The organism is Roseibium sp. 10G30-5 (assembly GCF_055809635.1).
In genome coordinates, this window is record NZ_CM147918.1 from 2,563,187 (window position 1) to 2,620,192 (window position 57,006).

The following is a 57,006-nucleotide window of genomic DNA, read 5'->3' on the forward strand; positions in this document are numbered from 1 at the left end:
CCAGTGTCAGGCCAATCCCTGCGAGCAGGGGGCCAAGTGCGTTTGCCACATTGAAGGCGCTTTGATTGAGGGCGGCGGCAAGCATCTGGGAATCTCCTGCCACATCCATCAATCGGGTTTGCAGTACGGTGCCAAGTCCGCCGATGTTGCCGACGAAGAAAGCTGCAATACACAAGGCCCAGTAGTTATGAACACTGAAAGTGTAAAGCAACGTGGAAAAGGCACACCAGAGCAAGGCGTAAAAGGCGGTGCGCAGACCAAGCCTGTCGGCAATGCGGGCATAGACGAGCATCCCCACCGTCATGCCCAGCCCCATGCAGGCCAGCGCAAGAGGTACACTTTGCGCGCCAGTGCCCGTGACCTGGATCAAGGTTGAGGCGATATAAGTATAGACCGAAAACAGGCCGCCTGTGCCGATTGCGCCAATTGCGAGAGTGAGCCAGAGCTGTTTGTTACGCAGGCCTCGCAACTCATGCAGCGGATGTGCATTGGCAGACGGACGATCCTGCGGCAGAAACAATTTGATCATCAGGGTGGCTGCCAGACCGATGACAGCGACCAGAGCAAAGCCGAGACGCCAGCCGAAAAGCTGGCCAATGCCGTTGGCCAGAGGAACGCCGACAATGGTGGCAATCGTCAGGCCCATCATCGCGTAACCAACGGCCTGCGCGCGCTTGTTGAGTGGAACGAGGGACGAGACGACCAGCGCCATGGTGCCAAAATAAGCCCCATGCGGCAGTCCGCTCAGGAAGCGCATGACCAGCATGGTGGAGTAATTTGGCGCAAGGCCGCTCAAGCCGTTGAAGAAAGCAATGGCGATCATCAGGGCAATCAACATGCGACGTCGTGAATAGCGCGCGCCCAGCATCGCCAGCAGCGGGGCGCCAACGGTTACCCCAAGCGCGTAGGCGCTGATCACATTGCTGGCCGTTGCTTCGGAGATATGCAGATCCGGTGCAAAGTCCGGCAACAGGCTCATGGTGGCAAATTCAGTCGTGCCAATGGCGAAGCCACCAAAGGCAAAGGACACAAGGATCATGAGCACCGATGGGGGCGTGGGGGAGGCGTATGTGCTCATGCGAAGCCATCTTTCGTAATTGAAACCGTGACAGAACGACTTAACGCACCTTGACGAGATCCATTCTGTGTGTGGTGTGTTGGCACACAGAGCAGCCCTCTGACAGGCTTTCAAAGCGTCGTTTAACGTGAAGATCAGGTCGGCCTTGATCTCAAGGAACTGAAATTGAAAGGAAGTTCAGCCTGTCGTGGGAATGCGCAGATCTGAAGATGTCCGAATTTATACAAATCCAATCGCCAAAGTAAAGGACATACCGCAGTGCAGCAAGTCTATGAGGCGGATCCGACGATGCAGTTGTTTCAGGTTAATCGCTTCAATCAAACGTGGAATTGATTTCATTCACTTGCGATTTTGTGAAAAGTGAGCAATAAAAATGTTCATTTAAATATTTTGAGCACTTTTAGGCGTAAGTGCGTCACGAAAATGAAATAAAAACGCCAAAAATCATTTATCTGAGCGTCAAATGTCGTTCATATGAACAAACTATTGGGTTCGGAGTGCTGGGAGGATGCCAACGACGTTCTCCTGAACCCAAGCGGGGAATTCCCCACATTGGAGGAGAGATCATGAAATACCGCAATACAATTTCCAGCCTGATCGCTGCCGCTGCCCTGAGTCAGCATGACATCGGGTTCTTTCGCCGCCACGAAAATCGAATGGTGGCACGCAATGAGTGGTGAACTGGGTCAGAAGGTTGACGAAATCGTCAAGAACTTCAACGCGTCTCAGGACCAGTATCAGATTGTTGCCAGCTACAAGGGCAACTACTCCGAAACGATGACATCTGCGATTGCTGCATTCCGTGCGCACAAACAGCCTGCCATCGTGCAAGTTTACGAAGTCGGTACCGGCACGATGATGGCTGCCAAGGGCGCCATCTATCCGGTCTACAAGCTGATGAAAGATTCCGGTCAGAAGTTTGACCCGAAGGCTTATCTGCCGGCTGTCACGGGCTATTACACGAACACCGATGGTGAAATGCTGTCGCTGCCGTTCAACTCCTCCACGCCGATCCTTTACTACAACAAGGATCTGTTCAAGAAGGCTGGTCTTGACGAGAACAAGCCGCCGAAGACCTGGTCTGAACTGGCTGCAGATGCCAAGAAGATCGTTGACTCCGGCGCGGCCAGCTGTGGCTTCACCACCACCTGGGTCAGCTGGATCCAGACCGAGAACTTCTCCGCCTGGCGACAATGTTCCGATCGGCACCAAGCAGAACGGCTTTGGTGGCATGGACGCTCGCCTGACGCTGAACGGTCCGCTTCAGGTCCGTCACTGGGGCAACCTCAAGAAGTGGTCTGACGAAGGTCTCTTCAAGTACGGTGGTCCGGCTGGTGCTCAGGAAGCCACCAGCATGTTCTACGCGCAGAAGTGCGCAATGACGCTGATGTCTTCTGCCTCGCGCGCTGGCGTCATTGGTAATGCCAAGGACTTCAAGGTCGGCTTCGGCATGATGCCGTACTATGCCGATGTAAAGGGCGCACCGCAGAACTCCATCATCGGTGGCGCGAGCCTCTGGGTTCTTCAGGGCAAGAACAAGGACGTCTACAAGGGCGTTGCCAAGTTCTTCTCCTACCTGTCGTCTGCAAAGGTTCAGGCCGATTGGCACCAGTTCTCCGGTTACCTGCCGATCACGCAGGCTGCCTATGAGCTGACCAAGAAGGAAGGCTACTACGATAAGAACCCTGGTGCAGACCTCGGCATCAAGGAAATCACTCTCCATACGCCGACAGCCAACTCCAAGGGTCTGCGTTTTGGCAATTATGTTCAGATCCGCAAGATCATTGCTGAAGAGTTCGAAAGCATGTTGGCTGGCAAGAAGACCGCGCAGCAGGCACTCGACAGTGTCGATGAGCGCGGCAACGAGCAGATCAAGGAATTCCAGCAAGCCCACAAAGGCTAACTGGTCCTGATCCAAGGAAACCCGCAGACCAACGGTCTGCGGGTTTCTGCTGTTTCAAATGCAGTATAGTCTGAATGCTGCAAAAAGGTTGGATGACCTTATGAAGCGTACGATTTTTCATCATAAATGGCTGCCCTATCTGCTGCTGACACCTCAGTTGCTGATCACGATCATCTTTTTCTTTTGGCCCGCAGGGCAGGCGGTGCGTCAGTCGTTCTTGCGTGAAGACCCGTTTGGGCTGTCGACGCAGTTCGTCGGCTTCGACAATTTCACCAAGCTGTTCCACGATCTCGTCGTATCTGAATTCGATACAGGTGACGGTGCTTTTCAGCATTCTCGTCGCGGCTACCGCGATGATCAGCGCACTTGTTCTGGCGGCCGCGCTGGATCGGATGCTGCGGTCGGCCCATGCTTACACCACATTGCTGGTCTGGCCTTACGCCGTGGCCCCCGCCGTCGCCGGTGTGCTCTGGGCCCTGATCTTCAATCCGACGATTGGTGTCATTCCCTATATGCTGGAATATGTCGGCTATACTTGGAACAGCACCTCTGATCCAACCGATGCCATGATCCTGGTGGTCATTGCTTCTGCCTGGAAGCAGATCAGCTACAACTTCCTGTTCTTCGTGGCCGGTCTCCAGTCCATTCCGTCAAGCTTGCGGGAGGCGGCTGCCATTGATGGCGCCGGTCCGGTCAAGCGCTTCTTCACGATCACGCTGCCACTTTTGTCGCCGACCACTTTCTTTCTCATGGTCGTCAACGTGGTCTACACGATGTTCGATACCTTTGCGGTCATTGACTCCACGACGATGGGCGGTCCGGCCCAGTCCACCAACATCCTTGTCTACAAGGTCTATACCGACGGCTTCGTTGGTCTGAACATCGGGTCGTCTGCCGCACAGTCGGTGGTTCTGATGATGGTGGTCATTGCGCTGACCATCGTTCAGTTCCGCTACATCGAACGTCGCGTGCAGTATTAAGGAGATCCCGAGATGGTTGAAAATAACCGCTGGCTGGACATTCTCGCGCATGCTGTCCTGATCCTTGGCATCCTCGTCGTCGCACTTCCTGTCTATGTCGCTTTCATCGCCTCGACACGGAGTTCCGCGGATTTTGTGTCTGGCGTTCTGCCCATGTGGCCGGGTGACCAGATGATGGCAAACTACAAGCAGGTCCTGTTTGATGGTGTGGCAAGCTCCGGCGCGCCTCCTGTTTTGACGATGATCTGGAACAGCTTCGTCATGGCCATGATTGTCGCGCTGGGCAAGATCGCCATTTCGATTCTGTCGGCTTTTGCGATCGTCTACTTCCGCTTTCCATTCCGGCAGACGGCCTTCTGGATGATTTTCCTGACGCTGATGTTGCCGGTCGAAGTGCGCATCCTGCCGACCTACAAGGTCGTGGCGGATCTTGGCATGCTCAATTCCTATGCCGGATTGTCGATACCATTGATCGCGTCGGCCACGGCAACCTTCCTGTTCAGGCAGGTGTTTATGACGATGCCGGATGAGTTGCTGGAGGCGGCGCGCATTGATGGGGCAGGCCCTGGAAGTTCTTCAAGGACATCTTGCTGCCCCTGTCGCGCACAAACATCGCGGCGCTTTTCGTCATTCTGTTCATCTTCGGGTGGAACCAGTATCTCTGGCCGCTGCTCGTCACCACCAGTCCCGATTTTTATACGATCGTTATGGGGATCAAGCAGATGGCTCAGGTGCTGGATGCTGAACCCCAGTGGCACCTTGTCATGGCAACATCGATCCTTGCCATGCTGCCCCCGATCATCGTTGTGATTTCTATGCAGAAGCTCTTCGTAAAGGGCCTCGTGGAAACGGAGAAGTAAAAGTGGCTTCCATTGATCTTGAAAACATCGCCAAGGTTTATCCGGGAGGAAACCGGGCCGTTTCCGACATAAGCATCAACATTCAGGATGGCGAATTCATCGTTCTGGTCGGACCGTCCGGCTGTGGCAAGTCCACGTTGCTGCGGATGGTGGCGGGGCTGGAGACGATTAGCGACGGCGAATGCCGCATCGGCGATCGGGTGGTAAACAATATCGAACCGGCTGACCGTGACATCGCCATGGTGTTCCAGAATTATGCACTCTATCCGCATATGTCGGTCTACGACAATCTCGCCTACGGCCTGAAAAACCGAAGGTTCAAGAAGGATGAGATCGAGACGCGGGTTCGCAGGGCCGCCCGTATTCTGGAGATCGAGGAATTTCTTGAGCGCAAGCCACGGGCGCTATCCGGCGGTCAGCGGCAGCGGGTGGCCATGGGCCGTGCAATCGTGCGTGAGCCTGCTGCCTTCCTGTTCGATGAGCCGCTTTCGAACCTTGATGCAAAATTGCGCGTGCAGATGCGCATCGAGATCAAGAGCCTGCAGCGTCAGTTCAAAACCACGAGCCTGTATGTGACCCATGACCAGCTGGAAGCCATGACCTTGGCAGACCGATTGGTGGTGCTGAACAAGGGCGGCATCGAGCAGATCGGTGCGCCCATTGACGTCTATGACCACCCAGCCTCAACCTTCGTCGCAAGCTTTATTGGCTCGCCTGCCATGAACCTGCTCACGGCAAGCGTGACGGATGATCAGATTTGTCTGGGAGATGGCACCGCACTCGGCTAAGGCAACGGTCCAAATGTCGTCAACCTTCACACTTGGCATGCGTCCCGAGCACTTTGTCTTTGTCAATGAGGGTGATGCCGTGGACGAAGACTGCATTGCACTGAGGGTCAAGGTGAATGTGCTCGAACCTGTTGGCGCGGAAAGCTACATTTATGGCTCGCTCGCGGATGGCCAGCAGATCATCGTGCGCTGTGAAAGTCATCAGCGCTTTGATATGGGCGATGTGCTTCATCTCAAAGTGCGCAAGGATCTGTTGCACGTGTTTGACGGTGATAGTGGCAAACGGATCGATGTCTGAGCTGTGACCTGAAGTTGCTCCGCATGCGGGACTGACCCGCGTGCGGCATTCAGAACCAGTCAAGGAAGGGGCGGTTGATCGGCTTTGCGGCGAACGCTGGGTTGATGCGATTCAGGTCGGTCGGTCCGTTGATGCCGTTGACTTGCCCTGATTGGGAATCTTGCCAGAATCTGTAGGTGTTCCAAGGGCTTGGCAGGGCAGGAGTTTGCGCGCCTGTGTAATCTGCGATCCAAAGGTCGTAGCTGGAAAAATCGGGTGATTGCATTTGCGACCAGAAGCCCGAATTCGTGTAGATGAGCGGGCGCACTCCTACGGTGCTCTCGATCAGGACCAGCAACTCCTTCAAGGCAAAACAATAGGTCGCCGGGCTGACGTCATCACTGACTTCGCAGTCTATGGCGGGAGGCAGGTCCTGTGTCGGGTCGAAAGCCACAGAGCGAAGCTGCGTCATCAACAGGTCCGCCTGTCCGATAAAGCTACAGGTGGGGTGAAAATAGTGGTAGCCACCGCATTGGATGCCCTGCACCTTGCATCCTGCCCAGTTCTCCTGAAACTTCGGGTCCTTTATGCTGACCCCCTCGCTGGCCTTGATGAAGGAGAACCCTATGCCGTCATCGGCAACAAGGGACCAATCGATATCGCCTTGATAATGCGACACATCAATTCCCGTTTTATTCATTGTCATCGCCGTCTCCCGTCTGGTGTGTGCGTCTTGCTCTTCCCAGATTGTCCAGACGCATCAGGGCGCTGTTTGTGAAATCTTGCCTCTTAACGCTTTTGGCAGTCATCTGCGCAACCGCTTGAAAGTCTGCGGCGTTACATCCATATTCAGTATCGAAGCAGGAGTTGTAAAACTCCGTAACGGACGCCTTTGAAAGGGTCCGGTAGCAAGGTCGCTTTTTGAAGGACTTTGACGATGACAAGAATGTCAGCGTTTTCGAGCCCGTTTATGCTCGGGTTCGACGATATTGAAAGAGTTTTGGATCGGGTTTCCAAGGCTGCAAATGACGGTTATCCGCCTTACAACATTGAACGGTTGCCAAGGACGGAAGTGCAGGGTGATGTGATACGAATCACATTGGCCGTGGCTGGCTTCACCAGAGACCAATTGGATGTCTCTGTCGAAGAAAGTCAGCTCGTCATTCGTGGTCGGCAGGTGGACGACAAGTCTCGTCAATATCTGCATCGGGGGATTGCGGCACGCCAGTTTCAGCGCGCTTTTGTGCTTGCTGAAGGGATCGAGATCCTTGGAGCTGATCTCAAGGATGGACTTCTATCCATCGACCTTGCGCGTCCTGAGCCGGAACGTGTGGTCCGGAAAATAGAAATCTCCAGCGGCGATTGACCCCCTCCGCCGGACAAGAAGAAATTGGAGATACCAATGAAAACGCGCGATGCGAATGCCTCTGCACGCCTGCTCCGTGAACAACAGATCAACGGCATGTCTGAAGACGTGCTGGCCGAACTGGGTGCCGGAACGATGGCGTATCTGCGCCGGATTGATTCCGACGAACTGGCGGTGATGTTTCCGCAAGTGCCGCCTGTTGAGGAAAACACAATCCTCTGGGCTTTGCTCAATGCGGATGGCACGCCTATCTTGTTGGCGGATAGCCGCGAAGCGGTCTTGGCCAATGCCTTTGAACATGATCTGGAGATGGTCAGCGTTCACTGATGCGGGGGACTGCTTCCGCTCCGAGGAAATTTAGAGACCGAGAAAATGCTCCATGCCAAGATCTGAACCCAGATCAGGCTGGAGCATTTTTGTATTCGGCCGTCCTGCGTCAAAGGCAGTTCAACTGGCCGCCCGTTTCAAGGTGGCAGTGAAGAGCCCCATGGCCACCAGCATGCTGCCGCCAAAACGGGTCAGGCGGCGTAGCGCCTTGGGTGTGGCCATGCGGTGCCGCATCCTGTCGGCAAGCAGGGCGTAGCAAAGTGTGTTGACGATGGCGAGACCGACAAAGGTACCAATCAGCAACGTCGCCTGTGGGGCAAGTGGCTTTGTGTGGCTGATGAACTGCGGCACGAAGGCGATGAAAAAGGCAATAGACTTCGGGTTCAGCGCCGTAACCGCCACGGCATGGCCAAAGATGCGGGCAGGTGTTTGACCGTGTTCTCTACCTGCTTCGGTCAGGGCTTCCGTTGACAAAGCGGCGCTCTGAGCCCCGGCAGATCGGAACAGCTTGATGCCCAGATAGCACAGATAGACCGCTCCAACCCACTTTAGCACGAGAAAGACCTCGGCGGACGCCATCACCAGGGCGCCAAGTCCCAAGAGTGAGGTCGTCATTGCAATGAAATCCCCAAGCGCGACGCCCACTGCTGTGGCCACAGCAATACGGCGGCCCTGACTGAGGGCATAGCTCAAGACCATGAAAACGGTTGGTCCGGGAGTGATCAGCAAGGCGGTTGAGGCAGCAACGAAGGCGAGCCAGCGTTCGAGATCCATTGTGTGTTTATCCGTGTGAGAGGCGACGCACATGATGTGCTGCCGCCTCTTGAAGATCAAGCGGCCTCTTTGCGCTCGCTCACCTCATGCGTGGAAATGCTCGCCTGCGTGCTGGGCAGCTTGCGCGCAGGGTTGGGATTTGATCCAGCCAACGAAATAGGCAACTGCAATCAAACCGGCAAACCCGACGAGGTTCGACAAAGCCTGCGACAGCCAGTCCGTACGGCTGCCTAGAATATCGCGTAGCACATTGATGGTTTGCGCCAGCACGAGGCTGGAGAGGAACACTGCAAGGGACTGCTGTCCAACCTTGGTAATGACGCGGACAAGCCAGGCCAACGGACCTTGTAGGCTCACCAGACGTCGTCCCTTTTCGCCAACCGCGACCCAGCAGATATAAGCAAGGGAGAGGAAGTGGATATAGCGAAAGATCCCCTCATGTGTCTTGTTCCAGAGCGGACTGATTTCACGGCGCATTTGCATCAGCACGTCGACGTGCTGATAGGCCCTGAAATAGGCGAAGGGCACACTGGCCAGCACAATGACTGCCGCCAGAGTGACAAGCTTCCAATTGACGGGTGGGCGTGGCAACCAGCCCCGCATCAGGGCAAAGCCAGTGAAGAAAATCATCTGCCAGGCAAAGGGATTGAAGAACCACGGCCGATTGGACCAGGGCTCTGCCGTCAATTGCAGAAAGTCGAGATTGGCACAGAACCACAGGCTGACTGACGCCACCGCCACAAGCCAAAGCGAGATGCGCGAGAGCAGCATGACAATCGGGATCATTGCCAGCAGCACCATATACATCGGTAGAATGTCGAAGTAGTTCGGCACATATCGCAGGCTCAACAACGCTGGCAGGTTGGTCATGATCTTGCCAAAGAACGGCCAAAGGTTGAGCTCGCCCACATAGTCGGTCTTGATGTGAAAGACCGTGATCAGCACTTCGCTTTGGCGCAGGGCCATCAGGCCTGCGGCAATGATCAGAAACTCGCCGATATGGGCCCAATACACTTGCCACACACGGTGAGCGACCCGGAAAAAACCGATCCGTAGCCCATGCATGTCAAAGACGCGCCCGAAGGCAATGGCAGATGCCATGCCGGAACAGAAGACGAAGATTTCAGCGGCATCGGAAAACCCGAATCGCGCCGGGATCCAGTTAGCCCACCAGTTGTTGGGCAAATGTGCGACGAAGATGATGAACATCGCCAGGCCCCGGAAGAAATCAAGCCGCGGATCGCGGGCGGTGCGGGGCATTTGGTGAGAAGATGTAGTGTTCAAGTTGAACCGTGTAGGCTAATGACTTTTAAGGGTAAGGAGCTGTGTCGGGCACGTGGCATGATCGCCTGAAGCCGTGTGCCGCTCTTCGCTTGGCCTAGTTATAGGCAAAGCGCAGACCTTCGTTTTCCATGATACTCGCTGCGGAGAGCATGCGCTCGCACAGGAGAATTCGTTGTTCTGCATAGCGGTCAAGTCCGTAACGCTTGCGCGCGCGGTCCCGGATCAGCCCCAGGGCCTCCTGCGCCAATCCCGCTCGCATGGCTGAATCAATCATTATACGATCGAAAACGTCGCGCTGGGCGTGAGAACCGCCAATTGTGTGGAGTGAGTTTTGCGAGGTCCTCAAGAGGCGATAGGCCGTGCCGTAATTGCCAGCCTCGAACTGGACGAGAGCCTGCGCCGCCGGGACGCCTGACGTTTCGCAAACGGTGGCAATCTGACTGTCGGTGTTCGTGAGCGCTGGTGAGATTGGTCACCAACAGATCGGCACTCTGGTTGCGTCCACCGCGCACGAGTGCGAGCATGTAATGCAAATCGGCAAAGACATTGCAGCCATCTTCGGCTCTTTGGTCTGAGAGAACGGACAGTTCTTCCCAGCGCGTGCCGACATCGATTCCTTCCAGTTCCAGTCGCAACAACAAGGATGTGGCGTTTGAAATGTCGCGAAAGTCGTCGGACTGTTCGCTGCGGATCTTGTCGTCGTAGAGCGCGAATACCTTGTCGATTTCGCCTTTGTCCAGATACATCAACGCCAAATGCCACCAGACATGATAGCTGAAGTTGTTGCAATGGGACCACCCCTCCGGCCGGGATTCCAGCCAGTCGATGCCATCCTGATTGCGACCGCCCATGTCATGCACATGAGCGACTGCGTGAACTCCCAGGCGTCGTCGGATGAATGCTCTACGGCAAATCGACCGATGGTTTCTGCCTGACGGTAATCCCCGGTTTCTTCAAGCGAAAACGCATAACATCCATGCACATAGCCAAACGCCGGGTGCGAGGTGTCATACGCGGTGATGACCGTTTCAATGGAAGACCGCATGCCCGTTGCATTGCCTTCCATGAAGCGGATGGAGTGCACCAGTTTCAGCAGCAACGCGTCGCGTGGATATGTCTGCAAGGCTTTGTCAAGACAATTGGCCGCTTTCGAGGGCCAGCCATTCAGCCAGTGCCGCAGGGCATCGACGAATGCCATTTCGCGTGGGGTCGGCTGGGCTTGCAGAGTGGCGATCTCTGCCAGTCGCAGGCAGTCGATAGCAGTGGCATGGAGTTCGCGTCGTGCCATCATCAGACAAAAAAGACCACGTGCAGCTTGTGCGAGTGCAAAGGTCGGGGCTTGTTGCAAGACCCGCCCAAGGTGATCCGGAGCAGTTTTCCCATGTGCCAGAAACGCCCGCACAGTCTCGTTCCAATGAACAAGTGCAGTCGCATCCGACAGGGTGATGGGATAATCAAATTGGTCTGACAACGGCATCTTTTGCAATCTCTCAGGATGGTTGCCCGCAGAAAACAGAGGCGCGGGTGTGCAAGCATCATCTTGCGCTGCAACTATCTGGCATTCCGTGGCTATGTGGCAGGCAAAACAGGCCTGCACGCAAGACAAAAAACTGTGTAGCAGAGCGGGGCAGGTCCGCGTTCAGACAATCAATTTCAGGCTAAAAAACGGCGATAAAAGCAACGCTTCGTAAGGCTATCGCGCTTGCGTAACCGAAACCGGAGCTTTCCAGAACTGCATATCATGGAGGGTTTGCGGTGATTTCAGGGCATTGGGGCAGTGTTTTCTCAAATCTCACAGCAAAAGCGGATTCTATTTCTTGTTGATGAGGCGCCATCGTCTTAAATCCAGATCCATGACAAACGCAACAATCACCTCCACACGTCAGCCTGAGATTCAGAAGGGCGTTGTCGCTCTCGCACTGACGGCCCTCGTGCTGATCACTCTTGCTTCGAACGCTCTCGCCGGGCCACGGCAGGCGGGCGCGACATTGATCGGCGGGTTGGCCGGTCTGGCGCTCTATCACGCCAGCTTTGGCTTTACCGCGGTACTGGCGGCATCTGTTGACCGAGAAAAAGGGAACGGGTCTGCGTGCGCAGTTTGTTCTCATTCTACTCACCTCGGCGATTTCCTTCCCGCTGATTGCCTGGGGCAAGTCTTTTGGCATGCCGACAGGGGCATTCGTGTTTCCCTTTGGTGGCGCGGCGGCGGTTGGCGCGTTCATGTTCGGCCTGGGCATGCAGCTTGGTGGGGCTTGCGCATCTGGCACATTGTTCACGGCGGGGGGCGGATCGACCCGGATGATGGTGACTTTGTTTGCCTTCATCATTGGCTCTGTGCTTGGCACCGAGCATCTGTCAACCTGGAAGGAGCTGCCACAGCTTCCGGCCTATTCGCTGGTGACATCGCTCGGCCCTGTCGGCGCATTCGCGGTAACGGCCCTTGTTTTGGGTGTCATTGCGGCGGGAACGATCTTGCTTGAAAAGCGTGTCCATGGACGGGTTTTGCTCGGTCGTCCGACCGGCTCATTGCTGCAAGGTCCCTGGGCCCCGATCGTTGGCGCAGTGCTGCTGGCTATCGTTGGTATCCTGACCTTTATTGTGGTGGGGCGCCCTGGGGCATCACGTCAGGCTTCGCGCTGTGGGGTGCCAAGTGGTTTCATGCCATCGGCATTCCTGTCGAGGCCTCGGGACTACTGGAAGTATCAGAAGGATGCGATTGAGGGCAGTGTTCTCAAGGATACGACTTCGGTCATGAACTTCGGCATCATTCTCGGGGCTTTGGCCGCCGCCGGATTGGCTGGCAAATTTGCGCCGGTCTGGCGTTTGTCACAGCGCGATGTCGTAACGGCCGTTGTTGGCGGCCTGTTGATGGGCTATGGCGCACGCTTGGCATATGGCTGCAATATCGGTGCCTATCTTGGCGGACTGGTGTCTGGTTCGCTTCATGGCTGGTTGTGGCTGGTCTTCGCCTTTATCGGCAGTGTTCTGGGCACTCGCTTGCGCCTGAAGCTCGGCATGGGCTGACCTTCTGTTGATGTCATGGCAGGACGTTTGAAAAGGGGTCGGATATGTCCGGCCCCTTTTGCATGCCGGGATGTCAAAGAACGCCGATGGCCTTGCGAACGCTTTCATCCCGCAGGGAACAGTCTTGTCCCAGATAGGCGTCGCCAGCAGGCGTTGCGAGCACGAGCAATGGCACGCCCGACCCATTCCGGCGGAATATGAACGGACGGATCGAGCTGGCTGACGGGGTTGATGCCCGATGCTTTGATGTCGACCTGCATTTGGGTGGCGACGGTGCCGGGGCTGAGACCGATCACCCGCACACCTTTGTCGCGTGTTTCTTCATCGGTGCATTGTGTCAGCGCATAGACTGCGGCCTTGGAGGCGCAATAGTGGCTCCAGCCTTCCAGCGCACTGCTGGCGGCCCCCGATGAGATGTTGATGATGGTGCCGCTGCCTCGTGCGATCATATCCGGCAGCGCGGCACGGATAGCGAAATAGACGCCCTTGACGTTGATGTCGATGGCCTTGCTCCAGGCCTCTGGATCAGATGCCTCAAGCAGGCTGATGGGATCAATAACGCCGGCATTATTGACGAGGAGATCAAGACTGCCGAACATCTCCTTGGCGCGGGCGAACGCGGATTTGACCGAGGCGTTGTCCGACACGTCACAGACAATGGCCAAAGCCTTGCCACCGTCCGCTTGGATGTCCTCAGCAATGGTCTTGATGGCATCTTCGCTGCGGGCCGCGAGAACGACTGATGCTCCGAGCTTCGCCAGTACCCGCGCGGTTGCTTCGCCGATGCCGCGGCTTGCGCCGGTGATGAGGGCTGTCTTGCCACTGAAATCTGACATGGTGTCTCCCGAAAATGAAATGTGTGTTCTGGCCTAATACAAATTGGCCTGTTTGCAAATGTGCAGAGAACACGATGAGTTCTTTGGAGAGAGTGACATCTGCGCTGGTTCAACAGTTTACTGAGCGTGATGAGCATGATCTTGTTTGAATGCGTGATCGCACGCGTAGCACGGCGATTGCGGCCCAAAAAGGAGACATGATGCGTTTGGGAGACATGATGCGGGGCCTGAGAGCGGCGCTGCGCGAGCTATATAACGGCAGGTCACAGACTTCACGCACGTGGCGTGTATCTCTGATCGTTTTCGATCTTCTGACCATCATCTATTTCATCGTCACCAGCATGTCGGCAGAGGCGCATGCTTATCGCTCGGTTGACTATACTCTGGCGGTGATCATGCTGATTGATTGTAGCGCCAGATTGTTTGCCGCATCCAAACCCATGAAGGAATTGCGCACCTCGACAACCATCATTGATCTGATCGTCATTGCGTCGCTGCTGAGTCCGATTTTTATCGGCAATCTGGCTTTCTTGCGTGTGCTCAGAACGCTGCGGCTGATGCGCAGCTATCGTGTGTTGACTGAATTGCGCGGGGCCTCTTCATGGTTTCGTGGCAACGAGGAAATCGTCCAGTCCGCGCTTAATCTGTTTGTGTTCATCTTTGTTGTCACGGCGCTGGTTTTCGTACTCGAACATCACCAGAACGAGCAGATCAATACTTATCTGGATGCGTTGTATTTCACGGTTACGACCCTGACGACAACAGGCTTCGGCGACATCATCATGCATGATGCGCTTGGTCGGCTGTTGGCTGTTCTGATCATGATTTTCGGGGTCGCCCTGTTCTTACGTCTTGTGCAGGCGATATTCCGCCCAACCAAGGTTTTGGTGCCCTGTCCCGATTGCGGGCTGAAGCGGCACGATCCGGATGCAGTGCACTGCAAGCACTGCGGACGCACGCTCAACATTCCCACGGAAGGGGAATGGAGCTGAGGAGCATTTTGCGTGTGCGCGACGCGTTTCAGCGGTTCATTTTCGAGACCATGGGAAAAGTCCCAGCCGTTGAGGGCCGCGCTCATCAACTGATGGTGCTTCAGTGGTGGCGCAAGGGCAAACCCCTGAAGGATATTACAGCCCAAGGACTGGAGCAGTTCCACATGCTGCGGCGTTTCCGCGCCTTCGGCGACAATGTCCAGTTTCATCGAACGGCCCCAGTCTATCACTGCCCGCAACAGGTTGAGGCGTGGCTCGGATTCGGTGGCAGGCAGAACCATGGCGCGAGTGACCTTCAGACGACGTGGTTCGACAATCCACATGCCCAGCAGTGACGCCTGACTGGTGCCGAAATTATCGATCTCAATGTCGATGCCCATGTCGGAAATGGCATGCGTCAAATCGATGAGGCGCTTGCTTTCCCAGTCCAGATCCTGCGTTGCGTTGATCTCAAAACCCAGCCGGTTGCGCGGAATATCCTGTTCCTTGAGAAAGCTGACGAGTGATGGATTGAGCAGATGCTGCGCCGACAGATTGACGGACAAGCGGGGTTTTATATCCGCGGTTTCGTCCCAATCCTTCATGTCCCGAAGAGCGGCCTCCAAAATGACATGGTCGATGCGGTCGGTGATGCCGAGGCTCTGCGCTTCATCCAGAAAGGCGTCAGGGGTCAGTTCGCCCAAGTAGGGGTGTTGCCAGCGGGCAAGCGCTTCAACGCCGATGAAACGCAAGGTCTGAGCGTCAAATTGTGGCTGATAGGTCGGGAAAAACTCGCAGTTGTCCAGTGCTCCGAGCAGATCATCGGAGATACGGCGGCTGGCCTCCATCGCGCCTTGCAGTTCTTCTGCAAAAAAGGCAAAGCGGCCACGGCCTTCACGCTTGGCATGGTAGAGCGCAATATCAGCATTCATGGCAAGGCGTGCGGCCATGGTCAGGGAATCATCGCCTTGCACCCGGTCGGGGGAGGTCACATCAATCCCGACACTGGCCCCAACGCGACACACGTCATTGTTATAAGTGATCGGCTCGCTGACAAGGTCGATGATCTTGTTCGCCAAGTCTGCCAGCTCAGTGGGCCCCGCCGCCCCTTCGCGCAAGATCACAAATTCGTCGCCACCAATTCGCGAGAGAAAGTCATCCTCGTTGCAGACAGCCTTCAGACAGCTCGCAACATGGCGCAGGGTGTAGTCCCCTGCGGCATGACCCAGCGTGTCGTTGATGGCTTTGAAGCGGTCCAGATCGATTTGCAGGATCGCGACCTGCTGGCGATCGCCCTTGCTGGACCAGGCGTCCAGCCACTTGTCGAGATAGCGGCGATTGGCCAGGCCAGTCAGCGGATCATGAAGGCTTTCGAACTCGACCTGCTGCTTGGTCTGCTTGAGGATTTCGTTGCGTTCTTCTGTGCGCTTGCGCGCCTGTTCGAGGTCGCGTTCGCGGGCCTTGAGATCCGAGACGTCTGTGGTCACCGTCAGGAGATATTTCTCATGTCTGTCGGTATAGGCGATAGATTTGATGACCAGCCCGACTTCATCCGGGCCGCCTTTCAGTGGAGCTTCCTCGAAGCGCAAGGTCTCACCGTTTTCAAGAACTTGTCGATCATATGCGTCAAGGGTGTTGGCGAGATCTGCAGGCAAATGGCTTGAAGCGCGGTGGCCGATCAGGTCCTCCTTGGAAACACCGATGGCACTGGCACAGGGCCTCGTTGACCACGACATACTCGAGATCTTCGTTTTTGGCAGAAACCGGATGAGGGACCTGATCGAGCAGAATTTCGGAAAGTTCGGCACGATCCAGCGCTTGTTGTAGCTCTTTTTCCTTCTCCTTCAGCGACGAAACATCCTGAAACAGAGTGACCAGATAATGGGTTTCGGGCGTCGGATGTACAGTCCCCTTGCGGATCATGGCCTCCTTGACTGCGCCGTCAGGAGTTCTGAAAATGGTTTCGTCTTCCTGCCATGTGTCACTTTGGAAGGCGACAAGGTCGGAGTGTTCAACGAGCTTGGCGTAGTCTTCCGGTAGATAGTCGGCCACTTTTGCGCCAACGATGGAGGACGGGGCGTCTTTGCCAAACGACGACAGATAAGCCTGATTTGCCATCACGTAGCGCAGATTGGCGTCTTTGACGTTCACCGGCATCGCCAGTTCATCAAGAATGAGTTCAGACAGCTTTGCAGTTTCGAGGGCTTGTTCGAGTTGATCTTGCTGACGTTTGAAATGCGTGATGTCGTAATAGGTGGTCATGCGGCCGCGACCGACCTTGACGTTCGAATAGAGCATCGTCCGCCCATCGAGCGTGTCATATTCCTTGTTCATGACCCCGCCGGCGCGGGCCATGTCTTCGCGCTCGGTGACGAAGGCCTCCCAATCCGCCTCGGACATGTCGCTGCCGATGATCCCAACACCACGAGCATGTGTCAGCATGTCCCGCAGAGTCTCCTTGGTCGCAAGTTCCTCACGGCTCATCTTGTAGAATTCAAGCAGACGATCATTGATCAGCTTGATTCGCAGGTTCTCGTCCATGAACATGACCGCATGGTCGATGTGCGAGAGGACTGCTTGCAGCTCAAGCTCGTTTTGTCGCGCTGCATCGAGCTCCTGTCGCTCTGCGGTCACTTCCTGGTCATCGCGATGGGCGGAGCTGTTGGCAGTCTGAAAACGCGTGTCCTCACGCAGAATGAGGGCAATATCTTGAGCATCATGATGGAATGCGCGCACATGCAGTTTGCGGGTATCACTCAATGGCAGGAAAAACTCGACAGCGGCGCCGGATACCTTCAACCGCGTCAAAGCATCCGTAAACAACGTTGAATCGTTGAAATCAACAAGTCCGCGCTGGCCGAGAAATCGTAAGAAAGAGGAGGTGCTTTTGGGCAGGATAAGGTCATCGACCGCGATGTGCAGCAATCGCAAGGCGTGGTCGCTGGCGCTGATCACCAAACCGTTGCGGATAACAACAAGGCCAGATCCCAGTTCTTCCATTGCCTGTGACAGCAGGGATTGTGAGGGCTTTTGATGAAGCTCTTTTGCTGGTCTTGGTGTTCTGACGATCTGCATTTTTGATGCCGTCCCGAAGTCTTTTCTTCTATGATTTATCCGATAAAAATATTTAAAATATCCTTACGGTGCAATTTTCAGTATTCATAGTATTTTTAATTAGGTTATACTTTCTATTTCGCAGATGGAGGTTGTAATGGGCTTGTTGCGTATTTTAATGTGTGGCGTTTTTTCTCTCGCCTTTGCGGCCCTTTCTTTACAGGCACTCACCACAAAGACGGAGGCGGCTCCCATTCCGACTGCCTGTTTTCAAGATGTTCCCTGCACGGTGAAGGAGGGAGATTACTATGTCTATAACGCTCCTGAGGTTTTACGCCCGTCCGGCATGATCATTTTCCTTCACGGACATGGTGGTAAAGCGCGTTCAATCATCGACAATACCGCGTTACAGGCGCTTTCGAAGCAGCTCAACGTTGTCATGGTTGCGCCTCAGGGGCTGGGGGGCGATTGGTCGTTTCCTGCAGCACCGCGTCATCAACGTGACGAAGGCGCTTTCTTTGCGAAGATCCGCAGTCAGGTGGAAGCGCGGTTCCATGTGCCTGCCGGTCATACGCTGCTGGGGGGCTTTTCTTCCGGGGCGTTCATGGTCTGGTATCAGGCTTGTAAAACACCAACCGGCTTTGCCGGGTTTGCAGCAATCTCAGGGGCTTTCTGGGTGCCTGTTCCCAAGTCCTGTGCGCCGGGCGCGCCCTATTTGTATCATCTTCACGGTACGAATGATCATGTGGTCCCTTTGGCAGGGCGTCCGTTGATGGGGGGCAAGTATCGACAGGCAGATGTCTTCGACAGCACTGGATGTATGGCGTCGCCAGCTTGGTCTTCTCTCGACAAAGCCAAAGCGTTTTGAGATGGTTGGTTTGAAGTGCCGTCGCTGGACGCCGAAAAATGGCCTGCTTGAGTTTTGCTTGCATGAGGGTGGCCATGAGCAGCGTCTGGGCTGGCTGGCGACAAGCTGGCTGGATCTGTCCAGGCAAAAGGGGTGGGCATTGCCTGCCCGATAACAGGCAGTGTGCCGGATTGTTCCGGGTGACTGGAAATTGACCTTGATAACTGCGCTGAAACGCCGCGAAGGGCCGAGCCACGCTTGACCATATGCGCCTTGAGCCGTTCTTGTGAAGCGCAACAAGGGGAGTGTGGTGGTGTCTGAAACCTTTGATGTGCGTGGAGCTTTGTCTGGCCTTAAAGTGCTGGACTTGTCCCGGATCCTTGCCGGGCCGACTGCGACACAGGTGTTGGGCGATCTTGGGGCTGATGTCATCAAGATCGAACGGCCCAAGCGCGGGGATGACACCCGCAGTTGGGGGCCGCCTTTTTGAAGGACAAAGGTGGTCAGGATACGACGGAGAGCGCTTACTATCTGTCGGCCAACCGGAACAAGTCGTCGCTTGCCGTTGATCTGACCCAGCCGCGCGGTCAGGACATCATCCGTCAACTCGCCACAGGATCCGACATCCTGGTGGAGAATTTCAAAGTTGGTGATCTGAAGCGGCGTGGTCTCGACTACGACACTTTACGTCAGGACAATCCGGGACTGATTTATTGTTCGATCACCGGGTTTGGCCAGACAGGGCCGTATGCTTCGCGAGCAGGCTATGATTTCCTCATTCAGGCCATGGGCGGTATCATGTCGCTGACTGGCTTTGCGGATGAGGAAGGCGGTTCGGAAACCAAGGTTGGAGTGGGCATCGCCGATGTCATGTGCGGCATGTATGCGACCATCGCCATTCTTGCAGCGTTGAACCACCGCAACGAGACGGGCGAGGGTCAGCATATCGATATCTCGCTGTTTGATGCGCAAGTGTCGTGGTTGATCAATCAGGGTGTAGGCTATCTGGTTTCGGGCGAGGTGCCGCCTCGGCGCGGCAATGGCCATCCAACGATTGTGCCTTATGAAACGTTCCCGGCAAGCGATATGTCGTTTGTGCTGGCCGTTGGCAATGACGACCAATTCCGAAAGTTCTGCGCGGTTGCCGGGGCTCTGCCTCTTGCGGATGACATTCGTTTTGCGCGCAATGCCGACCGCGTGCGCAATCGGCAGGAGTTGGTGCCTCTGATCCGACGGCTGACCATCGAGCGCTCTGCGTCCGAGTGGATTTCGGCACTGGAAGCTGTTGGTGTGCCGTGTGGTCCGGTCAATGATCTCGCAGCGGTCTTTGCTGATCCGCAGGTGGTCCAGCGCGGCATGCGCATCTCGATGTCGCATACGCAGGCGGGCATGGTGGATTTGATTGGGTCGCCAATCAAGATGAGCCGCACGCCAGTCAGCTATCGTCAGGCCCCGCCGAGGCGTGGTGAGCATGGCTATGACATTTTGCGGGCACGCTTGGGGTTAAGTGACGCCGATGTGCGGGCCTTGATCGACGAGGGCGTGCTTGATCCGGGAGACGCGTCACCGGGACCGCAGGAGAGCGACGCTGCCAATGATCTTGAGACAAAAGCCAATTTGACCGGGGAGACATCGACACGATGACACGTGGAGCCGATATTATTGCTGCCAAGCTGCACGCTGCGGGATGTCGTCACGCATTCGGAATTACAGGCGGCGAAGTTTTGGCGCTCATGGATGGGCTGGACAAGGCTGGCCTGCGCTTTGTGTTGGTGAAACATGAAAATGCCGGAGGCTTCATGGCGGAAGGCGGCTGGCATGCCAATGGTGCGCCGGGTGTTCTCCTGTCAACGCTTGGTCCCGGTGTTGCCAACGCCGTTAATGTGGTTGCCAACGCATGGCAGGATCGGGTGCCGCTGATCTTTCTGACCGGTTGTATTGAGACCGGTGACGCAGAGACCTATACGCATCAGGTCTTTGATCACCAGCAACTCTTGCGTCCCATCGTCAAGGCGAGCTTTTCAGCGCGGCTGGGGGCGCTGGATGTCATGATGGACAAGGCCATAGCGCTGGCGCTGGATGGGCAGCCGGGGCCTGTCCACATTGATGTACCGATCCGTGTGGCGGAGAGTGAGACGGGTGAAAGCCTGGCGGCAGAGGTCAACCTCCGGGGCAGCTCGGCTGGCGCCGGCAGCCAGGAGATGTGGGCCTTGCCGAGGCTTGCGCGCTGTTTGCCAAGGCACAGCGACCCATCGCTATCATGGGCGTTGATGCGCTCAATGAAGCGTGTGCCAAGGAGCTGACGGCGTTTTGCTATCGTTTTTCAGTGCCATTGGTGACCACCTACAAGGCCAAGGGTATGGTTGACGAAACGGATCCGTTGGCGCTGGGCGGGGCAGGGTTGTCTCCCAAGGCGGATGCTGCCTTGCTGCCACTCATCCAGCAAAGCGATTGTATATTGCTGTTGGGCTATGATCCGATCGAAATGCGCGCCAATTGGCGTAATCCTTGGCCAGATGATGCGCCGGTGATTGATATTGCGCCGGTGCTACGGACCCATGGGATGCATTCGGCACGTATCTCCCTGCGCAGCCATGTGGCTCCGGTGCTGGAGCATTTGTTTCAAGCCCGTTCACCAGATCTTGCGTCCTGGCCTGAGAGAGAGCCGGCAGACACACGGCTAGCGTTGTCGGCTGCCTTCGCAAGAGGCGACGAGGCTTGGGGCGCGGCGACCTGTTTCCATGTCCTGCGTGAGGTGTTGCCGCAGGAGACAATTGCCACAGCTGACAGCGGCGCGCATCGTATTCTGTTGTCCCAGATATGGGCATGTGCTGCGCCGCGTGGGCTGTTGCAGTCTTCGGCGTTATGCACCATGGGGTGTGCTCTGCCGTTGGCAATGGGATATGCACTTGTCGGGACGACGGCTGCCCCGGTCATCGCTTTTGTCGGCGATGCAGGCCTTGAGATGTGTTTGGGCGAACTTTCAACCCTTCGCGATCTTGGGCTTCCTGTCATTATCTGTGTGGTGGTGGACCAGTCCCTGTCGTTGATTGAAATGAAGCAACAAGCCCTCAATTTGCCGAAACTCGGTGTGCGTTTTGAGGTAACTGATTTCCCCGCAGTGGCGCGTGCTTATGGTGGACACGGCGTCTGGATCGAGGACGAGGCAACTCTGCGAGAGGAAGCGCACGCCGCTTTGTCCCGTGACGGCTTCACACTGCTGGCCTGTCGCGTGTCCTCCGACACCTACGCCCAACGCTTTTGAGTGTGAGCCTCTTGAGAGGGCCCCTGGTGTTGGCTCCATCCATTGAGCGGGTGCAGGTCCTGCTGTGTAGGATAGAGAATCAAATTGAGCGCGAGTGGCGTTGCGTTTGGCTGAAGCAGGCCTGTTCAGCGCAGCAAGATATAGGCCTTCAAAATACTTCGCTTGATTCTGCACCCTGTTAAAGCTGGCGAGTCCGTTTTGCACGAAGACTCTCCTTGATATTGTTATATCCGCTAATGATTTTGCATTTTTGCAGTCGTGTTAAATTGGTTTTCATTGATCTCAAGTGTTAATAAGATAATAATATGCATTTTTACTTTCATAATGAATGTAATTATAAATTCTTTTCTGAAAAAAATAACTGAAAACACCTATTAGTTCTTTAAGCCTGTGATTCTAAAAAGTATTTTATACTGATAATAAAATCTTTCGAGGCCTTGAAATTTGTTCGTTTAGCAATTGTTAACAATTTCAGATTCAAACATTAGATCAGATTAAAGCTTGAGTGCTTCTTGTGATTTGTGATGGATGATTTGGATCTGAACAAATGAAAAAAAGCGACATTGTAAAAAATACAGATCAGGAATTTTTTTTACTTCCGGATATTTGCGACTTGTCTGCTGCATCCAAGCTGCATCCAGCTCTGATCGAACGGCTTGCTGCGGATGAAGTGGTGATTGATGCGAGCCAGGTGGACCGGTTGGGAACAGCGGTCGCGCAAATTTTGGTCGCTCTCTCCCATGATCTGGAAAGCGACAATCGCCAGATCCGATTTACCAGCATGTCCGAGAATTTTCGCCAGGGCTTTACCGATCTGGGATTGGAAGCCTGTGTTCAAAGTTGGGATGCGTAAAAATGGCCAAACGTGCATTGACCGTTGATGACAGCAAGACCATGCGAGACATGGTGGCTTTTACCTTGAAGGGGGCTGGCTTCGAGGTTCTGGAGGCTGAGGATGGCGTGCATGCGCTGTCTGTCGTCAAGGGACAGACGGTCGACGTTGTCATTACGGACATCAACATGCCGAACATGGATGGTGTCACGCTGGTTCGGGAACTGCGCGCCAAGCCTGAGTTCAAGTCGACGCCCATCCTGATCCTCACCACAGAAGGTGGCGACGACAAAAAAGCCAGCGGCAAGGCCGCCGGGGCGACTGGTTGGATCGTCAAGCCCTTCGTTCCTGAAAAATTACTTTCGGTTGTCAACAAGGTCTGCCCCTGACCGCTCTGCCCTGAACACGTCGAACAAGATGGATTGCAAGCATGAGCAGTGACACATCCTCTGGATCGGATTTCGACCGCTTCAAGGTGACCTTTTTTGAAGAATGCAACGAGATCCTTGCCGATCTCGAGGTACATCTGACCCAGTTGCAAGACGAGCCGCTGGACAGTGAAGGTCTCAATGCAGTCTTCCGCGCGGCTCACTCGATCAAGGCTGGCGCAGGCGCATTTGGCTTCACTGAACTCGTCAAATTCACACACGCCTATGAAGCCTTGCTGGACAAGATGCGCGACGGCGATATCGAGCAGACGCAGGCGGTCTCGGATGTTCTGATCCGAGGTGGAGACGTCCTGGCTGAACTGGTGACTGCCGCGCAAGAAGGACGCGAGGTCTCAGAAACATTCGGCGACGACGTGCTGTTGCAGATCAAGGATTTGCTCGGCCTTGAAAGTAACACTGAGAAGAACCCGGTTCCGGCGGTCGATCAGACTGTCAGGAGTGACGCTGGTGATCCCGTTTCATCGGAAAACATCTGGAAGATCCGTCTAAAGCCCAATTCCGATCTTTTCAAGAATGCGACCGAGCCTTTGCTGCTTATCCGGGAGATGCGCGGACTTGGCGACTTGCAGGCCACCTGCCACACCGAGCTTCTGCCTGCGGTGCGCAGCATGGATCCGGAAGTGGCTTATTTCACGTGGACTTTCCTTTTGAAAGGCGACTGCACGCGGGACCGGGTCGAAGAGGTGTTCGAGTTTGTCGACGATGAATGCGAGATCGTCATAGAGCCAGTGACAGATGCGAAACCCTCTGTGCCGGAGGTTGCAGCAGACCTGGAGGGCGAGGTGATGCCACCGTCTTTGCGGGACACTCACTGGACCAGCAGTGAGTGCCGCGGGACCAAACACTGGCCCCGCGCCCGTCGGGTCTGCATTGGAGGCATCGGATCTCAAGGCCGTTACTGCGCCAAAAGCCAAGCCCGCAGCAGCCTCCTCAATCCGTGTCGAACTGACGCGCATCGACCGGTTGGTCAATACAGTCGGTGAATTGGTGATCACCCAGGCCATGCTGGCGCAAGAGTTGGCGGAAATCGGCAACACTGCAGAACACGCGCCGGTGACGGGCATGGAAGGACTCGCATCCCTGACTCGCGAGTTGCAGGAATGCGTCATGGCCATTCGGATGCAGCCTGTGAAGTCCGTTTTTACCCGCATGCCACGGCTTGTGCGTGATCTGTCCGCCAAGCTGGGCAAGAAAATCAATTTACGCATGTCGGGAGAGCAGACCGAGGTCGACAAGACGATCATTGAAGAGCTGGCCGATCCGCTGACGCATATGATCCGCAATTCCATTGATCATGGGCTTGAGAAACCGGAGGACCGGCTTAAGGCGGGCAAGTCCGAAATGGGAACGATTGATCTTTCGGCGGCGAACCTTGGTGGCAATATCGTCATTTCTATTAGTGACGACGGGGCTGGCGTGAACCGCAAGAAGGTGCTCGCCAAAGCGCTTGAGAAGGGCATTGTGCCATCAGGTGCAAGCTTGAGCGATCAGGAGATTGACGACCTGATCTTTGCGCCTGGTTTCTCCACGGCAGATGCAGTCACGGATATCTCCGGGCGCGGCGTCGGCATGGATGTGGTGCGGAGAAACATTGTCAGCCTGGGCGGACGGATCCAGATCCAATCGGAACCGGGGCGCGGCACAAAATTCAATCTGCTGATCCCGCTGACGCTGGCAGTTCTTGACGGGATGATCGTTGCTGTCGGTTCGCAGCGCTACATTTTGCCAATCACCAGCATCGTCGAAAGTCTGCGACCAGAACGCAAACAGCTACGCTTTCTCGATGACCACACGCAACTCGTCAACATCCGCGGCGAATTCATCCGCATTGTCCATCTGTCCGACCTGTTTCACGTCGGTGATGCGGTCAAGGACCCGGCGAAAGGCCTGGTTGTGCTGGTGGATGTTGCCGGGGGAGAGCGGGTTGGCATTGTTGTCGACGAACTGATTGGCCAGCAACAAATCGTCATCAAGAGCCTGAACGACAATTTCGACCCTATCCCGGGCATTTCAGGCGCAACCATCCTGGGCAATGGCAAGGTCGCGTTGATCCTGGATATTGAACAGCTATCGGGCATGAAAAGCCCGACGCCTTTGCGTCGACTGCAGGCGCAGGCGACAGACCTTCCATCCATCGTTGCAGCCGAGTGAAAGATCAGAGGTCCTGACAATGCAGACAAGCACCATGTCTTCTTCGGCGGATCCTAGGCCGCCCATGCACCATGCAGACGATGGGGGAAGGGTCGTGAACTCGCCAACCATGTGCCAGTTCATCAGCTTTCGTCTGGGGGAAGACGAATACGCCATCGACATCATGTCCGTTCGGGAGATCAAGGGCTGGACGGATACGACCCCCTTGCCCAATCAACCGGCGCATGTGCTGGGGGTCTTGAACTTGCGCGGCGCAATCGTTCCGATTCTGGATTTGCGCAGCCGGTTCGGACTTGGAATGACCCAAACGACGCCGATGCATGTCGTCATCATCGTCAATGTCGCCGAGCGAACGTTCGGCATTCTGGTTGATGCGGTCTCGGATATCCTGACCGTCGAGCCCGGTGAGATCAAGGGCGTGCCCGAAGGGGATCGGATCCCCGGCGAGGACTATCTGTCGGGCATCATCAGCGCTGACCACGGCATGGTCGTCGTTCTCGCCCTTACTCAACTCTTTCAAGCCAAGCTCTGAAACACTTTTGACGTTCCGGCACAGAAGGTGACACGGACAGGAGACCCAGATGAAATCGAATGATTCCAAGATTGAAGGAATGGCGCCACGGGCGGGTGGCATGACCATCTCGACCAAGGTGAGTGCCGTATCGGTCTTGCTCATCGTCACGATGTTGGTGGTCGGTGCGCTGGCCTATTACAATTATTCGCGTTCCTCAACGGCCTTCAACCGAATGAAGACGGCTGCAGAAACGGAAGTCGAAGTGGCACATCTGGATCAGGACTATCTGCATTTCGTGACGGATGTTCGTGAATATTTGCTGGATCCGCGTAGCACCGACGGACGCAAGATTGAAACCCGCTTGATCGGTATCGACACCGCTGTCGAAAAGATCAAGGCGGAAGCGCCAAGCCGCTACACTCCGCCGCTCACCAGTCTGGGCAACAATATCAGCGCGTTTCATACGCGCTTTGAGGAGGCGCGTAAAACCAAACAGGCGCAGCGCGCCCTGATCACCAAGACCTTGCCTGAAGCTGATGGCAAGTTGTGGCAAGCCCTTGATGGTCTTGATCAGGCAACTCGCTATGACGCGGCAACGACAGATGCCGCGCAGGTGCGAGCGCTGAAAGATCACTTCTTCACTGGGGAGCAATTGTCAGCCAAGCTCTTGGCCAATCTGGACGAATCCATGCTGGAAAAGGCCAGTACAGGCTTACGCGAAGGCTGAAGTCCTGCTCTCCAGCCTATCCTCGTCGGATAACTCCAATGTATCGGGAATGGCGGCGTCAGTCGCCGGTCAGCTGTCTGCCCACTTTGCCGACTACACGCAGGCAGCAAAGTTGAGCGAGGAGTTGCGCAGCACACTGGATGGCGACTTCATCACCTTGAATGACGCGATCGAAACGGATTTCAAACAGCTGTTCGATCAGTTTACGGCAGATTCTGAAAACGCGGCACATGCTGGCGAAGCTGTTACCACCACATCGCTCTACGTCAATATGGGAGCCGCCATTGTTGCTCTGGCGATCTCGATCTTCTTCGCAATGATGATCCGCAATGGCGTCGCCAAGCGGTTGAAGATCATCTCCGATGTGACGACAGATGTGGCACATGGCAACCTCAATGCTGAAGTGCCCTATCTGACGGTTGGAGATGAAATCGGCGATCTGGCTCGCGAACTGGAAGGCTTCCGACAGGCTGCCGTCAAATCCGATGATGCCTTGGTCGTCAGCACCCGGATCAAGGTCGCCCTTGATAATTGTTCCACTTGCGTTGTGCTGGCGAACCGTCAGGGCGAAATCTCCTACCTGAATGACGCCATGCTGCAAATGCTGGAAGCCGCGGAAGGCGACATGCGCAAGGAGTTGCCAGGGTTCAATCCGGGCCGACTGCTTGGCGCGCGCGTCGACAGTCTGATCAAGGATCCATCGCAGCAGCGCGCTGTTCTTGAACAACTTTCTTCCACCTACGCGACGACACTTCATATCGGCGGACGTGAGTTTGGTCTCGTCGCCAATCCGGTGATGAACGATCAGGGAGAATACCTCGGCACGGTTCTGGAATGGGTCGACAATACCGAAGAGCGTCGCATCGAGCGCGAGATCGCTGATCTGGTGACCGAGGCGTCCAGCGGTAACTTGCGCGCATCCCTGCCGCTGGAAGGAAAATCCGGCTTCATGCTTCGGCTGAGCGAGATCCATGAACACGCTCTGCGCCACGACTGCCAATGCGCTGGATGAAGTCAGTAGCAATCTGACCCGCCTGTCGCAGGGGGACCTTTCGGTGCGCATCACCACCGATTATTCGGGCATGTTCAATGACCTGAAAACCAGCCTGAACGAGACGGCGGAGCGTCTGTCGGATATTGTCGGCGAAGTTGCCTCCGGTGCGAGGGAAGTCAGCAACGCATCGGCTGAGATCACGTCGGGAACCACCGACTTGTCACAGCGGACCGAGCAGCAGGCCTCCAATCTGGAAGAAACCTCCGCTTCGATGGAAGAGATGGCGGCGACGATTCGCCAAAATGCAGAGAACGCCCAACAGGCAGACCAGCTTGTCGCCAGCGCCAATCAGGTGGCCAGCGAAGGGGGCAGCGTTGTCTCCCGTGCGGTGCAAGCCATGGGACGCATCGAATCTTCGTCGCAGAAGATCTCCGATATCATCGGGGTTATTGATGAAATTGCCTTCCAGACCAACCTTCTGGCCCTGAATGCGGCAGTGGAAGCCGCCCGGGCAGGTGATGCTGGCAAGGGTTTTGCGGTTGTCGCATCTGAAGTGCGCTCCCTAGGCACAAAGATCATCGGAAGCGGCCAAGGACATCAAGGAGCTGATCGTCGAGAGCGGATCGCAGGTGACGGATGGCGTCGAACTCGTCAACAACACGGGCGAAACGCTGGCAGACATCGTTAGCTCCGTGAAGCGCGTCGCGGATATTGTCTCTGAGATTGCGGCTGCCAGCCGTCAGCAGGCTACCGGTGTTGAAGAAATCAACCGTGCCGTCAGCCAGATGGATCAGATGACGCAGCAGAACTCTTCGCTGGTCGAGGAAAATGCGGCAGCGTGCCGGATGCTGCAAAGCCAGTGCTGAAAACATGACGACACGGATGGCATTCTTCAAGATCGATGCGACCACCGCACGACAGGCCGAGCCGCGTTCATCGGTCCGCGCGGCAGAGTATCAACGGCCCAAGGTGGCAGCAGTCGGGGGACGCAGCGGCGGCGGATATGCCGCAGCACCAGCGCCGCGCGGCGCGGTTGCCTTGCAGGAAAATCTCTCCAATGCCTTCCATCATGATGATGACTGGAAAGAGTTCTGATCTGCTTCCTTTGGTCCCGCGCCGTCGTCTTTCCGGCGGCGCGGGAACCATCTCTTGTAGAAAGTTGAGGAATGTTAGCAGAGTTGCATCACAAGCCGGAGCGGGAGTTTCACTTCAAGAAGAAGGAGTTCTCCTATCTCGCCAAACTCGTTTACGAACGGGCTGGCATTGTTCTGGCGGATCACAAGCAGAACATGGTCTATTCCCGGTTGGCGCGACGTCTGCGCGAACTGGGCCTCGACAATTTTGAAGACTATTGCAAACGGCTGGAAGGTCGCGGGCCGGAGATCGAAGCGGAAGTAGGCTTGTTGATCAACGCGATCACCACAAACCTGACGCGCTTCTTTCGTGAGGAACATCATTTTGAGCATCTGAGCCAGACGCTGCGCCGCCTGTTCCACAGTGCGCCACGCAACACACGCGTGCGTCTGTGGTCGGCAGGGTGCTCTTCGGGCGAAGAGCCGTATTCCATGGCGATGACCGTGGCCGAATGCTTGCCTCGTCACCAAGGACCTTGATCTGCGCATTCTGGCAACAGACCTCGATACCTCAATGGTGCGTAAGGGACGCGACGGGGTCTATCCTTTGAAGGATGTCGAGGATTTCGCTGCCCAAAACCGGACTCGCTGGTATCGCAAACATGGCGCAGATACAGTCGAGATGCGTGAAGAACTCAAACGTCAGATCACGTTCAAGCAGTTGAATCTGATGGAAGGCTGGCCAATGCGTGGCCGGTTCGATGTCATCTTCTGTCGGAATGTCATGATCTATTTCGACAATCCGACGAAGGAGCGCTTGTTCCAGCGTTTCTACGACTGCCTCGCTCCCTCCGGATTTCTCTACATCGGCCATTCGGAAAGCTACCTCGATCAGCGAGGCCTCTTTGTTTCCATGGGCAAGACAATCTATCAAAAGGTAGGCGAGTGATGGTGGCATTGAGCACATCTCCAATGGCCGCACCAGCAGGGTGTTCTGTCCAGATGCCGGTTCCGCGTACGCCAATGGGGTATTCGACTGACAATATCCGTGTCTTGCCGGGAGAGGCATGTACGTCAGCGAATGATGACTCGATCCTGGTCACCGTTCTGGGGTCCTGCGTCTCGGCTTGCATCCGCGATCCTGTGACGGGGTTTGGTGGCATGAACCATTTCATGTTGCCGGAAGCCCGCCTTCAGCCGAATGACCCTGTCGATGCCTCTCTGCGCTATGGCAACTACGCCATGGAAGCGCTGATCAACATGATCATGCGCAGCAGTCTGTGCCCGCGCAGCCAGCTTGAAGTGAAGGTGTTTGGCGGCTCTGATCTGGGGTTTCATTCCGGCATGCAGGTCGGCAAGCGCAACTGTGAGTTCATCCTGCGGTACTTGCAGGAAGAAGGTCTGAAACTGCGCGCCAATGATCTGGGCGGAAATCACCCGCGTCGCATCCACTACCACCCGAAAACGGGCGTTGTGCATCAGATTTATATCCGCACCGAAGCAAGCCAACGCATCAAGCTGGCAGAACGCGCCTATGCCGACCAGATTGCCAAGCCGGATGATGAGGGTGGCTCTGTCGAGCTGTTTTGAGAAATTGCAAGGGAAGAGGCCATGCACCGCAGGATCAAGGTTCTTATCGTCGACGACAGCGCACTCGTTCGCCAGCTTCTGACGGACATGCTGGCGTCGGATGGACAGATCGATGTTGTCGGCGCGGCCTCGGATCCGATGTTCGCGCGTAAGATGATCAAGGAGCTCAATCCGGATGTCATTACGCTTGATGTGGAGATGCCACGCATGGATGGGCTGAACTTTCTCGACAAGATCATGACCTTGCGGCCCATGCCTGTGGTCATGGTGTCGTCCCTGACGCAGAAAGGGGCCGAAGTGGCCTTTCGGGCGATGGAGTTGGGAGCGGTGGAGATTGTTGCCAAGCCCATGGCCGACCTGAAGGAAAGCTTCTCAGGAATGCGGGCCGAAATCATTTCCAAGGTCAAGGCGGCCGCCATGAGCAAGGTCTATCAGAGAAACAAGGCACCGGCAGCGCCGAATGTACCGGCTGGAAATTCAAGCATCCAGTACAGGACAACGGAGAAAATCATCTGCATTGGCGCATCAACTGGCGGTGTGGACGCGATTACCCAGATTTTGCGGGCGCTGCCGGGCGACTGCCCTGCCATCGCCATGGCGCAGCATATGCCGGTGGGCTTCACGGCCAAATTCGCCGCGCGGCTTGATGCCTGTTGCGCAATGCGTGTTCAGGAAGCGCAAGGGGGCGAGCGGCTGATGCCGGGGCATGTCTATCTGGCACCAGGAGACCGGCACATGACCGTCGAGCGCTCAGGTGCAAATTACATTTGCCGTGTGGCGGGAAGTCAACCCGTCAGCGGGCATTGTCCCTCCGTTGACGTCCTGTTCAACTCTGTCGCGCATAATGTGGGCGTAAACGCAATAGGTGTGCTTCTCACCGGCATGGGGCGTGATGGAGCCGAAGGGCTTCGGGCAATCCGCGAAAAAGGGGGGCGACACTTGGCTAAGGACGAGGCCTCTTCCATTGTCTATGGAATGCCACGCGCGGCTTTTGAATTGGGCGCAGTTCAGGAACAGGTGTCATTGGGCCGGTTCCCGCAGAAGATTCTCGAAACATGCTCCAAAGGGGGCAAACAGGCCATTCGTATCTGACGATTGGCAATGAGCTGTCATATCCATGCGCCCTCATGAGTGGTGCACGTCGGATCGTCGATCAAGGGTGAGTGCAAGGGGCTTTGCAAAAGTAATGAGTGGGCAAGCAGACATGTCGATGAGAGCAGATGTTCAGGTCGAAGACGATCTGACACGGGACTTCGATGAAGCCGAAGCTGATGCACAGTATCTCGATCATGACGAAACCGGAGATCAGGTGAACGACGTCACATCGACGGAGATGGAGCCAGAGGTTGAAGCGGAGGACGCCGCTCCCTCAGAGCCTGTGGGTGGCGGAGAGTTTCCCAAGGATCCTCTCGTGCGGCTGACCGAACTGGACAAGGTTCAGGACAAGGCTCTGCGCTTTCTTATCTCCGAAATCATGGACGTCTCAGATTACGTCGAGCGCAGTACAACCGCGCTAACCGATCGTTTTCGGGATCTCGCGGCAGCGTCGCGCGAACAGACCGGCGTGTCACAGCAGATGGCGCAGGATGTTCAAAACGTCGAGGTGGACGGTGAGAAAATCCCGACCGAGCGGATCGCCAGCGATCTGAAGAACACGATGGAAGACTTCTTCAAGAAGGTGGTCTTCCTGTCTTCCCGCGGGATGAAGATTTCCTACACGCTGGATGACATCTTCAAGGTGCTTGAAGCGATGCAGGAAAGCATCAATGAAATTGAACGCATCAACAAGCAGACGAACCTTCTGGCCCTGAATGCCAAGATTGAAGCCGCCCGTGCTGGTGAGGCTGGCAAAGGGTTTGCTGTTGTCGCCGATGAGGTCCGCCAGCTTGCCGTCTCTGTGAACGAGCTCTCGATGGACCTGCGCAGCCAGACCAGCCGGGTGCAAGGGGGGCTGGACAGTGGTTATGCGATCATCAAGGAGATTGCCACGGTTGATGTGTCGGAAGAAAACGTCAATGCGCACAGTCGGCTGAAGATGATGACGGATGGGTTTGTGCAGCAGAGCGAAGCGTTGAGCCAGTCGTTGCAGAAGAGCAGTGAGGTCAGTCAGACGATGGAAAGCCAGATTGGCGCGTCCATCGTTGAGATGCAGTTTCAGGATCGCTCCAAACAACGCCTTGAAGGTGTGTGTGACGCTATCTTGCAAATGCTGGCAGCGTCCAGCGCCTACAAGCCGCAAGGGTTGGATGTTCACTCTGCGGAAGCACAACAATTGCGCCAGGCGATTGCCACCGAAATCGCGGGGATCTTCAAACTGGGAGACCTCAAGACGGCCTTTCAGAAGGAATTCGGTCTTGAAGTCACCGCAGCGACGACCACAAAGGCGGCCGCTGATGATGATGACGACGACATCGAGTTGTTCTGAGGGCGTGCTGTAAAAGGGGCAGGCGCGATGGTTGCAATGTGCTGGAGCATTCTGGGGAATTGAGAGACATGAATATTCAGACTGAACTGAAAGATGGCCATCTGATCGCCGCTTTGAGTGGCGAGTTTCGATATGCTGACAACGGTGTCTTTCGAGATTTGCTCGACGATGCGGTTGCGCGCGAAGTCAAGGCTCTTGTGCTGGATCTGCATGAGCTGAAGGCGATCGATTCTGCCGGGCTGGGAATGTTGGTGATTGCCGCGGATACCGGGCGCGTCAACGGGATGGAAATCACATTGCGTAAGCCTGTCGGGCATGTTGCTAAGGTGCTTGACTTGTCGCGGTTCGACAAAGTCATGACCGTCGAAAACTAGGATCCGACAGCATGGTGAGCTCTGCACTTCGCACGGTCGATTACACTGCACAGCCTCACGTCATTGACCACGAGATCCTCGAGTATGAGCGTCTTCTGGACGCGCGCATCCTGTTGGTCGAAGACAGTGGCATGATGCGCAAGACGACCAATGCCATTCTCAAAAATTTCGGATTTCGGGATCTCAAGTTTGCCGAGGATGGTGATACAGGTATTGCCATCGCGCGGGACTGGAACCCGGAGCTGATCATCACGGATCTGTTCATGCCGGTGAAAACCGGCTTTGATGTTTGCCGGGAACTGCGGGAGACACCAGAGTTTAGGGAAACGCCAATCATCGTCATGACCACAGCAGACACGCCGTCGTTGCGCGGTGATGTATTTGATGCTGGGGCCAGTGATCTCATCACCAAGCCGATCAATGCCCGCGAGTTCCTCCGTCGCACCTGTCTGCATCTTGAACGCTTGCGGCTGGTGCAAAGGTTGCGGTTGTATCGCCAGCAGATGCGGGAAGAACTGAATGCTGCCAAGATCATGCAGCTTGAGCTTTTGCCAGCAGCAGAAGAGATTCAGGCCTTTGAAGCTGCTTTTCCGGTTCGGTTCGCGTGGTACAGCCAACCATGCGAATTTCTTGCGGGCGATATATGGGGCATTGAGCCGGTGGACGACAAGCGCTTCCGCATGTGGAGCGCGGATTTCACCGGTCACGGTGTCAAATCAGCACTCAATACCTTTCGTCTGAACACATTTTTGCGCACCAACAGTTCAAGCGATTTCGAGGACCTGTCGGTCTGGGTGTCATCCCTTAATGACTTTTTGTATGATTGTCTTCCTGTCGGGCAGTTCGCGACCTTCTTGTGTTGCGAGTTCGATTTTCAGTCAAACAGTGTCCGGTTGGTTTCCGCTGGTGCACCCGAGCCTGTCATCCAAGGGTATGGGCCGACCGAATTGGTTGACCTGAGTGGTCTGCCGCTCGGCATCATGAAATCCGTGACCTATGAAAGCGTCGAACGGCCATTTGCGGCTGGGTCTGTGCTGTTTGCCTATAGTGATGCCATGGTGGAAACCCCCAGCCTTGATCAACCCAGTTTCCCGGCTGGGCAGTTGCCCGAGACGATCGATGGTCTGATTGATCTGCCGCTGGCGAAACGGCCAGGCGCCCTTTATCAGAAGCTGATCGACAAGGCCCCCGACGGTCTTGAAGACGATCTGACGATGATCTTTCTGGAACATGTTGCACCTCCCTTGCAGGCGGTACGTCTGCGTGAGGAAGACCACGATCTGGACACGTGGGCCGAGGAGGAAGGCAGGATCACACCGCTGCGTGTCTATGATGATGCAGACGATGTTGTGGTCGAGGATTTTGTTGCCCGCACCATGGAGGATGCGCGGCTCCTGAGCGAAGAACTCAGCATCCGCTACCCGGATCCGGACCGCGTGCGAACGGGGTTGTGGGAATTGCTCGCGAACGCTGTCGAACATGGTAATCTTGGCATCACCTTCGAGCAAAAGAGCGAGCTCTTGCAGCAGGGCATTCTCGAAGAGGAAATCGAGCGGCGTCTGGAAAATCCGAAATATCAATCGCGGTTGGTGCGGGTTCATCTGGTCCGGGAAACTGCCGGGATCCGTTTGAGCATTCGAGACGAAGGCGACGGGTTTGATTACGCGTTTTTCATTCAGGGCGAGATGAGCATCGATCTGCCCAATGGCCGGGGTATCATTCTAGCCAAGAAACTCAGTTTCGATGAAATGACCTATTTGGGATCCGGCAATTGCGTTGAAACTTTTGTCGAGGAAGAATGGGCCTGACGTCGCGGTCCTGCGGCTTGTGAATGGGCGTAGGGCTGGGTTGTAATATCAAGCGTACCAAAATCCGGCTCGTGACGCTGGACCCCGGACCGCAGACATCTTAAAAGCCGTGCAGGCTGGCCTTTCGATCAAGGGCAGCCGGGCGGATTTTAAGAGGAAAATAGAATGCAGGTTTGTGCCAAGAAGGCGGATGTGCGCGACCACGTCGCAGCATTCCGAGCCGATGGTCACAAAGTCGCGCTGGTCCCGACCATGGGCTATCTGCATGCGGGGCATGTCAGCCTTGTACGCAAGGCGGCGTCGGTCGCCGACAAAGTGGTGGTGTCCATCTTTGTCAATCCGACCCAGTTCGGTGCCAATGAGGATCTCGACAGCTACCCCCGCGATGAAGCGCGAGATTTGGCGTTGTTGAAGGAGGCCGGGGTGTCTCTGGTCTTTCTTCCCAACGTTGATGAGATGTACAGCGGGGGGAGCACCTTCATTGATGTGCCTGAGCTGGGTGGTGTGTTGCAGGGAGCTTTGCGTCCGGGCCATTTTCGTGGCGTAGCGACAGTTGTTTCCAAGCTTTTCAACATCGTGCAGCCGCAGTTTGCTGTTTTTGGCGAAAAGGACTTTCAGCAACTGGCCGTCGTTCGCCAGATGGTGCGGGATCTCGATTTTCCTATTCAGATCATTGGCAGCCCGACACTGCGCGAAGCCGATGGTTTGGCAATGTCATCGCGAAACGTCCGGCTGTCGGCAGCGGCCCGAGCGCAGGCTGCGATCTTGAATCGTGCGCTTGAGAAGGCACGAGATCAGGCGCAAGCTCATCCGAATGTTGCGATCGCTGATCTGCAAACCACACTAAGGACAGAGCTTGCGCGCGCCGATCTCGGTCAGGTTGAAAGCGTCGACATCCTTGATCCACTCCATTTGACGCCACTTGAGGCCACGCTTCAGGGACAGGCCGTTGTTTTGCTGGCGGTGCGCTTTGGATCGGTTCTTTTGATTGATGAAAAAATCATTGGCGGGCCGAGTTGAGCGATTTTGCGCGAGCAAGCTGAGATTTATGAATAGCTCGACTTGAGGGGGAGTGCCGCATGAGCGCACAAAAACAGGTCCGACGCATGAGCGTGACCCAGATTGCCGCCCGCAAGGGCAAAGAGCCGATTGTCGGCTTAACGGCCTATGACGCGCAGTCGGCTGCACTTATTGATCCGCATTCGGATTTTCTGCTGGTGGGCGACAGTGTCGGCATGGTGGTGCATGGGCTCGACTCAACCATTAACGTCACGCTGGACATGATGATCCTTCACGGCAAAGCCGTGGTGCGGGGATCATCGAGCGCATTGGTGGTCGTGGATCTGCCTTTCGGCAGTTATGAAGAAAGTCCTGAAGCGGCCTTTCGGGCGGCAGTGCGGGTGATGCAGGAAACCGACTGCGGCGCGGTGAAGCTGGAAGGCGGCAAGCGCATGGCCGAAACCATCCGCTTTCTCACGGAACGCGGCATCCCGGTCATGGCGCACACGGGACTGACCCCGCAATCAAGCAACGTTATGGGCGGGTTCAAGACGCAAGGCAGAGACGAGAGCACTTGGCACCTGCACGAAGAAGATGCGCAGGCTGTCGCCGATGCGGGCGCGTTCGCAGTCGTGCTTGAAGGCATGGTCGAGCCGCTGGCCGCCCGCATCACCGAGCAGGTTGCCATTCCGACCATCGGCATCGGTGCGTCAGCGCGCTGCGATGGTCAGGTTTTGGTTCTGCCGGACATGCTGGGAATGACGCCAAGGGTGCCGAGGTTTGTGAAAGTGTTCGCCAATGTCGGCGAGCAGATCGATGCAGCTGCCAAGGACTATGCCGAAGGGGTCCGGGCACGGACATTCCCCTCTGACGATGAAGTCTACAAATAACAAAAAGCCCGGGAGTATTTGCCCTAGGGCTTTGAACGTTCAAGGTCGTTCGTTCGTTATTTCAGATAGTTGACCAGTGAGAGATTAGCGATCTTGCCGAGAGCAGAATAGCTGGCGGTAAGCTGGGTCTCGTAGTTGCTGGCTTCTGCCGCAACACTCGCAATGTCAACCGATGTCAGATCGGTGGACATTGTCTCCGCATTGGCGACATAGGTCTGTTCGCTTTCGATCTTGTCTGCGATCGAAGAGGCTTTGTAGCTGGTGGTGCTCTGCTGCGCGATGATTGCGTCCTGAGCGCTGGTCAACAGTTCGCCAGCTTGGGTGATCGTGTCGGAATCTGCATCACTCGCGCTCAGATTGCTCACGAAAGACATGGCCCGGATAGCCTGCTCGATGCCGGTGTCGTCGCCGGGAATGCCATAACTCATCGACTGTGTTGCACTGAGGCGCACAGACTGGATTTCGCTGTCGCCAGCGTAATAGTCGGTGTTGGCGGTGTCGAGATCCGCGACGGTGTAGCCATCCAGGGAAACTGGTTTTGTTTCGGTTTCGGACCCGGCGAAGAGATAGCGCCCTTGATACTGTGTGTTGACCGTGCTGGCGAATTCGTCCAGCAGGCTCTTCATTTGCGTCTGCAAAGACGACAGGTCGCCGGAACTTGAGTATTCCGACATGGCGCTGCGGGCGCTGGTCAACAGGTCGTTCATACTACCAAGAGAGGCATACATTGTCTCCAGCCGATCCTGTGTCGTCTGGGCGGCGTCGATGGTCGAGTTGGCACGCTCGATCGAGGTTTGGAGGTTGACCACCTTTGATGCGTTTGTGCCAAGCCCGGCATAATCGCTTGAAATCAAACCACTCGACTGCTGGACCTGTTTCTCGGCGAGCTTCGCCTGAGTCTTCAGGGCATTTTGCATGATTGTCGACGACAGGCCGAAAGTTGCAACACGGGTTACCATCTACTTCCCCTTACTGAACTGCGGCAAGCAGGGATTTGAACATTTCCTGGATCGTGCTCAGGATCTGCGACGACACCGAATACAGGTTTTCCAGTTCCGACAAATGCTGCGTTTCCTCATCCACGTTGACACCGTAAAGCGACGAAATCGTGCTGGAAACCGTGGTCAATTGCGTATTTGCGGTGTCCAGTTGGTCGCTGGCGGCATTGGTCTGATTGACCACTGACCCCAGAATGCTGGAGGCGTAGGAGGCGAAGTCGGTTGTCGTTGCGGGCAGGTCGCCAGATTGGGCAAACGCGGTCTGGCCCTGCAGCACGTCGAGCAGTTTTGTCGGTGTGTCTGTTCCGCTGGCCAAAAGCAGGCTCGGGTCGCTGACGACATCGGCGTTGACGGTAATGTCGGCCCCCGTCGTGCCGCTGATCAGATCTGGCGAGACCGCATTGAATTGAGTAGCAAGATTGGAAGACAGTTCATCCAGACTGCTTTGCACGTTCGGCAGCGTCGTATCACGCAGATCAAGCAGGCTCGAAATACTACCCGATTTGAGTGATGAGGTAATGTCAGTGCCATTGACAGTGATGCCGGACAGACCCGACGACGTGCCGTCATAGGATTGATTGGCTGTCATGGTGCTGGCATTATTAAATGACAGTTCATGCACCGAATTGTCGACCAACACTTGGCCGCTTGTGGTGTAGACCTTCATCGTGCCATCGGAACCACTGAAACTGGTGACATCCAGATAGCCGGACAGTTTTACCAGTGCCTGGTTGCGGCTGTCTTCCAGATCGGCAGTGCTGTTGCCGTTGGAGCGTGCCGTCACGATCTGGTCGTTGAGACTGTCGATCTCGGACAATGCCGCATTCGCATCATCTACATTGGACGCAATTTCAGTATCTGCTTGCCCGCGCAAGCCCTGTACGGTGGATGAGATGTCGTTGATCTGATCCGTGACTGCCTGAAGCGCGGTGACCGCGCCTGCCGCCAGACTGGAGCTCTCCGGCGTATTCGACAGGTTGGTCAATGTGGTTTCGAGATCGGCCAGCGTGCTGGATAACGACGTGCCGGATCCGTCTGTGACGTTGCCCATGGCAGTTTGAAGAGAATCCAGATAGTCCGCCGTGTTCTGGGCAGCCGCCGTATCGGACGTGGCGGAGGTCAGTTGCGCGATCAGCAGCTTGCTGACGCTCGATGTGATGGAGGAGACCTCGACGCCGGACCCGTTTGCTCCCGTTACGGTGGAACTGAGGTTGGCGGTTTTTTTGGTGTAGCCATCCGTATCGGCATTGGCGATATTGGCGGACGTGACCGAAAGCTGCACCTGCGTAGCGGCAAGCGAACCTGATGCGATCTTGCTGGCTGCATTAAGAGAGGTCATGGGCGGCCTGTCTGTCGTGGTGCGGGGGAGGTCACGTCAGGCCGATCAGGCCTGATAACCGCCGCGAATGGAAATTGGATGCGATGTAGAATTGATGCTGGTGCCGCGGCTACCATAGCCCGATGGGCTGACCTGGCGTTCTTCCCGGATGGCCCGCATGATGACTTCGATGCGATTGCGGTTCACAGACATGGCCTTTTGCAATTTGGCAGCATTTTCTGCCAGGGCCGTTGCCAGCACCTGATTACGTTCGATGAAGGTGTCGAACAGTTCCCGGTTGGCTTCGATGAGCAGATTTTGCTGTGCTGCAAAGCTCTTGGTCGCATTCTCGTATTCGGAGATCAGCGATTGCTTGCGCGTCAACAGGTCATCAAGCTGTACTGGGTGTTGTTGGTCCAGCCGCTCGTTTTCTTCATTGGTCAGCGCGAGCAACTCGTTCGCCACGTCGATCATGTGTTGCACGACGGAATCAAGTTTTTCGATGGTTTCGGAAGACAGCGAAATGGGCATCTTGGCCTCGGCTTCGTTGGAGCGCTGATACTCAGCGATGATACTTGTTGAAGGAGGCGTGCCGTGCATAGGCATTGGCCACTTGCGAGGACTGGAGAGACCGCGACATGGCCTCTCCAACCTCTTTCTGTCCCGTCTGCATCTTCGCAAGAAGTGCTTCGAGATCTTGTTTCAGAAGCAATAGCCGCACATGACGCGTTTGCGACGGAGGGTCCTTCTGGACCTGTTCAATCTCCGAAATGATACGCCGAAGATCCTTCTGGTGCTCCTGAACCTCGTCAGACATGTTCCTTACCGAACAGCCTGAAGAAGGGAATCAAACATATTGCCTGCGGTAGACATGATTTGCGAGGAGGACGAATAGGCCTGCTGCGCGGAGAGCATGTTGCTGAATTCCTTGGAGGTATCAACCGTACTGGCTTCCAGATATCCGCCGTTGATGTCGCCGGCACCACCTGTGCCCGCTACATGAAGAGTGCTGTCGCCGGAGCTGGATGAGCGTGCGTAGATACCATCGCTTTCTTCTGACATGCCGTTAGCATTGGCGAAGGTGGCAACCGGGATCTTGTAAATTACACGCTCTTCACCATTGTCGAAGAATGCGGTCACGGCACCATCATCACCGATTTCGACTGACGACAGTTCACCGTAAGCCAAACCGTCCTGCGTAACGGATTTCACAGTAATGTCGGGGTTGGAGGTGTCGGTGGAATACTGGGTCAGACCATCGGTCGCATCAGCAGTGCCAAGGTTCATGGAGATATCGCTGTCAGCAGCGCCCGTCGTCCAGCCTGTGATGTTGTAGTTGACCTTGTCGACTGTCTGTTCTGTGCCGGATGCATCTTCCTGTGTCAGCGACTTAAGGGAGCCATCTTCATTGAAATTGATCGTCACCGGGTTCATTTCGGTCGTGCCGATCTCTTCGCCTGTTGAGGCGGAGACCGGGTTTGAGGCCGTCATGGTCCAGGTGTTTGCCGCAGTCTTGTTGTAGGTCACGGAAACGGTGCTGGAGGTGCCGAGAGAATCATAGACTTCGTAGGATGTACTGAAGCTGGAACCGACTTCTGCATCCGCAGGCAGATTGGCCTGCATGGTTGCGGAAGTGGTGGCGTCGATTGAACTGGTGACTGTGTTGACGTTGATGGCCTTTAACGAATCTTCATTCGTGCCACCGTCGACTTTGCCGTCAGCATCCGTCGCCCAGCCCATGAGGTAGTAACCATCGTTGTTCAGGTAGCCTGAATCATCGACCGAGAACTCACCGTTTCGGGTGTAGTAGACCGACCCACTGTCCGTGTTGTTGGACACCACGAAAAAGCCTTCGCCTTCGATGGCAAGATCCGTGTCGCTGCCGGTCGCATTCAACAGACCCTGCTCACTGACATTGGTCCTGGCAGATGCGATAACGCCGCCACTGCTGTCGTTTGCGCTGCCTGCAACCAGGCTGGAGAAGCTGGTCGACGTCGACTTGTAGGCCGTCGTCGAGGAGTTCGCGAGGTTATCGGAGATGTTCGACAGAGCCTGGCTCTGTGCGTACAGGGAGGATACCGCGGAATTAAGGGCGCCCATCAAACTCATGGCTTAAACCTTCACGATGCGAGAATAGAGAGAACACTGTCGACGGAGACGCTGGCGTCTCCGATTTTAAGCACTGATTCATCCCCGGATACGTCCACTGCCGTGACCTTGCCGGTGATTGTCGTCGAACCGGAAACATCGTTTCCGTCAGAGTCTTTTGCGTCGACGCTCAAGGTGTAAGTTCCACCATCCGGAAGCTGGTTGCCGTCGCTGTCGGTTCCATCCCATGTAAGGGAATGGGTGCCCGCGTCGTTGCTGCCTGTTCCGCTCCAAACGACGTTGCCATCTTCATCGGAGATATTGAGGGTGACGTCGGATGCATTGCTGTCGAGCGTATAGCCCCACTCCGCACTGCCATCGGCGATGGAGTTGGTGTTGCCATTTGCCTGGACAGTTTGTCCGGCGTAGCCCATGCCACTGGCCGACATGACCGAGGACATGGAGCCAACGATCGAACTGAGCTGATCCGAGATGCTGGACTGAGTGTCGTAGCTGGCAAAGCTGACAAGCTTGTCCATGTAGGCACTTGGATCCGTCGGGTTCGTCGGATCCTGATTCTGAAGTTGTTGAACCATCAAGCTCAGGAAGTCATCTGTAGAAATTCCAAGAGACGAGCTCGTAGAGCTGGTCGACGTGCTCGTCGCTGCTGCAGTGCTTGTCGAATTTACAGTCGAAATGGTCATTTGCCACTCGCTTTACTTGAGAGGATCCGCATTTCTAACTTATTGATAAAAATGACGGTTCGCAAAAGTGCCTTTGTAAAAAGAAACGGATGAAAAAACCTAATCAGGCGCACTTTTTTTACTGCCTGGACGGGCAAAATGTGCCGGGTAAAACATGCCGAGCGCGTGACGTTTCACAGTCAGAAAGAGGAAGGATTCCCGCCACAGTTTCTTACCGAGGTGTTAATCACCAAGGTGCTCGGCAAAAGCTTCCCTGTAAAAAAATTCTGACACCGCGCCTGTAAATCGACTGGCGGCGCGCTCTCAGGCCAAATGCGCTGTTTCTTGGGGAGGGGATGAGTGGATTTGGGACACAAAAAACCCTCCGCCACGGGACGTGGGGAGGGCGTTTCAGTTTCATTTCAAGCGCGGTCTGACCTGTCTCTGGTAAAAGCGGTCGGGCAGCTTGTATCCATCTGCACCATTGCAAGACGCAGAAGGAGCGTCTTATACGACGATGCCGCGGCGATAGGGAGACTGTTGGGCCTGTGCGGTTGCCTCGTCTGTTGCAGAGGTCGCGCCATAAGCAGATGCACCTTGGCTCGCTTGCGTGGCCGAGTTTGCCTGCGTGGAGGTTGCAGCGTCAGTCTCCGCTGCTGGTTTCTGCGTCGTTGCCTTGTCCACGATACGCTGGGACAGGTCGGCAGGAGCGCGGACCGAAAGAAGATTGTTAAGCAGCATGTCGAATGTCGTCTCTGCCAGAGGTGGGGCGGGACCCTGCATCACACCGCAGGTATCGCCTTTAAGCTATTGTCAGGTCCGGACACTTGCCCGGACCATGTCTTTCATAAAACGCACAACTGGCGTTCTGGTTGCATTTGCCTCAGGCAGCGACAGCAATCGCCTGATCAAACTCCTGCTCATACTGCGCCCAGTCGCGTGCAGAAAGGCTGGTCATATCTGACCAGGAGTTTCGTAGGGCCAGCAGGCTTTTGGCAAGCTTGCGGTAGCGCTCGACAGCATCTTTCTTGCCGATCACATTGGTCAGCGCCGCGATGTTGGAGGTGTACATAGCCAGAAGCTGTTCGGCCATTTCGCCACCCAGATCCATGTCAAGGTTCTGGCGCAGGCCGCGCAGGACGTTGACGGCACTCTGGTTGTGCAGGAAAGCCTTTTCGAACTGACGTTCGCGGGTGGCTTGTGCCGACTTCAAGATCTCGTTGAGAACCTTGTCGTAAAGCAGAGTCACTGCAGCCAGGGGAGGCATTGTCGTGGCAGCTTGCTGATAGGCATTGATAGCGTGGTTCAAAGCATAGGACATAGGCTTAATTGTCGCTGTTGGAAGATTGATCCAGAAGGGCGGTGAGATAGTCGAGGGTCGAGTTGGCCTGCTCGATCGCTGCCTGATATTTGGCGTATCGTGTCGCAAGCGTGCTGCGGTAGTCCTCTGCGCTGGACATGATGTCGTCGTAGCTGCTTTGCAGGTCCGTGTTCGTGTCGGTCAAACCGGTGATCAGGTCCTGAATGCTGCCACTCGATGTGTCCGAATAATCGCTGATCGAGGTGTAGAGCTTTTCCATGATCCCGGAGGAAAAGGTCATGTCAATCGTCTGGTCCGTGTCGCCGGTGTAAACGAAGGTCATCCCTTCGTAGGCCGATCCTGTCGCACCAACGATACGTGTTCCGCTGACCGTGAACAGGCTGTCATCGCCATTCACAGAGGCCCCTGCCAGATTGCCGTCTGCATCGACAGTTACGTCCAGAGACAGGCTGTCTGGCATGGAGGACGGACGTTTGAGGATCGCGATGTCATCCGACGTGGACGTGTAGGTAAAATCGAGGAGCTTGTGAACTGCGTCCAGGTTGTTCAGAAGCGAATTGTTCAGCGTGTCTTCGTCCAGTTCAAGCTTGTTGTTCTCGTCGTAGGACAGGCCAAGCGTTGAAAGCGAATCTTCCCCGATCACTGTGGCGAGCGCATCCGCGACGGCCTTGTTCGCCGCACGCAGGGTTGTGTCGCCGAACAGGGTCGCATCAGAGGATGCGCCACCAGAGGAGGACAACTCCTGTTGCCCCATCGCCCAGTCGCGATAAGCATTATAGGCATCGACCAGATCCGTTACGCCGGACTTGATCGTTGTCAGGTCGTTAGAGACCTCAACATTGATCGAAGCGTCAGTATCGGTTTGCTGGTACAAGGTAAAGGTCACCCCATCGATGACATCATCAAGGGTGTTGGATGAACGCGTGATCGCAACACCGTCCAGCGTGATTTCGGCGTTTTGTTCTTGCTGAAGCTCATCTGTCCAGCTTCCGTCACTTGCCTGCAGCCCAAGATCCTGCGTGAGCGTGCCGTCGCTGTCGGTGAGTTGAATTTCCTTGCCGGTGTCCTGTGCCGTCATGATCAGACGGTAATTGCCATCGGCCACCTGCAGAACGGATGCCGTGACATTCGTGGTGTCGCTCTGCTTGTTGATGGCTTCTGCGACTTCGGCCAGGCTCATGTCGTCGGTAATGTCGATATCGGCAGTGTCGCCGCCATCAAGCCCAACGGTCATCGTGCCACTTAACCCAAGATCGGTGCTTTTGTCGTCCTTGGTCGCTCCGGCAACTTTTTGCGCCTGGGCAAGCTGATTGATCTTGAGATTGTAGTCGGTTAGTTCGGCACCGGGGTCTGTCGTGACAACGACGGCGCTGTCAGCATCCACATCCCCATATCCGGTCAGATAGGCCTGGCTGTGCGTCGAAGGCATCATCGCTATTGGTGATGCTGTCAGCGGAGCCGCGAATTTCCTGCGCGGCATCGACGATACCCTGGAGCAACGTCTGCATGTCGGTATAGGCAGAAATCTTGGCGTCGTTTTTCTGAATTTTTGTTTCGACCTGGGTCGCAGGAGCCTCTTTGGCTTCAACCGCGGCTTCAATCAGCGCATCCCAGTCAATATCCTTGGATGAGGTCGAGTAGTTGATCGTCGAAGTTGTCGAGGAGCCTGTTGTGGTCGCGCTGTTCGCAACACTGCTTGCGGACGTGCTGTCTGTCGTCGTCGCCATGTGAATGCCTCATCCTCTATGGGGCGCGAAAGGGTGCTCATCGACTTCAGGGTTGTTGAACCCTTGCGGAGGCGGGGGCCGAAGAGTGTCCTCGGCTCCCGCGATCCATTTTGGTTTTCTAAAGCGTAACCGCTGTTACTGAAGCAGCTTCAGCAGGTTCTGCGGCATGCTGTTTGCCTGCGATGCAGCGGCCACAGCGGCCTGAACCTTCACGCTCGAAGACGACAGGGAAGCCTGTTCGGACGCAATGTCGACATCGGAGATGGTCGATGCAGCAGCCTTCAGGTTTTCCATGCTGGTGTCGATCTGGTTCGAGCGGAACTCGAAGCGCGACATGGTCGCACCCATTTCGGCACGTGCGTTCGACACGGAGTCGATGGCATCATCGAGAACCGACAGAGCTTTCTCAGCACCGGACTGCGTGGAAACGTCGAGGCCATCTACGCCCAGGGACTTGGTTGTCAGCGAGTCGATGGTCAGTGTGATGGTGTCGGAAACGTCCGACCCGACAACGACTTTTGCACCGGTCGTGGCTGCGTCTGTTGTCGTGCCAGTTGCAGTGGTCTCGGCCATGGCCAAGGCTGGAAGCATCGAACGTTGCACTGCCATCGGTGGTGCTGAAGTTCGAAACCGATACAGACTGATCCGAACCCGTCTTCGCGCTGGTCAGCTGCAGGTTGCCATCGTCGTCAACAGATGCGCTGACATCGAAGTTATTTGCAGCAGTCAGCTGGGCATTGATCGCATCTGCAACGTCAGAGACATTGAGGTTCTGTGCGTCGGTGCTTGCAGCGTCGCCAAGTGTGATTGTCGTGTCGTTGACGTCAAAGCTGACAGTGTTGCCTGCGGAGATATCGAGCGACGTATCGGTTCCAGCTGTTGTCGTCGCATTGGTTGCGATGTCAACAGAAGAGCTGTCGTTGGTAAGGGTCGCGCTGACACTCGAAGTGGAACCTGTCGTGTTGTCCGTCAGGACGAGGTCGCCATCGCCATTTTTCGATGCTGTAACGCCAACATCGGCAGTGCCATTGATCGCAGTTACGAGGTCATCGACAGTGTAGGTCTTGTCGGAGCCGCCGCCATCAGCCAGTGCCACGTCAACAGGCGTTCCGCCATCTGCCGTGATCGACAGGGTTGCGGACTTACCACTCGCAACGGTGATGCCGACATCGCCTGCATCATAAGTCACTGCAGCGCCTGTTGCTGCTGTTTCCAGGCTGGTCGAGTTCAGTTCAGCGGCCGTCTTCGTCGAATCGTCGGAGAAATCGCTGGTGCCGTCCAGAAGGCTCTGGCCGTTATAGCGGGTCGACGTCGAGATGGCATCGATTTCATCGCTGAGCTGAGAGAATTCAGCCTGGATGTACTTGCGCTCTGTATCAGTGACCGTGCCGGACGCGGAGTTCGAAGACAAGGTCTTCATGCGCTGCAGGATGTCGCTGATGTTCGAAGCACCGCCATCGGCGGTCTGCAGGATCGAGATACCATTCGAGGCGTTCGTCGATGCCTGTTCCAGGGACGTCACGTCCGCGTCAAGCTTGGTGGAGATCGCAAGACCAGCAGCATCGTCAGATGCCTTGGTGATGCGCGAGCCACTGGCCAGCTTGGACAGCGAATTAGACATGTCCGAGGAGTTCGAGTTCAGGTAGCGAACGGCGGTGTTCGCGGCGGTGTTAGTCGAAATAACGGGCATCTTCCACTCCGTACGTCTTACTAGAAGCCTTCCCCCCATGTGGGAAGAGATCCGGCGCGCAACCGACGCGCTTGATCATGGAACGGAGTGAGGGGGCAAAATCAGGCGCATTTAAATAAGGGGAAATAGTGTGTATAGTTAAGTATTTATAAACATCGCCAGGATCTCGCTGCCTGTCGAACGCAGCAAACTGCGCAGCTTCTGTCGGCCGCGCTTGAGCAGAGACTCGACCGCAGCAACGCTTGTATTCATGATTTCGGCGATCTCTGCATTGCTGAGGTTTTCCATGTAGGAAAAAATCAGAGCGATACGTTGTTGCTCGGGAAGTTTGGCGATTGCATCGTTCAGAGCAGCGCTTGCTTCCTGCTGGACCAGATCATCCACCTGGCTGCGGCGTCCGTCATCCACCTCCGGCAGTATTTCCATGGCTTCGGTCTTGGGCTTGCGCAGAAGATCGATGCAGCGATTGGTGACAACACGAAACAGCCAGGTTGAGAATTTCGCTTTACCGGTTTGCCAGTGCTGGCGATGCGTCCAGACCCGCAAAAAGGCTTCCTGCACCACATCCTCGGCATCAGACGAATTATGAAGGATACGGAAAGCAACGGCGTATCCGCGGTCTACATGTCGGTCGACCAGGATTTTGAAGGCACTTTGATTGTCTGTTCCAATCTCGACCAGAAGCTGATCGTCGGTCATGATGGTGAGGAGTGAGGCATCCGGCCGTGCTTCAGCGGTGGCAGGTGCAGAGTGGGCACGACTCTGCTCTGGCTCCTGAACCGGAGCTGGTAGCTTTTCTTTCTGATGCCGAGACGTCGCTCTACTCATCCGTTGACCCTTGAGAAACAGTCCTTGCAAGCAGACCTTGCGGTTTTTCTCACTGGTTGGATTTACAATCGAATTTGGTTTTAGAAAAGTAAATAAAATCAAGTATTTGTCAGGCATTTATTGCCGATTGACCGGCAATAAATGCCTGATTTACCGTAAAATTGCTCAGTCGGGTGTCGCTAAATTGCCGTTAAAGCACTGATATTATTGCTGGTGATGGAAGTAACAGGCATTGAAAAGTAGACGGGCATTACACCGTAAAAATGGCAAGGTCGTAAAAAACAAGGGTATTCTGCGGTGAACCGCGGGCTTGTGACCGGCAAAGCCATTCTGTTTGTCAGAAAGTGTGTCTATTTGTGTCTCGAATAGAGCTTGGGAATTGTTTGAATTCACTAGGGCGATTTTGCCGGGTGGGTCTGCAAAAATCGTCAGAAGTAAGCGGAAAAAATGCTTATTGTGGACAATAAGTTCGAGTTTTCGCCGCATTTTGGCGATTGGCGCGGCAAAACCGCCCCCGTGGCGACTCGTTTTGCGCCACAATGTTACTCGAAAGCTATCGGTCTGAGGTTGTCTGGAGCGTGCAAAAGGGCAGAATTCGCACGAGGATCGGATACCTTTTGTTACAGTTTGGTCGTTGACTGAATTTACATTTTATCAATAGTGACGAAGAAACAAATCCTGATGGCGGCGCAACTGGGTTCAGTGGCGCTTGTTTGCCTCTCCATGGTGGTGTTTGCGTGTGCGTCCTGATCGCTCATGGAACCCGGATATTTCAGGCTGCCTCTGCATCGGGCTTGTCCAGCCCTGGACTTTAGGAACCCGGTGAGGTGATGAAAAAAGTCGGTCAGTTAGCGTTTTGTCTCCTGTTGGGAGGGTGTGTGGTTGGTCCTGATTATGTCCGTCCGCCGATCAGCCTTCCGGCGCAATGGGGCAGTGGGGCTCTAGACGCACAGTCGGCGCGCTCTGCGTTGCCGGACTGGTGGACACAGTTCCGCGATCCGATCTTGACCCGCCTTGTCGCCTCGGCCATCAAAGGCAATCTGGACCTGCAATCAGCGCGGGCCGCTGTTTTGGAAGCGCGGGCCAATTACCGTGAGGCGGTGGGTGACAGCTTTCCCGATGTTACCGGCGACGCGTCAAGCACCGGCAGGCAAAACGGCTTGAGCAATGGCCCTGTCACTTGGTCTAATACATTATCTGCGGACGCCAGTTGGGAAATTGATCTTTTCGGTGCCAAGCAGCGTGCACGTCAGGCCGCTTTTTACCGAGTACAAAGTGCCGATGAAGAATTACGCGATACGCTTGTCAGCCTGATTTCGGATCTGGCGACTTATTATGTGGAGGCGCGGGGCTATCAGGCTCAGATCGCATTCTCCCGTGAAACAGCAAAATCGCAGCAGGAAACAGCTGATTTGACCCGGCGGCGGTATGAAGCCGGCAGCACCAACAATCTTGATGTGGTGAAAGCAGACGGCACGGCAGCGTCAACGCGCGCCCGCATCCCGAGTTTGCAGGTTGCCTACGCACAGGCTGTTCATCGCATGGGCGTGTTGACCGGCCAGTCTCCGGATGCACTACAAGGCTTGATGTCAAGGAAACACGCGATTCCGCGCCCAAGGTTGCCTGTTCCAGTTGGCATTCCTGCGGATGTTCTGACAGGACGCCCAGATGTGCGGGCGGCAGAGCGCGATCTTGCAGCAGCAACGGCAGACATCGGCGTGGCGACAGCGGCGCGTTACCCCTCGGTCGGCTTGAGTGGCAGTGTCAGCACGTCGTCGGCTGATGTTGGGCAATTGCTGCAAGCCTCGTCGCTCGTCTGGTCGTTCGGGCCGAGTGTTTCCGTCCCGCTGTTTCAGGCGGGCAAGTTGAAAGCTGCCGAAGACGTTACCAAGGCGGAGCGAGACTAGGCCTACCTTACCTTCAAGAGCACAGTCTTGAATGCGCTCAAAGAGGTCGAAGACGCTCTGGTTGGTCTGCACAACACCGCGACGCGGCTGCAGAAACTGCGACAGGCTGAAAAGTCTTATGACGACGCCCTCAATTTATCGCGGGTTCAGTATCAGTCTGGTGAGATCAGTTTCCTTGATGTTTTAACGGCAGAACGCGCGCAATATTCGGCGGAAATCAGCCGAATTCAAAGCCAGGTTGATCTGGCAACTTATTACATTTCGCTACAGCGCGCCCTTGGCGGCGGCTGGCAAGGCACAACCCGTGTGGCATCCAAACAGCGTGCGGCGCATTAACAGACAAAAGCAGGTGCCTTCTTGGATTCATTGGGAAGGGCGGTGTTTTCAGGAGTTTTGAATGAGCAAGAGCAGGAAACGGTCCCGGTGGATACGCCTTATTCTTTTTCTGATTGTCGTGTGTGCGCTGGCGGGCGGCTGGGCGTGGAAGACGGGGTACTTCGACCCGGTTGACCCGACAGCTGGCTATCTGACGGCAAAGGTCGGCAAGGGCAATATCGAGGTGAAGGTGCTGGCAACGGGGACGCTGCGTCCCAGCTCACTGGTTGCTGTTGGCGCGCAGGCCTCAGGCCGGATCACCAAGCTGGACGTGAAGCTGGGCGATCAGGTCAAGTCTGGAGACCGCATCGCAGAAATTGATTCCACGACGCAGGAAAACGCTCTCAAGACGGCGCAGGCCAGTCTGGCGCAGGTGAAAGCACAGTTGGCTGAAAAGCAGGCGGATCTTGGATTGGCAAAGCAGTCGCTGGAGCGACAGGAGAAGCTGTCGTCACAGCGCGCTGGTGCCGTCGCTGATTTGCAGAGTGCGCAGGCTACCGTCAAGGTGACCAATGCCCAGATAGACGCGCTCAAGGCGCAGATTGAGGAGGCGGAAGTCTCTGTTTCAACTGCAAAAGCCAATCTCGGCTACACCAAAATCACTGCTCCTGTTGCGGGAACTGTTCTGGCCATCGTTAATCAGGCGGGGCGAACGGTGAATGCTTCGCAGTCTGCCCCGACCATCGTGATCGTTGGCGATTTGAACGAGATGACCGTCAGCACACAGATTTCGGAAGCCGACATCGTGCGGGTCAAGCTGCGGTTGCCGGTGCGGTTTTCCGTCATTGGGGATCCGAGCAAGGTCTACAGCGCCAAGCTGGAAAGCATTGAACCGGCTCCGGATTCCATCACCAGCGACAGCATGGTGACGACATCGACGTCCAGTTCCTCGTCTTCAACCTCCACCAGCGATGCCATCTATTACAATGGCATCTTCAATGTTCCCAATCCGAATGGGGTTCTCAAGACCTACATGACGGCAGAAGTGCAGATAGTTCTGGGCTCGGCCAAGAATGTTCTCACCATTCCAGTTGGTGCTTTGCAAAAGAGCCTTGGCGACAACAAATACAAGGTGAGTGTTCTGGACGAGACCGGGGCGATTGTCAGCAAGACTGTTACCACCGGCCTGAACAACAAGGTCAATGTCGAGATCAAGTCAGGTCTTGATCAGGGCGACACGGTGATTGTTGGCCAGAAGGTCAGTGGGGCGGCCTCATCGTCAGGCTCGCGCCGTCACGGTCCTGGAATCAGGTTGTGATGGCGATGGCTGAAATTGTCCTGAAGTTAGAGAATATCTCGCGTGTCTTCCACTCTGGTGAGATGCCTGTTCAGGTGCTCAAGGACATCAATCTGGAAATCGAGGCGGGTGAGTTCGTCGCCATCATCGGTCAATCCGGATCAGGCAAATCGACCCTGATGAATATTTTGGGATGTCTCGATCAGCCAAGCGAAGGAAGTTACACCGTCAATGGGCAGGAAACGTCTAAGCTGGAGCCGGATGAACAAGCGCGGCTACGCCGTGAGCATTTTGGTTTCATCTTTCAGCGCTACCACCTGCTGACCGAGCTGACAGCACTCGGCAATGTCGAAGTGCCCGCTATCTATGCGGGGCTGACGCCGGCAGATCGCAGAGATCGCAGTGGTGCGCTGCTCAGTCGTCTTGGGTTGGGTGATCGGTTAGACCATCGCCCGAACCAACTGTCCGGTGGTCAGCAGCAGCGCGTGTCCATTGCCCGTGCGTTGATGAACGGTGGAGACATCATTCTGGCCGATGAGCCGACCGGTGCTCTCGACAGTCGCAGCGGTGAAGAGGTTCTCAAGGTCCTCAAGGAGCTGCATGCCGACGGCAAGACACTGATCCTCGTCACGCATGACGCGTCGATTGCGGAACTGGCCGACCGGGTGATCGAGATCCGTGACGGTGAGATCGTGGCCGATCGCAGGCAGATCAAGAGTGCAGTTCCTGTTCCGGAAGGGGCGACCACAGAAACGCCGATTGCCTCTGACACTCAGGACAGCGTCGCGTCCGGTGTGTCGCGAGAGCCAGCCGCCCGGTCGGAGGCTGGTCGCTTGCGGCGATGGCGTAGCGGGCTGGACCGCAGTTATGAAGCCCTGCGCATGGCCGTTCTGTCGATGAGCGCCCACCGGGTGCGCGCGCTGTTGACGATGCTCGGCATCATCATCGGCATTGCTTCTGTGGTGTGCGTTGTAGCGCTGGGGCAGGGGACCAGCCAGAAGGTGCTGGCCAATATCAGCAATCTTGGCACCAACACGCTGGAAATCTTCCCGGGCAAGGACTTCGGTGACACGCGGTCAGGACGGGTGACGACACTGGTTGTTGGCGATGCAGACCAGTTGGAAACGGAGCCCTATGTGGTTGCCGTCACCCCGACTGTGACGACCAGCGAAACCGCCGTCTATGGAAGCAATACGGCCACGGCGCAGATCAATGGCGTCGGCGCGTCCTATTTCGAGGTCAAGGGTCTGAGCCTGTTGGCAGGAAGTTACTTCGATCAGGATGATGTCGGCAGTTATGCTCAAGACATCGTTATTGATGAGAACACACTATCCTCCCTATTCGACGGCAAGGCAGATGATGCGCTTGGCAAAATTGTCATTATGGGCAAGGTGCCGGGGCGCGTGGTCGGGGTGGTCGCCAAGCAACAGGGCGGCTTCGGGGCCAGCAATCGGCTGTCGATCTATATACCCTACACGACGTTGCAGACCCGCATGTTGGGCAGCCAGAGCTTGCGCAGTATTACCTTGCGCGTGGCCGACGCGGTGGAGATGGATGTCGCGGAACAGGCGGTGACGGATTTGCTGCAACGACGCCACGGGTTGAAAGATTTTTTCATCCTGAACACGGACGATATTCGCAAGACGATCACCAGCACGACCCAGACGCTGACGATCCTGATCGCATCTATTGCGGTTATTTCACTGTTGGTCGGTGGCATTGGCGTGATGAACATCATGCTCGTGTCTGTGTCAGAGCGTGTTGCCGAGATTGGTGTTCGTATGGCGGTGGGAGCCAGGCGCAGCGACATTCTTCAGCAGTTCCTGATCGAGGCGGTGTTGGTCTGCCTGATTGGCGGGGTGATGGGGATCTTGTTGGCGGTGGGCTTCGGCTATGTCTTTGCCGCAGTCGCCCCGGATTTCCCGCTGGTCTATTCAACGCAAAGCATGATCGGCGCCTTTGCGGTCTCCACAATGATCGGTGTTGTCTTCGGCTATCTTCCAGCGCGCAATGCCGCCCGGCTTGATCCGGTGGTCGCGCTCTCCGGCGAATAGCTGGTCCGTGTCCTGTGATAGGGCGGGTGGTCAGACCGACGCAGTCGCTTTTGAGACCGCTTTCTAGACTATGGGCAAAGAAAAAGCCTTCCGGACGGTGTGTCCGGAAGGCTTTTGTTTCTTGATCTCTCGTGGCGCGGTTCAATCTTCCTTGAACTCAAGCCGCAGTTGCCGATTGATGCGCAAGGCAACAAGTGTGCAGAGCGCGCCGGAAAACAGGTAGAGACCGGCGGCAACCAGACCGAAGCTTGTGGCGAGTGTCAGCGCGACAAGAGGCGCAAAGCCCGCGCCGAACAGCCAGGCGAAGTCAGATGTGATGGCCGACCCGGTGTAGCGATAGTCCCGCGAGAAATTCGAGGCGACAGCGCCTGAACTTTGTCCGAAGGACAGGCCGAGGATGATGAAGCCAACCACCATATAGACCCATTCGCCACCAATACCGCCGTCCAGCAGCACGGGCGCAAGAGCGGAGAAGATTGCAATTGCCACGGCGCAGATCCCGAGCAGGGTTCGACGGCCAATGCGGTCGGCAATGACCCCGGACAGGATGATGGCGCCCGTACCGATGGCGGCCGCGAAAGCCTCGATCAGCAAGAAGGTTTCAACGGTTTCCTGTGTATAGAGAGTCACCTGGGACAATGGAAACACGCTCATCATGTGAAACAGGGCAAAACTGGCGAGCGGAACGAAAATGCCCAGCAGGATGCTGCGCCCTTCGTGTTGCAAGGTTGCCCCGACACGCTGCGGCTTCAGTTCCTTGTTGTCGAACTGCTTCTCAAATTCTGGCGTAACGACGATTCGCAACCGGGCGAACAACGCCACCACATTGATGGCAAAGGCCACGAAGAAGGGATAACGCCAGCCCCAGGCGGCGAAATCGGCATCTCCCAACGAGGATATGAGATAGGCGAAGGTCAGGCTGGCGAGAATAAGCCCCAGCGGCGCACCCAATTGCGGGATCATGGCATACCAGCCGCGCTTGTGGCTCGGGGCGTTCATCGCCAGAAGCGATGCCAGCCCATCCCAGGATCCGCCAAGTGCGAGCCCCTGACCAATACGCGCCAGCGCCAACAGCCAGATCGCGCTTGCCCCGATCGTGTTGTAACCCGGCAGGAACGCAATGGCGACGGTCGCGATGCCCAAAAGCAGCAAGGCGACTGTCAGCTTGGTGCCTCGACCATAGGCCCTGTCCATGGCAATGAAGATGACGGAGCCAATGGGCCGAGCCAAAAACGCCAATGCAAACAGCATGAAGGAATACAGAGTTCCCATCAGCGGATCTGCAAACGGAAAGATCAGAGTCGGGAAAATAATGACGGACGCGATGGCAAATACAAAGAAGTCGAAGAATTCCGACGTGCGTCCGATGATAACTCCGATGGCGATGTCACCGGGGTTGACTTTATGTTGATGAGTGTGCTCTTCCGGTCGAAGACCTGTGGCAGTGACCGATTGACTCATGATTTTCCCCTTTATATGGGTATGAGTTACGATTTCTGAACAGTATAAGATCATCTTCTTAACACGCAGCACAACACACATGATCGTGTTGACGCTTACGTCATATGAGTGTGATTTAGAATGATTTCAGGGATTGGACAAATTGTCCAATGTCGAGTCGTATGTGTTGCGCAGTAAGTGATCGGACAAATTTGTGAACAATGATCGACGGGTGAGTTCCTTGAGCCGTTTTCGCACACTACTAGCATTGCCTCTGCTTCTGTTGCTGGGGGGATGTAACTTGGTGGTTCTAAATCCATCAGGGGATATCGCCTTAGCAGCAGCGTGATATTCTTCTGATCGCAGTCGGGCTGATGCTGATTGTCATCATCCCCATGATCATCGCTTCGGTCTATTTTGCTTGGCGCTATCGCAGCACCAACAAGGATGCCAAGTATGATCCGGATTGGGACCATTCCACGCAACTTGAGCTTCTGATCTGGGGCGGTCCGCTTCTGATCGTGATCTGTCTCGGAGCCGTGACATGGGTCAGCACCCATTTGCTGGATCCTTATCGTCCTATTTCCCGCATTTCTGCTGACGTGCCGGTTACGGCCGACATGAAGCCGCTGGAAGTCGACGTTGTCTCGCTCGACTGGAAATGGCTCTTCTTCTATCCGCAGTATGGCATTGCCACTGTCAATGAACTGGCGGCTCCGGTTAACCGTCCGATCAACTTCAAGCTGACATCTTCGTCAGCGATGAACGCGTTCTACGTACCGACCCTTGCCGGCATGGTTTATACGATGACAGGCATGGAGACCAAGCTGCATGCCGTGATCAACAAGCCCTGGCACCTATAAGGGGCTGTCCGCAAACTACAGCGGCGCTGGCTTCTCCGGCATGAAGTTCAAGTTCTACGGCCAGAGCGATGAAGATTTTCAGGCCTGGGTCGATAAGGTCAAGTCTCAGGGCTCCGATCTGAGCCGGGATGCGTATCTCAAGCTGGAGCGTCCGAGTGAATTCGTTCCGGTGAGCTACTATTCCAGCTACGCCAAAGACCTGTACCACAACATCCTCAACATGTGTGTCCGTGACGGCAAGATCTGCATGGACAAGATGATGATGATCGACAGGAAGGGCGGTGCCGGGAAAGAAAGCGCTCATGAAGTGAAGCCATCCGAACTTCAGTTCAAGGCGCCGGACTTCGGCACCATTGGTCACGACATCAAGCCGGATGCCTCTCTTCCGGGCAAGACATCCATGAACAGCCAGAAGTCGTCGATTTCCGTCGCCATGCTGTGCAACGGGCAGAATCCGCTCGGTGCCGCACAGGTTGGTGGAAACACTGCGGATGACGTGACGCGGCTGCCTGTTGCTGCCTTCGGGTCGCAAAAGGCAGCACTCCTTACTCCGACGCGCGACGACATGACCTCCCGTGGGGTTCAGGCGCTGTCGATTTCAAACTCTTAATCACGGGAAGGATCGAAATGTCCGATATTGGCACTATCAGCCACGCCGTTTTCGGGCGACTGACCTTGCATTCGTTTCCGTATGATGTGCCCATCGTTCTGGGAACCTTCATTGTCGTCGCTCTTCTGGGGCTCGCGCTTGTCGCGGCTCTGACTTATTACCGTTTGTGGGGCTATCTCTGGAAAGAGTGGTTCACATCGATCGATCACAAGAAGATCGGCATCATGTATATGGTGCTCGGTATCGTCATGCTTCTGCGTGGCTTCTCCGATGCAATCATGATGCGTCTTCAGCAGGCCATCGCCTTCAACGGGTCTGACGGGTATCTGCCCGCGCACCACTACGACTAAGGTCTTCACGGCACACGGCGTGATCATGATCTTCTTCGTGGCGATGCCCTTCGTTGTCGGCCTGATGAATGTTGCTGTTCCCTTGCAGATCGGCGCGCGTGACGTGGCCTTTCCGTTCCTGAACAACTTCAGCTTCTGGATGACCGTTGTCGGTGCTGTTCTTGTGATGATGTCGCTGTTCATCGGCGAGTTCGCAACAACCGGCTGGTTGGCCATGGCGCCGCTGTCGGATATCGCGCACAGTCCGGGGGTCGGGGTCGACTATTACATATGGTCGCTACAGATCGCCGGTATCGGAACGACGCTTTCAGGTATCAACTTCGTGGCCACCATCATCAAGATGCGTGCTCCGGGCATGACCCTGATGAAGATGCCTGTCTTCACCTGGAGTGCTCTTTGTACCAACATTCTGATTGTGGCCTCGTTCCCGATCCTGACAGCTGTTCTCGCCCTTCTCACGCTTGACCGTTACGCTGGTTTTCACTTCTTCACCAGCGACTTCGGCGGCAACGTGATGCTGTACGTGAACCTCATCTGGATCTGGGGTCACCCGGAAGTTTACATTCTCATTCTGCCGCTGTTCGGCGTGTTTTCGGAAGTCACTGCCACATTCTCCGGCAAGCGTCTCTTCGGCTACACCTCGATGGTCTACGCTCTGATCGTCATCACCATTCTGTCCTACCTGGTGTGGTTGCACCACTTCTTCACCATGGGCAATGGCGCGACCGTGAACTCGTTCTTCGCGATCACGACGATGATTATCTCGATCCCCACCGGGGCGAAGCTCTTCAACTGGCTCTTCACCATGTTCCGCGGTCGTATTCGCTACGAGCCGCCGATGATGTGGACGATTGCCTTTATGGTGACCTTCACTCTGGGTGGCATGACCGGCGTTTTGCTTGCTGTTCCGCCCGCAGACTTCGTGCTGCACAACTCGCTCTTCGTGATTGCGCACTTCCATAATGTGATCATTGGTGGCGTGCTGTTCGGGGCTTTCGCCGGCATCAACTACTGGTTCCCGAAGTCTTTTGGCTTCAAGCTGGACCGCAAGTGGGGC

Annotated in this window: 51 protein-coding genes and 9 pseudogenes (2 of these 60 only partly in view); 36 read left to right on the forward strand and 24 right to left on the reverse strand. The window is 55.7% G+C overall.

Translation table 11 applies throughout. From position 1 onward, the window contains the following. Window positions 1-1,078 carry the 5' portion of an MFS transporter gene (locus AC0L7U_RS12960; RefSeq protein ID WP_473691235.1) on the reverse strand. Its footprint begins 122 nt before the window's first position, so the window shows 1,078 of its 1,200 coding nt (coding positions 1-1,078); the start codon lies at window positions 1,076-1,078; its stop codon lies off the left edge, out of view. Window positions 1,079-1,747: 669 nt separating this feature from the next. Between AC0L7U_RS12960 and ugpB the strand changes: the two are divergent. The 4 pseudogenes from ugpB to AC0L7U_RS12980 all read left to right on the forward strand — a co-directional run bounded on the left by ugpB (window position 1,748) and on the right by AC0L7U_RS12980 (window position 5,907). Further along, window positions 1,748-2,981, forward strand: a pseudogene (ugpB, locus tag AC0L7U_RS12965) (sn-glycerol-3-phosphate ABC transporter substrate-binding protein UgpB). A 100-nt stretch (window positions 2,982-3,081) separates the two neighbouring features. Then, window positions 3,082-3,961 (forward strand): annotated as a pseudogene (gene ugpA, locus AC0L7U_RS12970) (sn-glycerol-3-phosphate ABC transporter permease UgpA). A gap of 12 nt (window positions 3,962-3,973) precedes the next feature. After that, window positions 3,974-4,821, forward strand: a pseudogene (gene ugpE, locus AC0L7U_RS12975) (sn-glycerol-3-phosphate ABC transporter permease UgpE). Between the two features lie 2 nt (window positions 4,822-4,823). Beyond that, window positions 4,824-5,907, forward strand: a pseudogene (locus AC0L7U_RS12980) (sn-glycerol-3-phosphate import ATP-binding protein UgpC). A gap of 49 nt (window positions 5,908-5,956) precedes the next feature. Here AC0L7U_RS12980 and AC0L7U_RS12985 read toward each other — a convergent pair. Further along, window positions 5,957-6,592: a GH25 family lysozyme gene (locus AC0L7U_RS12985; RefSeq protein ID WP_473691237.1), complete on the reverse strand. Its 636-nt coding sequence runs from the start codon at window positions 6,590-6,592 to the stop codon at window positions 5,957-5,959. Window positions 6,593-6,823: 231 nt separating this feature from the next. Between AC0L7U_RS12985 and AC0L7U_RS12990 the strand changes: the two genes are divergently transcribed. Next, window positions 6,824-7,252 carry an Hsp20 family protein gene (locus AC0L7U_RS12990; RefSeq protein ID WP_473691239.1) on the forward strand — a complete coding sequence of 143 codons (429 nt, stop codon included), beginning with the start codon at window positions 6,824-6,826 and terminating at the stop codon, window positions 7,250-7,252. Between the two features lie 36 nt (window positions 7,253-7,288). Then, window positions 7,289-7,579: a BQ00720 family protein gene (locus AC0L7U_RS12995; RefSeq protein WP_473691241.1), complete on the forward strand. Its 291-nt coding sequence runs from the start codon at window positions 7,289-7,291 to the stop codon at window positions 7,577-7,579. A gap of 120 nt (window positions 7,580-7,699) precedes the next feature. Here the strand turns inward: AC0L7U_RS12995 and AC0L7U_RS13000 are convergent, their stop codons facing one another. From AC0L7U_RS13000 to AC0L7U_RS13020, 5 genes are all read right to left on the reverse strand, one after another. After that, a complete protein-coding gene (locus AC0L7U_RS13000) occupies window positions 7,700-8,353 on the reverse strand; it encodes a LysE family translocator (protein WP_473691243.1) in 654 nt (217 codons plus the stop codon). A gap of 84 nt (window positions 8,354-8,437) precedes the next feature. Next, window positions 8,438-9,613: an OpgC family protein gene (locus AC0L7U_RS13005; protein WP_473691244.1), complete on the reverse strand. Its 1,176-nt coding sequence runs from the start codon at window positions 9,611-9,613 to the stop codon at window positions 8,438-8,440. Between the two features lie 118 nt (window positions 9,614-9,731). Continuing rightward, window positions 9,732-9,911 (reverse strand): hypothetical protein, encoded by a 180-nt coding sequence (locus tag AC0L7U_RS13010; RefSeq protein ID WP_473691245.1) that lies wholly within the window; start codon window positions 9,909-9,911, stop codon window positions 9,732-9,734. Then, window positions 9,904-10,383, reverse strand: a complete 480-nt coding sequence (locus AC0L7U_RS13015; protein ID WP_473691247.1) for a hypothetical protein — start codon at window positions 10,381-10,383, stop codon at window positions 9,904-9,906. Before AC0L7U_RS13015 ends, AC0L7U_RS13010 begins: the two co-directional genes overlap by 8 nt. Next, the gene (locus tag AC0L7U_RS13020; protein ID WP_473691249.1) at window positions 10,383-11,114 is read right to left on the reverse strand and encodes a tetratricopeptide repeat protein; all 732 of its coding nucleotides are present in this window, start codon (window positions 11,112-11,114) and stop codon (window positions 10,383-10,385) included. Before AC0L7U_RS13020 ends, AC0L7U_RS13015 begins: the two co-directional genes overlap by 1 nt. 584 nt (window positions 11,115-11,698) lie before the next feature. Here AC0L7U_RS13020 and AC0L7U_RS13025 point away from each other — a divergent pair. Continuing rightward, the gene (locus AC0L7U_RS13025; protein WP_473691250.1) at window positions 11,699-12,661 is read left to right on the forward strand and encodes a YeeE/YedE family protein; all 963 of its coding nucleotides are present in this window, start codon (window positions 11,699-11,701) and stop codon (window positions 12,659-12,661) included. Between the two features lie 104 nt (window positions 12,662-12,765). On the opposite strand, the gene AC0L7U_RS13030 is transcribed toward AC0L7U_RS13025, so the two are convergent. Further along, complete coding sequence (locus tag AC0L7U_RS13030; RefSeq protein ID WP_473691252.1) at window positions 12,766-13,497, reverse strand: SDR family oxidoreductase; 732 nt, start codon at window positions 13,495-13,497, stop codon at window positions 12,766-12,768. A 341-nt stretch (window positions 13,498-13,838) separates the two neighbouring features. On the opposite strand from AC0L7U_RS13030, the gene AC0L7U_RS13035 reads away from it, so the two are divergent. Beyond that, a complete protein-coding gene (locus AC0L7U_RS13035) occupies window positions 13,839-14,489 on the forward strand; it encodes a potassium channel family protein (RefSeq protein ID WP_473695816.1) in 651 nt (216 codons plus the stop codon). A 164-nt stretch (window positions 14,490-14,653) separates the two neighbouring features. On the opposite strand, the pseudogene AC0L7U_RS13040 reads toward AC0L7U_RS13035, so the two are convergent. After that, a pseudogene (locus AC0L7U_RS13040) lies at window positions 14,654-16,204 on the reverse strand (putative bifunctional diguanylate cyclase/phosphodiesterase); the annotation flags it as partial. Further along, a complete protein-coding gene (locus tag AC0L7U_RS13045) occupies window positions 16,095-17,543 on the reverse strand; it encodes a PAS-domain containing protein (protein ID WP_473691253.1) in 1,449 nt (482 codons plus the stop codon). The gene AC0L7U_RS13045 and the pseudogene AC0L7U_RS13040, both read right to left, overlap by 110 nt. A gap of 136 nt (window positions 17,544-17,679) precedes the next feature. Between AC0L7U_RS13045 and AC0L7U_RS13050 the strand changes: the two genes are divergently transcribed. The 23 genes and pseudogenes from AC0L7U_RS13050 to panB all read left to right on the forward strand — a co-directional run bounded on the left by AC0L7U_RS13050 (window position 17,680) and on the right by panB (window position 36,460). After that, window positions 17,680-18,390, forward strand: coding sequence for a CE1 family esterase (locus AC0L7U_RS13050; protein ID WP_473691255.1), 711 nt, complete (start codon window positions 17,680-17,682; stop codon window positions 18,388-18,390). Window positions 18,391-18,700: 310 nt separating this feature from the next. Further along, window positions 18,701-20,013, forward strand: a pseudogene (locus tag AC0L7U_RS13055) (CaiB/BaiF CoA transferase family protein). Further along, a complete protein-coding gene (locus tag AC0L7U_RS13060) occupies window positions 20,010-20,672 on the forward strand; it encodes a thiamine pyrophosphate-binding protein (protein WP_473691257.1) in 663 nt (220 codons plus the stop codon). Before AC0L7U_RS13055 ends, AC0L7U_RS13060 begins: the two are co-directional and overlap by 4 nt. Then, a complete protein-coding gene (locus AC0L7U_RS13065) occupies window positions 20,573-21,634 on the forward strand; it encodes a thiamine pyrophosphate-binding protein (RefSeq protein WP_473691259.1) in 1,062 nt (353 codons plus the stop codon). Before AC0L7U_RS13060 ends, AC0L7U_RS13065 begins: the two co-directional genes overlap by 100 nt. A 547-nt stretch (window positions 21,635-22,181) precedes the next feature. Continuing rightward, the gene (locus tag AC0L7U_RS13070) at window positions 22,182-22,487 is read left to right on the forward strand and encodes an STAS domain-containing protein (RefSeq protein ID WP_473691261.1); all 306 of its coding nucleotides are present in this window, start codon (window positions 22,182-22,184) and stop codon (window positions 22,485-22,487) included. Between the two features lie 2 nt (window positions 22,488-22,489). Then, window positions 22,490-22,855 carry a response regulator gene (locus AC0L7U_RS13075; RefSeq protein ID WP_473691263.1) on the forward strand — a complete coding sequence of 122 codons (366 nt, stop codon included), beginning with the start codon at window positions 22,490-22,492 and terminating at the stop codon, window positions 22,853-22,855. A gap of 41 nt (window positions 22,856-22,896) precedes the next feature. After that, entirely contained in the window at window positions 22,897-23,898 is a 1,002-nt protein-coding gene (locus tag AC0L7U_RS13080; RefSeq protein WP_473691265.1) for an Hpt domain-containing protein, read from the forward strand. Next, a complete protein-coding gene (locus AC0L7U_RS13085; protein ID WP_473691267.1) occupies window positions 23,786-25,066 on the forward strand; it encodes a chemotaxis protein CheA in 1,281 nt (426 codons plus the stop codon). Before AC0L7U_RS13080 ends, AC0L7U_RS13085 begins: the two co-directional genes overlap by 113 nt. A 94-nt stretch (window positions 25,067-25,160) precedes the next feature. Beyond that, window positions 25,161-25,598 (forward strand): chemotaxis protein CheW, encoded by a 438-nt coding sequence (locus AC0L7U_RS13090; protein WP_473691269.1) that lies wholly within the window; start codon window positions 25,161-25,163, stop codon window positions 25,596-25,598. Between the two features lie 49 nt (window positions 25,599-25,647). After that, complete coding sequence (locus AC0L7U_RS13095) at window positions 25,648-26,307, forward strand: hypothetical protein (protein WP_473691271.1); 660 nt, start codon at window positions 25,648-25,650, stop codon at window positions 26,305-26,307. A 49-nt stretch (window positions 26,308-26,356) separates the two neighbouring features. After that, a complete protein-coding gene (locus tag AC0L7U_RS13100) occupies window positions 26,357-27,319 on the forward strand; it encodes a HAMP domain-containing protein (RefSeq protein ID WP_473691273.1) in 963 nt (320 codons plus the stop codon). After that, entirely contained in the window at window positions 27,279-27,989 is a 711-nt protein-coding gene (locus AC0L7U_RS13105; RefSeq protein WP_473691275.1) for a methyl-accepting chemotaxis protein, read from the forward strand. Before AC0L7U_RS13100 ends, AC0L7U_RS13105 begins: the two co-directional genes overlap by 41 nt. Next, entirely contained in the window at window positions 27,910-28,167 is a 258-nt protein-coding gene (locus AC0L7U_RS13110; protein WP_473695818.1) for a methyl-accepting chemotaxis protein, read from the forward strand. Before AC0L7U_RS13105 ends, AC0L7U_RS13110 begins: the two co-directional genes overlap by 80 nt. A 16-nt stretch (window positions 28,168-28,183) precedes the next feature. Continuing rightward, window positions 28,184-28,396, forward strand: coding sequence for a hypothetical protein (locus AC0L7U_RS13115; protein WP_473691277.1), 213 nt, complete (start codon window positions 28,184-28,186; stop codon window positions 28,394-28,396). Window positions 28,397-28,467: 71 nt separating this feature from the next. Next, the gene (locus tag AC0L7U_RS13120; protein WP_473691279.1) at window positions 28,468-28,914 is read left to right on the forward strand and encodes a CheR family methyltransferase; all 447 of its coding nucleotides are present in this window, start codon (window positions 28,468-28,470) and stop codon (window positions 28,912-28,914) included. Window positions 28,915-28,948: 34 nt separating this feature from the next. Next, window positions 28,949-29,323 carry a CheR family methyltransferase gene (locus tag AC0L7U_RS13125; protein WP_473691281.1) on the forward strand — a complete coding sequence of 125 codons (375 nt, stop codon included), beginning with the start codon at window positions 28,949-28,951 and terminating at the stop codon, window positions 29,321-29,323. Window positions 29,324-29,346: 23 nt separating this feature from the next. After that, window positions 29,347-29,964, forward strand: coding sequence for a chemoreceptor glutamine deamidase CheD (locus AC0L7U_RS13130; RefSeq protein WP_473691282.1), 618 nt, complete (start codon window positions 29,347-29,349; stop codon window positions 29,962-29,964). A 21-nt stretch (window positions 29,965-29,985) separates the two neighbouring features. Beyond that, a complete protein-coding gene (locus AC0L7U_RS13135; RefSeq protein WP_473691284.1) occupies window positions 29,986-31,056 on the forward strand; it encodes a protein-glutamate methylesterase/protein-glutamine glutaminase in 1,071 nt (356 codons plus the stop codon). Window positions 31,057-31,168: 112 nt separating this feature from the next. Continuing rightward, window positions 31,169-32,389, forward strand: a complete 1,221-nt coding sequence (locus AC0L7U_RS13140) for a methyl-accepting chemotaxis protein (RefSeq protein ID WP_473691286.1) — start codon at window positions 31,169-31,171, stop codon at window positions 32,387-32,389. A 68-nt stretch (window positions 32,390-32,457) separates the two neighbouring features. Next, window positions 32,458-32,763 carry an STAS domain-containing protein gene (locus AC0L7U_RS13145; RefSeq protein ID WP_473691288.1) on the forward strand — a complete coding sequence of 102 codons (306 nt, stop codon included), beginning with the start codon at window positions 32,458-32,460 and terminating at the stop codon, window positions 32,761-32,763. A gap of 11 nt (window positions 32,764-32,774) precedes the next feature. Next, window positions 32,775-34,571 carry an ATP-binding SpoIIE family protein phosphatase gene (locus tag AC0L7U_RS13150; RefSeq protein WP_473691290.1) on the forward strand — a complete coding sequence of 599 codons (1,797 nt, stop codon included), beginning with the start codon at window positions 32,775-32,777 and terminating at the stop codon, window positions 34,569-34,571. A 165-nt stretch (window positions 34,572-34,736) separates the two neighbouring features. After that, the gene (gene panC, locus AC0L7U_RS13155) at window positions 34,737-35,591 is read left to right on the forward strand and encodes a pantoate--beta-alanine ligase (protein WP_473691292.1); all 855 of its coding nucleotides are present in this window, start codon (window positions 34,737-34,739) and stop codon (window positions 35,589-35,591) included. Between the two features lie 59 nt (window positions 35,592-35,650). After that, window positions 35,651-36,460, forward strand: a complete 810-nt coding sequence (gene panB, locus AC0L7U_RS13160) for a 3-methyl-2-oxobutanoate hydroxymethyltransferase (RefSeq protein ID WP_473691294.1) — start codon at window positions 35,651-35,653, stop codon at window positions 36,458-36,460. 56 nt (window positions 36,461-36,516) lie between these two features. Here the strand turns inward: panB and AC0L7U_RS13165 are convergent, their stop codons facing one another. From AC0L7U_RS13165 to AC0L7U_RS13225, 13 genes are all read right to left on the reverse strand, one after another. Then, window positions 36,517-37,419: a flagellin gene (locus AC0L7U_RS13165; RefSeq protein WP_473691295.1), complete on the reverse strand. Its 903-nt coding sequence runs from the start codon at window positions 37,417-37,419 to the stop codon at window positions 36,517-36,519. A gap of 10 nt (window positions 37,420-37,429) precedes the next feature. Continuing rightward, entirely contained in the window at window positions 37,430-38,797 is a 1,368-nt protein-coding gene (gene flgK, locus AC0L7U_RS13170) for a flagellar hook-associated protein FlgK (protein WP_473691297.1), read from the reverse strand. A gap of 45 nt (window positions 38,798-38,842) precedes the next feature. After that, the gene (locus AC0L7U_RS13175; protein WP_473691299.1) at window positions 38,843-39,307 is read right to left on the reverse strand and encodes a hypothetical protein; all 465 of its coding nucleotides are present in this window, start codon (window positions 39,305-39,307) and stop codon (window positions 38,843-38,845) included. A 31-nt stretch (window positions 39,308-39,338) separates the two neighbouring features. Next, on the reverse strand, window positions 39,339-39,593 hold the full coding sequence (locus tag AC0L7U_RS13180) for a hypothetical protein (protein ID WP_473691300.1): 255 nt from the start codon (window positions 39,591-39,593) through the stop codon (window positions 39,339-39,341). Window positions 39,594-39,598: 5 nt separating this feature from the next. Then, on the reverse strand, window positions 39,599-40,885 hold the full coding sequence (gene flgE, locus AC0L7U_RS13185; RefSeq protein WP_473691302.1) for a flagellar hook protein FlgE: 1,287 nt from the start codon (window positions 40,883-40,885) through the stop codon (window positions 39,599-39,601). A gap of 11 nt (window positions 40,886-40,896) precedes the next feature. Beyond that, complete coding sequence (locus tag AC0L7U_RS13190; protein WP_473691304.1) at window positions 40,897-41,568, reverse strand: flagellar hook assembly protein FlgD; 672 nt, start codon at window positions 41,566-41,568, stop codon at window positions 40,897-40,899. 486 nt (window positions 41,569-42,054) lie between these two features. Then, on the reverse strand, window positions 42,055-42,333 hold the full coding sequence (locus AC0L7U_RS13195; RefSeq protein ID WP_473691306.1) for a hypothetical protein: 279 nt from the start codon (window positions 42,331-42,333) through the stop codon (window positions 42,055-42,057). Between the two features lie 97 nt (window positions 42,334-42,430). After that, on the reverse strand, window positions 42,431-42,868 hold the full coding sequence (locus AC0L7U_RS13200; RefSeq protein WP_473691307.1) for a flagellar export chaperone FliS: 438 nt from the start codon (window positions 42,866-42,868) through the stop codon (window positions 42,431-42,433). Window positions 42,869-42,872: 4 nt separating this feature from the next. After that, window positions 42,873-44,300: a flagellar filament capping protein FliD gene (gene fliD, locus AC0L7U_RS13205; protein WP_473691309.1), complete on the reverse strand. Its 1,428-nt coding sequence runs from the start codon at window positions 44,298-44,300 to the stop codon at window positions 42,873-42,875. Further along, window positions 44,242-44,595: a flagellar cap protein FliD N-terminal domain-containing protein gene (locus AC0L7U_RS13210; protein WP_473691311.1), complete on the reverse strand. Its 354-nt coding sequence runs from the start codon at window positions 44,593-44,595 to the stop codon at window positions 44,242-44,244. Before AC0L7U_RS13210 ends, fliD begins: the two co-directional genes overlap by 59 nt. A gap of 135 nt (window positions 44,596-44,730) precedes the next feature. Next, window positions 44,731-44,964, reverse strand: a complete 234-nt coding sequence (locus AC0L7U_RS13215) for a flagellin (RefSeq protein ID WP_473691313.1) — start codon at window positions 44,962-44,964, stop codon at window positions 44,731-44,733. A gap of 37 nt (window positions 44,965-45,001) precedes the next feature. Beyond that, a complete protein-coding gene (locus tag AC0L7U_RS13220) occupies window positions 45,002-46,285 on the reverse strand; it encodes a flagellin N-terminal helical domain-containing protein (RefSeq protein ID WP_473691315.1) in 1,284 nt (427 codons plus the stop codon). A gap of 138 nt (window positions 46,286-46,423) precedes the next feature. After that, complete coding sequence (locus AC0L7U_RS13225) at window positions 46,424-47,230, reverse strand: RNA polymerase sigma factor (protein WP_473691316.1); 807 nt, start codon at window positions 47,228-47,230, stop codon at window positions 46,424-46,426. Between the two features lie 761 nt (window positions 47,231-47,991). On the opposite strand from AC0L7U_RS13225, the pseudogene AC0L7U_RS13230 reads away from it, so the two are divergent. The 3 genes and pseudogenes from AC0L7U_RS13230 (at window position 47,992) to AC0L7U_RS13240 (ending at window position 52,686) form a co-directional block, all read left to right on the forward strand. Further along, a pseudogene (locus AC0L7U_RS13230) lies at window positions 47,992-49,356 on the forward strand (efflux transporter outer membrane subunit). 61 nt (window positions 49,357-49,417) lie between these two features. After that, window positions 49,418-50,653 carry an efflux RND transporter periplasmic adaptor subunit gene (locus AC0L7U_RS13235; protein ID WP_473691318.1) on the forward strand — a complete coding sequence of 412 codons (1,236 nt, stop codon included), beginning with the start codon at window positions 49,418-49,420 and terminating at the stop codon, window positions 50,651-50,653. Between the two features lie 5 nt (window positions 50,654-50,658). Continuing rightward, window positions 50,659-52,686, forward strand: a complete 2,028-nt coding sequence (locus AC0L7U_RS13240) for a MacB family efflux pump subunit (protein ID WP_473695820.1) — start codon at window positions 50,659-50,661, stop codon at window positions 52,684-52,686. A gap of 141 nt (window positions 52,687-52,827) precedes the next feature. Here the strand turns inward: AC0L7U_RS13240 and AC0L7U_RS13245 are convergent, their stop codons facing one another. Then, the gene (locus AC0L7U_RS13245) at window positions 52,828-54,147 is read right to left on the reverse strand and encodes an MFS transporter (RefSeq protein ID WP_473691319.1); all 1,320 of its coding nucleotides are present in this window, start codon (window positions 54,145-54,147) and stop codon (window positions 52,828-52,830) included. Between the two features lie 220 nt (window positions 54,148-54,367). Between AC0L7U_RS13245 and cyoA the strand changes: the two are divergent. After that, window positions 54,368-55,599 (forward strand): annotated as a pseudogene (gene cyoA / locus AC0L7U_RS13250) (ubiquinol oxidase subunit II). 17 nt (window positions 55,600-55,616) lie between these two features. Beyond that, window positions 55,617-57,006: pseudogene (gene cyoB / locus AC0L7U_RS13255) on the forward strand (cytochrome o ubiquinol oxidase subunit I); it runs 621 nt beyond the window's last position.

Coding starts and splice junctions, on each gene's coding strand:
- AC0L7U_RS13240 (WP_473695820.1), top strand. CDS start 50,659: ATGGCTGAAATTGTCCTGAAGTTAGAGAATATCTCGCGTGTCTTCCAC.
- flgE (WP_473691302.1), bottom strand. CDS start 40,885: ATGAGTTTGATGGGCGCCCTTAATTCCGCGGTATCCTCCCTGTACGCA.
- AC0L7U_RS12985 (WP_473691237.1), bottom strand. CDS start 6,592: ATGACAATGAATAAAACGGGAATTGATGTGTCGCATTATCAAGGCGAT.
- AC0L7U_RS13225 (WP_473691316.1), bottom strand. CDS start 47,230: ATGCCTGACAAATACTTGATTTTATTTACTTTTCTAAAACCAAATTCG.
- AC0L7U_RS13045 (WP_473691253.1), bottom strand. CDS start 17,543: ATGCAGATCGTCAGAACACCAAGACCAGCAAAAGAGCTTCATCAAAAG.
- AC0L7U_RS13125 (WP_473691281.1), top strand. CDS start 28,949: ATGGTGCGTAAGGGACGCGACGGGGTCTATCCTTTGAAGGATGTCGAG.
- AC0L7U_RS13100 (WP_473691273.1), top strand. CDS start 26,357: ATGGCGGCGTCAGTCGCCGGTCAGCTGTCTGCCCACTTTGCCGACTAC.
- AC0L7U_RS13070 (WP_473691261.1), top strand. CDS start 22,182: ATGAAAAAAAGCGACATTGTAAAAAATACAGATCAGGAATTTTTTTTA.
- AC0L7U_RS13190 (WP_473691304.1), bottom strand. CDS start 41,568: ATGACCATTTCGACTGTAAATTCGACAAGCACTGCAGCAGCGACGAGC.
- AC0L7U_RS13165 (WP_473691295.1), bottom strand. CDS start 37,419: ATGGTAACCCGTGTTGCAACTTTCGGCCTGTCGTCGACAATCATGCAA.
- AC0L7U_RS13115 (WP_473691277.1), top strand. CDS start 28,184: ATGGCATTCTTCAAGATCGATGCGACCACCGCACGACAGGCCGAGCCG.
- AC0L7U_RS13180 (WP_473691300.1), bottom strand. CDS start 39,593: ATGTCTGACGAGGTTCAGGAGCACCAGAAGGATCTTCGGCGTATCATT.
- AC0L7U_RS13020 (WP_473691249.1), bottom strand. CDS start 11,114: ATGCCGTTGTCAGACCAATTTGATTATCCCATCACCCTGTCGGATGCG.
- AC0L7U_RS13005 (WP_473691244.1), bottom strand. CDS start 9,613: ATGCCCCGCACCGCCCGCGATCCGCGGCTTGATTTCTTCCGGGGCCTG.
- AC0L7U_RS13095 (WP_473691271.1), top strand. CDS start 25,648: ATGAAATCGAATGATTCCAAGATTGAAGGAATGGCGCCACGGGCGGGT.
- AC0L7U_RS13245 (WP_473691319.1), bottom strand. CDS start 54,147: ATGAGTCAATCGGTCACTGCCACAGGTCTTCGACCGGAAGAGCACACT.
- AC0L7U_RS13130 (WP_473691282.1), top strand. CDS start 29,347: ATGGCCGCACCAGCAGGGTGTTCTGTCCAGATGCCGGTTCCGCGTACG.
- fliD (WP_473691309.1), bottom strand. CDS start 44,300: ATGATGCCTTCGACGCACAGCCAGGCCTATCTGACCGGATATGGGGAT.
- AC0L7U_RS13145 (WP_473691288.1), top strand. CDS start 32,458: ATGAATATTCAGACTGAACTGAAAGATGGCCATCTGATCGCCGCTTTG.
- AC0L7U_RS13140 (WP_473691286.1), top strand. CDS start 31,169: ATGTCGATGAGAGCAGATGTTCAGGTCGAAGACGATCTGACACGGGAC.
- AC0L7U_RS13000 (WP_473691243.1), bottom strand. CDS start 8,353: ATGGATCTCGAACGCTGGCTCGCCTTCGTTGCTGCCTCAACCGCCTTG.
- AC0L7U_RS13105 (WP_473691275.1), top strand. CDS start 27,279: ATGAACACGCTCTGCGCCACGACTGCCAATGCGCTGGATGAAGTCAGT.
- AC0L7U_RS12990 (WP_473691239.1), top strand. CDS start 6,824: ATGACAAGAATGTCAGCGTTTTCGAGCCCGTTTATGCTCGGGTTCGAC.
- AC0L7U_RS13010 (WP_473691245.1), bottom strand. CDS start 9,911: ATGATTGATTCAGCCATGCGAGCGGGATTGGCGCAGGAGGCCCTGGGG.
- AC0L7U_RS13210 (WP_473691311.1), bottom strand. CDS start 44,595: ATGGCGACGACGACAGACAGCACGTCCGCAAGCAGTGTTGCGAACAGC.
- AC0L7U_RS13200 (WP_473691307.1), bottom strand. CDS start 42,868: ATGTCCTATGCTTTGAACCACGCTATCAATGCCTATCAGCAAGCTGCC.
- AC0L7U_RS13060 (WP_473691257.1), top strand. CDS start 20,010: ATGACACGTGGAGCCGATATTATTGCTGCCAAGCTGCACGCTGCGGGA.
- AC0L7U_RS13175 (WP_473691299.1), bottom strand. CDS start 39,307: ATGCCCATTTCGCTGTCTTCCGAAACCATCGAAAAACTTGATTCCGTC.
- AC0L7U_RS13015 (WP_473691247.1), bottom strand. CDS start 10,383: ATGTATCTGGACAAAGGCGAAATCGACAAGGTATTCGCGCTCTACGAC.
- panB (WP_473691294.1), top strand. CDS start 35,651: ATGAGCGCACAAAAACAGGTCCGACGCATGAGCGTGACCCAGATTGCC.
- AC0L7U_RS12995 (WP_473691241.1), top strand. CDS start 7,289: ATGAAAACGCGCGATGCGAATGCCTCTGCACGCCTGCTCCGTGAACAA.
- AC0L7U_RS13075 (WP_473691263.1), top strand. CDS start 22,490: ATGGCCAAACGTGCATTGACCGTTGATGACAGCAAGACCATGCGAGAC.
- AC0L7U_RS13080 (WP_473691265.1), top strand. CDS start 22,897: ATGAGCAGTGACACATCCTCTGGATCGGATTTCGACCGCTTCAAGGTG.
- AC0L7U_RS13235 (WP_473691318.1), top strand. CDS start 49,418: ATGAGCAAGAGCAGGAAACGGTCCCGGTGGATACGCCTTATTCTTTTT.
- AC0L7U_RS13050 (WP_473691255.1), top strand. CDS start 17,680: ATGGGCTTGTTGCGTATTTTAATGTGTGGCGTTTTTTCTCTCGCCTTT.
- AC0L7U_RS13035 (WP_473695816.1), top strand. CDS start 13,839: ATGTCGGCAGAGGCGCATGCTTATCGCTCGGTTGACTATACTCTGGCG.
- AC0L7U_RS13120 (WP_473691279.1), top strand. CDS start 28,468: ATGTTAGCAGAGTTGCATCACAAGCCGGAGCGGGAGTTTCACTTCAAG.
- AC0L7U_RS13030 (WP_473691252.1), bottom strand. CDS start 13,497: ATGTCAGATTTCAGTGGCAAGACAGCCCTCATCACCGGCGCAAGCCGC.
- AC0L7U_RS13150 (WP_473691290.1), top strand. CDS start 32,775: ATGGTGAGCTCTGCACTTCGCACGGTCGATTACACTGCACAGCCTCAC.
- AC0L7U_RS13220 (WP_473691315.1), bottom strand. CDS start 46,285: ATGCCCGTTATTTCGACTAACACCGCCGCGAACACCGCCGTTCGCTAC.
- panC (WP_473691292.1), top strand. CDS start 34,737: ATGCAGGTTTGTGCCAAGAAGGCGGATGTGCGCGACCACGTCGCAGCA.
- AC0L7U_RS13135 (WP_473691284.1), top strand. CDS start 29,986: ATGCACCGCAGGATCAAGGTTCTTATCGTCGACGACAGCGCACTCGTT.
- flgK (WP_473691297.1), bottom strand. CDS start 38,797: ATGACCTCTCTTAATGCAGCCAGCAAGATCGCATCAGGTTCGCTTGCC.